Origin of the sequence: Chryseobacterium cucumeris (genome assembly GCF_016775705.1) — a bacterium.
GTDB lineage: Bacteria > Bacteroidota > Bacteroidia > Flavobacteriales > Weeksellaceae > Chryseobacterium > Chryseobacterium cupriresistens.
Window position 1 is genome coordinate 4,671,389 of sequence record NZ_CP068760.1, and the last position, 57,671, is coordinate 4,729,059.

Here is a 57,671-nt window from a genome sequence, read left to right on the forward strand (position 1 = left end):
CTACCGTGGTATACGAATCCGTTTCTGTCAAATACAATACTTTCGATTCCTGCAGCGATAGCTTTAGCAGCGATAGCTTTACCAACAGCAGCAGAAACTTCAGTCTTAGTCCCTTTAGCGTCTACACCTTTCTCTCTTGAAGAAGCTGAAACTAAAGTTTTACCATTTTTATCGTCGATTAACTGAGCGTAAATTTCCTTATTACTTTTGTATACAGATAATCTTGGCAATTCAGAAGATCCAGAGATTTTCCCTCTTACTCTTCTTTTGATTCTTATTCTTTTTTCTAATTTACTTAATGCCATAATACTTATAATTTATTAAGCAGATTTACCAGCTTTACGTCTAACAATTTCTCCTACGAATCTTACACCTTTTCCTTTGTATGGCTCAGGCTTTCTGAAAGAACGGATCTTTGCAGCTACCATTCCTAGAAGTTGGTTGTCGTGAGACGTTAAAGTAATAATTGGGTTTTTACCTTTTTCAGTCAATGTATCCACTTTTACTTCACTTGGAAGTTCTAATACGATACCGTGAGAGAATCCTAAAGCCAACTCAAGTTTTTGACCTGCGTGTGAAGCTCTATATCCTACCCCTACTAGTTCAAGTTTCTTTTCGAAACCTGCACTTACACCAACAATCATGTTGTTGATTAACGCTCTGTATAAACCGTGAAGCGCTTTGTGTTGTTTAGAATCAGATGGTCTGTTTACGTTAAGTTCACCATCTTTCTGTTCTATAGTAATTCCTGCAGTAAGCTCCTGAGAAAGCTCTCCTTTAGCTCCTTTTACAGTTACTACACCGTTGTTTTCAGTGATTGTAACTCCTGCTGGAATTGTTATAATTGCTTTACCAATTCTTGACATTTTCCTCTGATTAAAAATTAATAAACATAGCAGATTACTTCACCGCCTACTTTCTCTTCTCTAGCTTTCTTGTCAGTCATTACTCCTTTAGAAGTAGAGATGATAGAAATACCCAAACCGTTTAGTACTCTTGGAAGCTCAGCTGAACCTTTGTACTGTCTCAAACCTGGTCTAGAAGCTCTTTGAATAGACTTGATAGCCGGTTTGTTAGTTTGCTTATCATACTTTAAAGCGATTTTGATCACTCCTTGAACAGCGTTATCTTCAAACTTGTAGTTTAAGATATACCCTTGATCAAATAAGATCTTAGTAATCTCCTTTTTGATTTTCGATGCAGGAATTTCCACCACTTTGTGGCCTGCGCTTTGTGCGTTCCTTACTCTTGTTAGGAAATCTGAAATTGGATCTGTTACCATTTTTCTTTTATAAATTATTGGTTAAAGAACAATCAGTTTTGCAAAGACTTGAAGAGTAAAATATCAGACTTCAGAAATCTTCGGTCTGATATTTTTATCTTTAGTATCTGAACAACTTAATTGTCCCGATTTTTAATTAGTAATAATTACCAACTAGCTTTTCTTACACCTGGGATAAGACCGTTGTTTGCCATTTCTCTGAAAGTTACTCTGGAAATACCGAACGTTCTCATGTATCCTCTTGGTCTACCTGTTAGTTTACATCTGTTGTGTAATCTTACAGGAGAAGCATTTTTAGGCAATTTTTGAAGTCCTTCGTAATCACCAGCTTCTTTAAGAGCTTGTCTTTTAGCAGCGTATTTAGCAACTAGTGCTTCTCTTTTGCGCTCACGCGCTTTCATTGATTCTTTAGCCATTTCTTAGTTCTTTTTAAATGGTAAACCGAAGTGAGTTAATAATGCTTTAGCTTCTTTATCTGTTTTCGCAGTAGTAACGAAAGTGATGTCCATCCCCTGGATTTTTTTCACTTTGTCAATTACGATTTCAGGGAAGATAATCTGCTCAGTAATACCTAAGTTGTAGTTACCTCTACCATCGAAACCATCAGCTTTGATACCAGAGAAATCTCTGATACGTGGTAAAGCAGAAGCAGTAAGTCTGTCTAAGAATTCATACATCTGGTTTCCTCTTAAAGTAACTTTTGCACCTACAGGCATACCTTTTCTCAATTTGAAAGCAGCTTCGTCTTTCTTAGAGATTGTACCAACAGCCTTTTGACCTGTGATATTTGTAAGCTCTTCTACAGCATAATCAATGATTTTTTTGTCTGCAGTAGCATCACCTAAACCTTGTGATACAACGATTTTCTCTAATTTAGGTACTTGCATTACTGACTTATACCCGAATTCTTCCATCATTGCAGGAACAATTGTCTCTTTATATGCTTTTTTGGGTCTTGCTATATATTCCATGTTAATTCAAATTATAAAGTTTCACCCGTTTTTTTGTTAATTCTTACTTTCTTATCTCCTTCGATTTTGTAACCGATTTTGATAGCTTTTCCGTCTTTACCAACTAAAGCTACGTTTGAGATATGAATAGAAGCTTCCTTCTCAGTAATTCCTCCTTGAGGATTAGAAGCTGAAGGCTTAACGTGTTTTTTAACGATGTTAAGTCCTGCAACGATTACTCTTGGGTCTCTACCTTCTTTCTTGATCACTTCAATAACTTCACCAGTCTTACCTTTGATATCTTTCTTACCAGTAGTAATGATTACGTTATCTCCTCTTTTTATTTTTAACTTTGACATTTCTTTTAAAAATTTTTAAAATTAAAGTACTTCAGGAGCTAATGAAATGATTTTCATATATTCTTTGTCTCTCAACTCACGAGCAACTGGTCCGAAAACACGCGTTCCTCTCATTTCTCCCGCTGCGTTTAGTAATACACAAGCATTGTCGTCGAATTTGATGTATGAACCATCTTTTCTTCTTACTGCTTTCTTAGTTCTTACTACTACAGCTTTAGATACCTGACCTTTTTTAGCGTTTCCAGATGGCGTAGAATCCTTGATCGTAACAACGATTTTATCACCAACTGAAGCATATCTTCTTCTGGTTCCTCCCAGAACTCTGATCACTAGTACTTCTTTAGCACCTGTGTTATCAGCAACTTTTAATCTTGATTCTGTTTGTAACATTATTACTTAGCTTTTTCAATGATTCTTACTAATCTCCATCTCTTGCTCTTGCTCAAAGGTCTAGTTTCCTGGATCAAAACTGTATCACCTTCTGTGCATTCGTTGTTCTCGTCGTGTGCAGTATATTTTTTCGTTTTCAAAACGAATTTACCGTACATCGGGTGCTTTACTCTTGTAGTTTCACTAACAACAATAGTTTTTTCCATTTTATTGCTGGAAACCACTCCGATTCTTTCTTTTCTTAAATTTCTATCCATTGTAAAATGAAATTATTGTTTGTTAGTTAACTCAGTGTTTAGTCTTGCGATTGTTTTTCTCAAATCTCTGATTTGAATCGGGTTTTCAATTGGGCTGATTGCATGAGCCAATTTCAATTTAGAATATTGAGCTTTTGCTTCAGTTAATTGAGCTTGAATATCACCCGCGCTTAAATTTTTAATATCAGCATTTTTCATTGTATTCAAAGATTATAGAGGTTTAACAAAATCGTTAGCAACGATGAATTTAGTAACTACTGGTAATTTTTGTGCAGCAAGTCTTAAAGCTTCCTTAGCGATATCGTAAGGTACACCTCCAACTTCGAACATAATTTTACCTGGTTTTACTACAGCTACCCAATATTCAACAGCACCCTTACCTTTACCCATACGTACTTCCGCTGGTTTCTTAGTAATTGGCTTATCTGGGAAGATTTTGATCCATAGTTGACCTTCTCTCTTCATATATCTTGTCGCAGCGATACGAGCCGCTTCAATCTGTCTTGCAGTGATCCAAGCTCCTTCCGTTGCTTTGATCCCAAAAGTTCCGTAAGCAAGTTGACTACCTCTCTGGGCATTCCCCTTCATCTTCATCTTATGAACTCTACGGAATTTGGTTCTTTTTGGTTGTAACATAATTTCTAAATTTTAGATTTTAGATTTTAGATTTTAGATTTTTTTTATTTTAAAAAAGTAACGGTAATTTAAAATTCAAAATTTCTAATCTAAAATTTTAATTATTATTGTTATTGTTGTTGTTTTTTCTAGGTCTTCTGTTGTCTCTGTCTCCTCCTCTGTTTCCTCTGTCTGACTGACCTCCTTTTTTCTGTTGTCCCACTAGTGGAGAAAGTTCTCTTTTACCGTAAACTTCACCCTTCATGATCCAAACTTTTACCCCTAGTCTACCGTAAGTAGTGTGAGCTTCTGCCCAGTGGTAATCAATATCAGCTCTGAAAGTTGACAATGGAATTCTTCCTTCTTTGAAAGATTCTGATCTTGCCATTTCAGCTCCGTTTAATCTACCAGAGATTTGAACTTTGATACCTTCAGCACCCATTCTCATAGTACTTGCCATTGCCATTTTAACAGCTCTTCTGTAAGAAATTCTGTTTTCAATTTGCTTAGAAATACTATCAGCAACTAGTACAGCATCTAATTCAGGTCTTTTGATTTCGAAAATGTTGATTTGAATATCCTTACCAGTCAATTTCTTCAACTCTTCTTTCAATTTATCAACTTCCTGACCTCCTTTACCGATGATAAGTCCCGGTCTAGCAGTAGTAATAGTTACTGTAACTAATTTTAAAGTTCTTTCAATATAAATTTTTGAAATACCACCTTTAGATAATCTAGCTTCAAGGTATCTTCTGATTTTGTAGTCTTCAGCGATTCTGTCTCCATAATCGTTTCCACCAAACCAGTTAGAATCCCATCCTCTGATGATACCTAATCTGTTACCAATTGGATTTGTCTTCTGTCCCATACCTTGATTAATTTTCTTTGTTACCTAAGATTAATGTAACGTGGTTAGATCTTTTTCTGATTCTATACCCTCTACCTTGTGGAGCTGGTCTTAGTCTCTTCAATTGTCTTGCACTATCCACAAATATTTCTTTAACGATAAGGTTTGCTTCCTCGATGTCAGCACCTTCGTTTTTCACTTGCCAGTTAGCCATAGCAGAAAGAAGTAATTTCTCTAACTTGTTAGAAGCATCCTTCTTAGAATATTTTAGGATATAAAGTGCTTTGTCTACCTGCTCTCCTCTAATGATATCAGCAACTAATCTCATTTTTCTTGGAGAAGACGGGCAATTATTTAATGAAGCTTTTACAACGTCTTTGTTAGCTTCTTTTCTTGCGATTGAACTATCTTGTTTTCTTGATCCCATGATTATCTGCTTCCTTTGTTTTTGTTACCACCATGACCTCTGAAAGATCTTGTTGGAGAAAATTCGCCTAACTTGTGACCAACCATGTTTTCTGTAACGTAAACAGGGATAAAAGATTTCCCGTTGTGTACAGCAATAGTTTGTCCTACGAAGTCCGGAGAGATCATAGATGCTCTAGACCAAGTTTTGATAACTGTCTTCTTACCAGACTCTATATTTGCCTGAACCTTCTTATCTAAAGTATGATGAATGAACGGTCCTTTTTTAAGTGATCTTGCCATAATTATTTTCTTTTAGATACGATGTAACGGTTAGACACTTTGTTTTTCTTTCTAGTTTTGTAACCTTTAGCCGGTTTACCGTTTCTAGATCTTGGGTGACCTCCTGAAGAACGTCCTTCACCACCACCCATTGGGTGATCTACTGGGTTCATTACAACCGCTCTTGTTCTTGGTCTTCTACCTAACCATCTGCTTCTACCAGCCTTACCTGATACAGTTAATTGGTGATCTGAGTTGGAAACAGAACCAATCATTGCCATACATTCAGTAAGGATCATTCTTGATTCTCCTGAAGGTAACTTGATGATTGCATATTTACCATCTCTTGAAGTTAATTGAGCTGAAGAACCAGCACTTCTTGCTAAAATTGCACCTTGTCCAGGCTTCATTTCAACACAAGAGATTACAGTACCCAATGGAATATTTTTCAATTTCATTGCGTTACCTACGTTTGGTTCAACGCTTTCTCCTGATACTACTTTCTGATCAACTTTGATACCGTTTGGAGCGATGATATATCTCTTCTCTCCGTCTGCGTACTCTAATAAAGCGATAAATGCAGTTCTGTTTGGATCGTATTCTACAGATTTTACAGTAGCTTCAACGTTTGCTTTGTTTCTTTTGAAGTCAATAATTCTGTATTTCTTTTTGTGTCCACCTCCGGTGTAACGCATGGTCATTTTACCTGTTTGGTTACGTCCACCTGACTTTTTAATACCAACTGTTAGAGATTTCTCTGGTTTGTTGGTAGTAATTTCCTCAAAATTGTTTACAATTCTGAATCTCTGTCCCGGGGTGATAGGTTTTAATTTTCTAACAGACATTACTATTATTTATAATTAATAATTAATTTACAGCAAAAATATCGATAACCTCACCTTCAGCAAGTTTGATTACCGCTTTTTTCAATTTATTTGTCTTTCCTACTTGAAGACCTTTTTTAGTGTATTTTGAAGAAACCTTCGGAGCATAAATCATTGTGTTAACGTCTGCTACTTTTACACCGTAAGCCGCTTCAACAGCTTTTTTGATCTCGATTTTATTCGCCTTAGGATTCACTAAGAAAGAATAAGAACCTCTTAAATCTGTAAGGTAATTAGCCTTTTCTGAAATAACTGGTTTAATAATAACTGACATGATTTATTTCTTTAAATTTTCCTGGAATTTTTCAACTGCACCTTCGAAGAAAATGATCTCACCAGCGTTTACTAAATCGTAAGAACTGATCTCGTTGAAGTTCATTACTTTAGTTTTAGGTAAGTTTCTTGAAGATAAATACACATTCTTGTTAGCTTCAGGAAGAACGAATAAAGATTTTTTACCGTTAAGTTCCAATGCATTTAATACATTGATGAAATCTTTAGTCTTAGGAGCGTCAAAGCTCACATCTTCTAAAACTTTAATGCTGTTGTCTCTCATTTTTTGAGATAAAACAGATTTCTTAGCCAATCTCTTAAGAGCTTTGTTCAATTTGAATCTGTAGTCTCTTGGTTTTGGTCCGAATACTCTACCTCCACCTCTGAATACTGGAGATTTGATATCACCGTATCTAGCAGATCCTGATCCTTTTTGCTTCTTAAGCTTTTTAGTAGAAGCAGTAATTTCGCTTCTTTCTTTTGCTTTATGAGTACCTTGTCTTTGAGCAGCAAGATACTGTTTAACTTCTAAGTAAACCGCGTGCTGATTTGGCTCAATTCCGAATACTGTTTCGTCTAGAGTTACTTTTCTTCCGGTCTCTTTTCCTGATGTATTTAATACTACTAGTTCCATTTTCTGATAATTACATAAGAATTTTTAGCTCCCGGAACAGCACCTTTTACTACTAAAAGATTTTGTTCTTGATCAACTTTTAACACTTGAAGGTTTTGAACAGTTACCTGCTTACCTCCCATTCTTCCAGCCATTCTCATCCCTTTGAATACTCTTGAAGGGTCTGAACCAGCACCGATAGAACCTGGAGCTCTAAGTCTGTTGTGCTGACCATGAGTTGCCTGCATTACACCTCCAAATCCGTGTCTCTTAACAACACCCTGGAAGCCTTTACCTTTTGAAGTTCCTGTTACGTCAACATATTCACCTTCAGCGAATAAATCAACTTTTACTTCTTCTCCTACTTTTACTTCATCAACGAACTCTCTGTAGAATTCAACTAATTTAGCTTTAGGAGCAGAACCAGCCTTTTTAAAATGACCAGCTAACGCTTTACCAACGTTCTTCTCACTCTTGTCATCGAAACCTAACTGAACAGCTTTATAACCGTCTTTTTCTAAGGTTCTGACCTGTAAAACCGAGCATGGACCAGCTTGGATAACTGTACAAGGAATGTTTTTTCCTTCTTCGTTAAACAAAGATGTCATACCGATTTTTTTACCAATAATACCTGACATTGTTTATATTATAATAAAATTTATCCTTTATTTATCCCCATTTTTCGGAAGTCTGAAGTAATTTCTACTTTTGATATAGGCATACTACGCCCCTAAAATGAGTGTGCAAATTTATGAATAATTTTGTAACTGACAAATATTTCGACTAAAATATTTTGATTTTTAATCATTTAGCAGTTTCAGAAAAAAAACTATCCAAAATTTTGAAAATATTCTTTGAAGTTCAAAAGAAAGTCATTAATATATTTTTTTCCGGCATCCGATTTTCTTACCACCAGATAATGTTTTCTTCTCAAACCTTTACTTCCGATTTTTTTAAATTTCAGCTCATCAGACAGCCTGAATGAATGCAATGCCCATTTCGGCATACAGGTAATCCCCATATTGGCCTGCACCATTTCCAAAGTAACTTCTGTTAACGGAACTGCTGAAATCTTCACAGGCATCATTCCGCTAGGATTAAGGAACCGATCGTAAACAGAAACGGTTTCTAAAGGAAAAGAATGAATGATTAAATGAGCATCCCGAAAATCCTCAGCACTAAGATATTCAGTATCATTTAAAAGGTTTTCTTTATGAATTACTGCAAAAACTTCATCCTCAAAAATCTCAATGCAGATCAATTCATTATTACCGGCAGGTTTTGAAGTGACCACTGCAATATCAATTTCATTGGATATGATTTTTTCCACAGGCTTATGAGTTGCTTCCAATACCAGATCCACTTCAATCTCAGGATATAATACTTTCATTTTCTGAATAAATAACGGTAGTCCCTGATAAAATGAGTAACATTCTGTACTGATTTTTATGGTACCCGCCGCTCCGGCTCTTATCTGTTGAATCTCATTCAGGCCATTCCCTATACTATCTATTACCGTACATGCAGTTTTGTAAAGCACACTTCCCTCCTCAGTAAGCTCCCATTTGTTCCTTGCCCTGTAAAACACTTTAAACCCGAGCTGGATTTCCAGATCTTTAAGCTGATGGCTTAATGCTGACTGTGTCAAAAAAAGTTTTTCAGAAGAACCTGCAATACTCCCTTCCTCCGCAATTGTTTTAATAAGTTTTAAAAACTTGATTTCCATAGCGCAAAGTTAATCATATAACAAAAAACACTATCTGAAAATATTTCATTTAACACTGCAGAACATTCAATTTCAATCTTAGGAAAAGAATAAACCCGATCATAGCTTTGCACTACAAACAATTTAACATTATGCAAGAACAAATTGAATTCTACCAGAAAAAATTAATGTATGAAATGGATCCTTCAGATTTATATGATGGATTTCAAAACAGCACAGATTACATTGCAGTAGATACCAGAAGACCACATGGCTATAGCAAAGAACACATCCCATCTGCAATTAATCTGCCCCATCAGGAAATGACAGAAGAAAGCACCCGGCACCTTGATAAGTCAAAAATATATGTCTGCTACTGCGACGGGATAGGCTGTAATGCTTCCACAAAAGGAGCTTTAAAAATGACCCAATTAGGATTTAAGGTGATGGAATTAATAGGAGGAATGGAATGGTGGAAATTTGATGGCTATGCCACAGAAGGAACAGATCCTACCAATGGTTCCGCTTTTGTATGCGCCTGCTAATCCATCAACATAAAGATATGAAAATAAGATTCGCCGAAGAAAAAGACATAAGTTCCATTATTGAATTATGTAAAGCCCATGCGCACTATGAAAGAAACTTTTTTAAGGAAGAAAACAAAAAGGAACAGCTCGCTAAACACCTCCTTGATCCGGATTCCCATATAAAATGTCTGGTTGCAGAATCTGATACTGAAATAACAGGATATGCAACATTTTTCAAACAGTTCTCCACCTGGGACGCAGGTTACTATATGTATGTTGACTGCTTATTCCTAAAAGAGAATGCAAGGGGAAACGGAACAGGAAAACAAATAATGGAATTAATAAAAATCCACTCAAAAGAAGAAGGCTGCTCGATGATTCAATGGCAAACCCCGGATTTTAATACAAGAGCCATTAAGTTCTACACTCTGCTTGGAGCGGAAAGAAAAAACAAAAAGAGATTTTTCTGGAAAGTACAAGTCAAATGATTTCTATTTTAAAATAGAGACCGCCTGAAGTCAGATGGTCTCTATTTTTAACTATTTAATTAAGCTGAATACAGCCTATTTTACAATAACCGTAACCCCTCTCTCTTCCAACGCAGACCGGTCTTCTTCACCGATACCATTATCTGTGATCAGATAATCCACTTCGTCCAATGAGGCAATTTTACCAAACCCCTTCTTATTCAGTTTGGACGAATCTGCCAAAACGACTGTCTTATCCGCACACTCAATCATTACCTGATTAAGATGTGCCTCCGCCGCATTGGAGGTACTGATTCCAAATTCAAGATCAATACCGTCTACCCCCAGAAAAAGTTTATTACAGGAAAACTGTTTGAGAATTCCTTCCGAAATGGATCCTACGATTGAAGTTGAACTTTTCCTCACCTCCCCTCCCAGTTGGATCACATTAATATTAGGATTGTTACAAAGCTCAATAGCCACCCTTAGTGAGGACGTTAAAACAGTAAGCGAATTGAAATTCACAAGCATTCTGGCAAGATAATGCATGGTTGTCCCGGATGCCAATATAATACAGTCGTTTTCGTGAATCAATGATAATGCAGCTTTGGCAATAACCTGCTTCGCTTCCACATTGATATTTTCTTTTTCACCCACATTTTTTTCATAAGCATATCTTACCTGCTTACTTGCTCCTCCATGATTTCTGAAAAGAAGCCCCAGGCTTTCGAGATAATTCAGATCCTTTCGGATCGTAACTGAAGAAACATTGAGCTTTTCACACAGATCCTGAACAAGTACATGCCCTTTCTCATCCAGCTCTTTAAGTATTTCATCCTGCCTTGGTAATAGCTTTTCCATTTTATTCGTTTCATCAAAATTACCGATTTTTTCCGATATTTTAAAATTTCATTTATTTTCTTTTTGCTTTCATTTTTAATTTATATATTTGAAAACGAAACATAAACGAAACATTTATGAAACGAAACGAAGAACTCAGTAAGTTAACCAATGTAAAAGAATGGGACTTTATTGTCATAGGAGGAGGAGCCAGTGGTTTAGGTTCAGCATTAGATGCGGTAAGCAGGGGATTCAAAACTTTATTGCTTGAATCTCATGACTTCGCAAAAGCAACATCCAGCAGAAGTACCAAATTGGTACACGGCGGAGTTAGATATCTCGCTCAGGGAGATGTCGGATTGGTAAAAGAAGCATTAAAAGAAAGAGGACTCTTAGCAAAGAACGCAGCACATATTGTAAAAAATCAGTCTTTTATTATTCCTAACTATACCTGGTGGGGAGGAATCTACTATAAGATAGGTTTATCTGTTTATGATTTCCTTGCGGGAAAACTAAGTTTGGGTAAAACGAAATACATCAGCAAAGCGAAAACCGTTGAAAAGCTTCCTACTATTGAACAAAATCACTTAATGAGTGGTGTTGTTTACCAGGATGGACAGTTTGACGACGCCAGACTTGCCATTAATCTTACCCAGACGATTATTGAAAAAGGAGGAAGTGCTGTTAACTATGTGAAAGTAATCAACCTTTTGAAAGATGCTTCTGATAAAGTAGTAGGCGTAGTTGCTGAAGACCAGTTTTCTAAACAGCAATATCAGATCCATGGTAAAGTAGTCATCAATGCCACTGGTGTATTTACGAATGACATTCTTAATATGAACAACCCTAAGCATGGTAAATTGGTGGTACCAAGCCAGGGAATTCACCTGGTACTGGATAAATCTTTCCTGAAAAGCGATGATGCCATCATGATTCCAAAAACATCAGACGGCAGGGTTTTATTTGTTGTGCCGTGGCACGACAGAGCCTTGGTGGGAACCACCGATACTCTTTTAAAGGATGAAAGCTTTGAGCCTCGTGCACTGGAAGAAGAAATCAGCTTTGTTTTAAATACAGCAAGACAATATCTGGCTAAAAAACCAACCCGTGAAGATGTGAAATCAGTTTTCGCAGGTCTTCGTCCGCTTGCCGCCCCTAAAGATGGAAGCAAAAGCACCAAAGAAGTTTCCCGTAGCCATAAAGTTATTACTTCAGAAACCGGATTAGTTTCTATTATCGGAGGAAAATGGACTACTTACCGTAAAATGGCAGAAGATACTGTAAACGAAGCCATGAAAGTTCACAGATTGGGAAATAGCCCATCTAAAACAGAACATCTTTCCATCCACGGAAATGTAAAACCAGAACAGGTAGACAGAACCAATCATCTGTATGTGTACGGATCTGATATTCCGGCAATCAAAAAATTACAGGAAAGTAATCCGCGCTATGCTCAAAAAATCCATCCTGATCATCCCTTCACCGTAGCAGAAGTGGTATGGGCCGTAAGAGCTGAAATGGCAGAAACCATTGAAGATATCCTGGCAAGAAGAGTACGTCTGCTTTTCCTGGATGCCAGAGCAGCGATAGACAGCGCTCATAACGTAGCAAGAATCCTTGCTGAAGAAAAAGGATACTCTGAAGAATGGGCGCAGCAGCAGGAAAATGAATTCATTGAACTGGCAAGAGGATATTTATTGACTCCTTATTCACCTAAAGTAATCAACCTAAATTAGCATTATATACATGAATGAAAAACTAATTCTCGCTCTAGACCAGGGAACAACTTCCTCCAGAGCGATTCTCTTCAATCACAGTGGAGAAATAGAATATGTATCTCAAAAAGATTTCAGACAAATATTTCCTACTCCGGGTTGGGTAGAACACAATCCAAACGAAATCTGGTCTTCACAGATCTCTGTAGCAGCTGAAGTTATTGCAAAGGCAGGAATTTCCGGATTGGAGGTGGCCGCTATCGGAATTACCAACCAGCGTGAAACTACAATTGTTTGGGATAAGGAAACCGGTGAGCCCATCTACAATGCCATTGTATGGCAAGACAGGAGAACTTCAAAATACTGCGACGAGCTGAAAGAACAGGGACATGCAGAAACCATCAAAGAAAAAACAGGACTGGTTCTGGATGCTTACTTTTCAGCAACCAAATTAAAGTGGATCCTTGATCATGTAGAAGGAGCAAGACAGAAAGCCGAAGAAGGAAAATTATGTTTTGGAACTGTTGACACATGGCTTGTGTGGAAACTTACCCGCGGAAAAATGTTCATCACAGATGTTTCCAATGCCAGCAGAACAATGCTTCTGAATATTCATACTTTAGAATGGGACAATGATTTATTAGAACTGTTCAATATTCCTAAAAACATTCTCCCTGAAGTCAAGCAAAGCAGTGAAATATATGGAGAAACAGCAACTACCCTTTTCTCTACCAAAATTCCAATCGCAGGTATTGCCGGCGATCAGCAGGCAGCTTTATTCGGACAGATGTGCACCACTCCGGGAATGGTAAAAAACACCTACGGAACAGGATGTTTCTTATTAATGAACACAGGAACGGAAGCAGTTTCTTCTAAGAACAACCTTCTTACAACAGTAGCCTGGAAAATCAATGGAGAAGTCAACTACGCTTTGGAAGGAAGTGTATTCGTAGGAGGCGCTGCTATTCAATGGCTAAGAGATGGTCTTAAGCTTATTCATTCTTCTGATGAAATCAATAAACTGGCAGCTTCCGTACCAGATAATGGTGGTGTTTACTTCGTACCTGCACTGACAGGTCTTGGCGCACCTTACTGGGATCAGTATGCCCGCGGAACGATTGTAGGAATTACCCGTGGAACTACTGATGCACACATTGCAAGAGCAACATTGGAAGGAATTGCATTTCAGGTTTATGATATTGTGAAAGCAATGGAAGCAGATTCAGGGAGAGCAAGTCTTGAATTAAGAGTAGACGGTGGTGCTTCTGCAAGTGATCTTCTGATGCAGATCCAGTCTGACTTATTCGGATTTAAAATAACAAGACCAAAAACATTGGAAACTACCGCCCTTGGTGCAGCCTACCTTGCAGGGCTTGCAGTAGGATACTGGAAAAGTATTGACGAAATCCAGGAACAATGGATTGTAGACAAAGACTTCCATCCTCAATTAAACAGAGAACAAGTGGATAAAATGACCCACTTCTGGAAGAAAGCAGTAAAAAGCGCTCAAAGCTGGATAGAAGATTAACTCACTCATCAAAAAAACTTATATGACCCCATTTATTGCAGAAGTTATCGGAACGATGCTTCTTATATTGTTAGGCAACGGTGTTGTAGCCAATGTTGTCTTAAAAGATACGAAAGGAAATAATTCCGGATGGATTGTTATTACTACCGCATGGGCACTGGCCGTATTTGTGGGAGTAACCGTTGCTGGGCCAATAAGTGGGGCCCATCTGAATCCGGCTGTAACCATTGGTCTTGCGACTGCAGGAAAGTTTGCATGGGACCTGGTTCCCTCTTATATTGCAGCGCAAATGATTGGAGGAATGCTGGGTGCATTTCTGGTATGGCTGTTTCATAAAGACCATTTTGCGATTACGGAAGATGAAGGAGCAAAACTGGCATGTTTCAGTACAGGCCCGGCTATCAGAAAAACATCTTCCAATCTTATCAGTGAGATCATAGGAACGTTTGTACTGGTCTTCTGTGTCTTCTACTTTGCAGATCCAAGTATTTCTTTACAGGCAGACCCAACCGCTAAAGTAGGATTGGGTTCTATTGGAGCCATTCCTGTTACGTTTGTAGTGTGGGCAATAGGCTTATCTCTGGGAGGAACTACAGGCTATGCCATTAACCCGGCACGAGATCTTGCACCAAGAATTATGCATGCCATCTTACCTGTAAAAGGAAGCAGTGACTGGGGCTATGCGTGGATTCCTGTAGTAGGTCCGGTTACCGGAGCGATTATCGCAGCAGTATTATATGGATTTTTAAAATAAAACACATGATGAAAAAAATCTTAAAAGGGATTTTCCTTCTTGTTTTAGGGACAGGAAAGCTATTTTCACAGGAAAGTGCTGAAGCCACGGAATCCAAAGAAGGAAGACTTGATTTTACGGCCAACATTCAGAACAATCATTTATGGAGAGGCCTTATTATTACTGATAAGCCTGTTGTAATGGGAAACCTGTCGTATGCCCTGGATGCAGAGAAAAAATGGAAGGTAGGAATCTGGGGAGCATCTGCACTGGCGGATGATAAAGACAACACCCATTATAAAGAGATCAATTATTATATTCAATATTCTGACGGAAGTTTTTATATTGGGCTATGGGACCTTTACAATTCCCGAAACATCAATACTGCAGTGGCTGCGGACGATATTTTCAGCTATTCACAGAGAAGAACTGCCCATATTATTGATTTAAGGACCAACTATACTTTCGGGCCATCATTCCCGATCAATATTGAGGCTGATATCATGCTGTATGGAGGAGCCAATGCAGGAGAAGTAATTCTGGAAGCTGATGGAAGTTACAAAAAGAACAGATATTCCACTTATGTACAGGCAAGCTATCCTGTTATTAAGGGACAGAAAGTCAATCTGGATGCATTTGTAGGAGCAGGATTCGCGCTCAATGATAAAACGTTTCTATATGGCAATGGTAAAAACAGCTTTGACATCGTAAATGTAGGCCTAAAGGCCGGAAAGGTAGTTAAGATTACTGATCATTACAGTCTTCCTGTAACCATGATGGCGATGTGGAATCCATCGAATAAGTTTGCAAGGATTCAGCTTGCGGCAACAGTTTTTTAATGTGATTTTAATTCAATTATAGAAAGCCACTTCTTTTCAGGAGTGGTTTTATTGTTATAAAAAGCTACCTATCAAATCAAAATTCATACCTGCTTTCAGTGAAAGAGATTTTACACAACGTATCATTTAAACAACCGTGTTTTTACGGTGAATGTTTTTGCATAAAAATTTTTACATTTGAAAAAAATATCTATGAAAAAGTTTTTCAGTGTAATGATTCTGTGTATCAGTATTTTTACGTGGGCACAGCAGACAGAGCTTCCTTTTATCGGATACAGAGCTTTTGACATCCTGAAAGGATATAGCGGCACCGGTACTCCTCGTTATTATCTGGATGTGAAAAATAATGGTGATGTATATTTTGGGTATGTCCAGATCAATCAGGCTAGCGGAGAAGAAACCACGGAAGAAATCAATGCAGGGAAATATGCTCCTAATAAGGTCATGAAAGTGGTCTTTAAAAAATATGAGGAAACGTTTTTCCTGAAATTTGATAAAGATAAAATCTACCTTACCGATGAAAAGGGAAATGTTAAAAACCTTGAAGGCTGCTGCTCATCTTCTGACAGCATCAAAAAAGAAACCTGTACCTGCGAAAGCGAATTTTTTAAGTAGTACTATAATATAGAGAGAAAGCCACTCCATCAGGGGTGGTTTTCTTGTTGTTGGGAAACCACCCCGTAATTGTAAAAAGGTACCACTGTAATTTTCCGTGAGCAAAAACTTTATACATTTGTAACGCCTCACCTTCATATCATTGGCTTTCATTTATTCAATCACCGGGATTTTACGGTTTATATTCTGCCAAAATATCTTTAATTTTGAAGGGTGATTTACACCAATGAAACATTTAAAAATTTTATTTCTATTTCTTCTTTTCCTTATTGCATCATGCAGCAGGAAAGAGAATCATCCTTACACGTTTTATTACTGGAAAACCAAACTGAAGCTTGATAATGCAGAAAAGAAAGCGCTGGATAAAGCTACGATTCCTTATTTGTACACCAGATTTTTTGATGTAGATAAGGTGAATGGGAAATTTCAACCTATTGCAGTAATCACCAAAGACCCAAGTTTTCAGACAGACAAACAGATTGTTCCTACGGTTTTCATTACCAATCAGACCTTGCTGGGCATTTCTGCAGAAGAGATCAGATTTCTGGCAGAAAGCATTCATGTCTTAGTTCAAAAGAAAGCGAAAGAATATCATTTTAACAGCAGTAACGAAATCCAGATCGACTGTGACTGGACCGCCGGTACACGAAATGATTATTTCAAATTTCTGAAAGAACTCAAAAGAATTTCCGGAAAAGAAATTACCTGTACCCTTCGCCTTCATCAGGTGAAAGATAAAAAGCAGACCGGAATTCCTCCCGTAGGAAAAGTATATCTGATGTGCTACTCTACTTCATCACCTCTTGAAAACTCTGATAAAAATTCTATTCTGGATGTGAATATTCTGAAAAGTTATCTTTCGAAAATAGAAGATTATCCGATCAAAAATATTGAAGTAGCACTTCCCATTTATTCATGGGGAATTGTTACCAATCATTTAGGAAAACACAGACTTATTAATGCCTTATCGAAAAGAGATCTGGAAAACTCCGATTTCAAAAAGATTTCAGATCACGAAGTTGAAGTCATGAAAGACGGATTTTACTTCGGAAGTTATTTGAATAAAGGTTTCAAAATAAAGGCAGAGGAAATATCTGAAGAACAGCTTAATGACGTTATTGGGTTTTTACAGAAAAAAATCCCACATTTTAATATCATTTATTATCAATTAGATAGTAAATTTGTGTCAGACCGGAAATTTTAAACTCCTGGAGAGAGACACCTGCCAGAACACTGCCATCATACAATATTAAACTAAAAAAACACTGCACACCCTATGAAAAAGTATATTCTTTCACTTGCGGTTGTATCACTTTTCTATACACAATCTGACGCCTGTGCGTGGTCGGATCCTGATTATGATTACTTCAACCTTTTTACGCAAACTATCATCAAAGACAAGGCTTATCTTCCTTTCCTGCATAATTACTCCAGCAGATTTTATGGAGGATATAATTCTGCATTGATTCCTGATGACAATGTGGAAACATGGAAAAAGTTTTTCAACAATCAGCTGAGCTATTCTGAAACCCAGAATCTGGTGTATAAGATCAGTATGAACGACCTGAATGCTTTAAAGAACGGAAATCCAACCAACCCTCTTTTACAAAAGCTAGGCACCGGATTTTACCAGAAATATAAGGAAGGTATTGATTATTTGATTGAAGCCAAGTATCTTGAGCCTTATATGAGCATCAATTATATAGAAAGTGAAAACTCATTCTATTACGACAGGGATGCCAACAGAAAAAATGCTACTGCTCTTGATTATCATAAAACCATCGCTGCTTTAACCTCTTTGTACAACGCAGCGAGAAATCCTGAAATCAAGCAGCGTTACGGATATCAGCTGGTACGTCTTAATCATTATACAAGAAATTACGATTCTGCCCTACAGGCTTTCAAAACGTATGTAGAGCCTATCAAATTAAAAGGAACGGTCTACTTCATGTCTCTGGACCAGTTGGCAGGAGCTCAAAGAGGACTGGAAATGAACAGTGATGCCAACTGGAACTTTTTTCAGGTATTCATGAACAGCAAAGACCGTAAGGAATCTGCTTTTGTTTCGATGAAACTTTCAGACACTGCCTCTTTCAGTAATATCATGAAAAGAGCCAACACGAATGAAGAAAAGAATATGGCTTACTTCCTTCTGGGTTATGAAGATTTCAACAATCCTATTCCGATGATGGAAAAGATGTATGAAATTGATCCTGATTCTGAAATTCTGAAGGTAATGGCTGCCAGAAGTATCAACGAGCTTGAAAGAAGCTATTTGCCTACCTATTACTACACTTCAGACGCTCAAAAAGCAACTACGAAAGAAAATTCAACGGATAACACCTCAAAAGAGACATCTGCAGATTCAACCAAAACTGAGGTGAAAGAAGAAAAGCTTTCTTTCTGGCAGAAAATTGTAAGGTTCTTCAAAAATCTTTTCGGTGGTTCCAAATCTGATAAAACAGGTAATAACGTTAAAGCTGACCAAAGTGATGATGAGCTGTTCAGCAATCCGGACAGAATTCCTTTCTATAACAGAACCGGTTATTACTACGATGAAAAAACACAGGATTTCCTTGACAGTCTGGAAAAATTCACCGATAAAACAAAGGAAAAGTCTAAGGATGAGTACTGGCAGATTGCAGACGCTTATCTTAAGTTTTTAAAGAAAGACTATAAAGAAAGTTCTGAAATTCTGAATGACATCAAAACGACCAATCCGGAATATCTGGAAGAGATCAAAAGAATGAAAGTTCTGAACGATATTGTTTCCCAGCCTAAAATTGATGCAGACTATGAAGACCATCTGATGAAAGAGTATGCAGAATACTTTGTAGAAAAAAAGGTAGAGAAAGATACAGCCACTACAGATAATTTCGATTATTATAGTGAAGTACCTTCAACGGCAGATTTCCTTAAGGATGTTATTGCGAACCGTTACTTCCTTCAGGGTGAGGACGGAAAATCATTCCTGATGAACAATAAACTTTCGGATCTGCAGTATAATCCGAACTCCAGCCTGGTAAAAAGTGTGGAAGAATTTTACAGAAAGCCTGATAAAACCCAGTTTGAGCAGCAGATCATCGCCAAAAACATGGACAGCGTAGGTAATATTGATGCCTTCTTTAATACTATTTATGGAGACAGAGCCATGAGACTTGCCGATTTTGAAAAAGCAAAGGCCTATTATGAAAAAGCAAAAAGCTTTGCGGGTATTCCAAGACAAAATTATGAATGGACAGAAAAGAATGGGCAAACCATCACTCCAAAACAATATGCTCCTGCAGAGTACAACGGATTTAAAAATATTTCAAACCTTGTCTTCGGGCATAATGTTTGGGAAAGTTTCGGAAGCCCGGATAGTGAAAGTATGAAAGCAGAAAACTACACTGATTTCCCTTTCATTACAACAAGCATGGATAAGCTTCAACTTGCTGACGCATTGATTCAATTGAAAAAGATTGGAAACGGCACAGGTGAAAAAGCAGCAAAAGCCAATCAGCTGATCGGAAACTTATTGTACAATACTTCTATTTTAGGATATTACCGCGAATTGTTTGTTATGGATATCGACAACAGCAACGGTGGTAAATATGATTTCTGGAATACAGACAGAAAGAATCCTTACAAGTATTATTATAAAAACTTTCTTGATACTTCTTATATTGAACCTGATAATTTTGACCTTCCCATCAATTATTATCAAAAGGCGCTTAAGCTTTCCAATAATAAAGAAGAAAAAGCTAGAATCCTATTCCAGATGGCAAGTGCTGAACAGGGTAAATATTATCAGTATGAAGCCAAGGCACCTAAGGATTTTGATTATTCTGATCCGAAATGGTCTGAAAAAGAAGATGCCAGACAAAAAGAAATGGACAATCTTAAAAACCAGAAGTACAGAACTTATTTTGCTCAGCTGAAGGCTCAGTATTCTGACACTGAAACTATCCGAAATCTGATGGGAAGCTGTAGTTATTTCAACTATTTTATGAGATAAGACAAACTGACTAGTCCTGAAAAAGGTTGACTAGTTTAATATTTCAAATATACTTAAATCAGAGTAGGAATTTTCCTATTCTGATTTTGTTTTTTGTATGTTTTTAATTTCACGTTATTTTTCATATGCACATATTCAGAGACAACTTGTCGTTTGAATGCCTCACTGTATTCTTGGACAGGGGACGATGTTTTTTTTAGATTCATAAGGGTGACTAATTTTATGGTTTTTTAGTCAACCTTTTTCAGGACGAGACAAACCATAAAAAAACCTCTGAATGATCAGAGGTTTTTTATTTTGATGGATGACCTGATTATTTTTTAACAAACTTAGTTGTACTCTTTTCTTCTTTATTATTGATGGTAATAAAGTAGATTCCTTTCACAAGAGTTTTTAGATTAATTTTGCCGTCGCCTATAGTTCCTCTGGCAATGATCTGCCCCGGAGCACTGAAAATTTCATAAGAAGCGCTTGAAGAAACATTTGTGACGTTCAATACATCTTCTGCAGGGTTTGGATAAATCTTCACAGGTTTCGCATTTCCAGCTTCAGAAACTGCCAATAAACCGGATACGGTAGCCTGCTTCACAGCATAGAAAACATTTCCAATAGCAGAGACTCTCAGGTGAATCGTTTTTCCAGCTAAAGATGCCGGGATAAAAACATTCGCTGATCCGTTATTGGGAACTGATGCAGCAAGGTCATTCCAGGTTGCTCCGCCATCTGCTGTATAATCAATTTTTACGTTAGCTACGTTATATGGAGCAGCTGTTGTTCCGGAAACAGTCCATGCAATTGCAGAATTGGCATTGGGTGTCAATGTTGTTGTATTTACAGTAAATGCCGGTGCAGAGCCTACTACAATGGTTTGGGTAGCATAGGCGGTCTGGGCCTGTCCACCCGGTTTATTGTCTCTTACCGTTATACGGAAGTTTGTAGTTCTTGCAACGGTACTAGCTGCTTCAAAATCTGCTGCTTTTTTTACTGCTCCTCCCAAGACCGTTGACAGCTTAGGAAAATACCTGGTAGGACTGGAGGTAGGTGTCCAGGATCTGAAATTAGCTCCAGTTGATGTACTACCTATAGCTGAAGCTCCAGTACTTGCACTCGATGATTTACCAATACCATCAACTAGTAAACTGGAATTTACCTGTTCCCAGCAGTAGGTTAGGGCATCTCCGTCCGGATCTGTTGCTGATGCAGTCAGCACAAATGCGGTAGATTTCGGTATGGTATAAGTTGTATTCATGGCAGCTACAACTGGTGGATTATTGGTGATAGGTGTTTCCACATCAGCAGTTACTGCAGCAAGATTGGTCTGCACCTGGTCAATGCTTACGCTATGGAAATAGGCATCAGAATGTTGTTGAACATCTGTATTGGTCCCTGTAATTCCGGCATAGCCCATAATGGTAGATCCCGATCCTGGTTCCACATAGGTATTAGAGCCTGTTTCTTCATCATAACTGAAGGTATGATTATCCCCCAACTGATGTCCCATTTCATGCGCTACATAATCTATGTCGAAGTTATCTCCCTGTGGTATACCGTCCGCAGGAGATGTAAAACCGCTTCCTTTGTAATTCTCTGGGTATGTATAAGCATAATAATTTCCTGCGGCATCCTGGCAATCACTTTGCGCAGCGGTATAAGAAGTTGCACTGATATCATTATTTCCTATACAGCCGATACAGCCTGCATTTCCACCACCACCTGTAGCGCCGAACAAGTGTCCAATATCAAAATCGTCATCTGTAACACCATAAGTTCCTCCATGCAATGTATTCATTAGTTCGAAATTCCATTTACACTTATTATCAGCTATACTGTAGGGATCATTAGCAGAATTGGTAAAGATCAGGCCAGGGGCATCGATTGCATTGACATGTACATTAAATTCCTTTTCAAATACCCCCTTTACCCTTGATAAAGTGGCATTAATCTGGGTAAGTGCACCAGAAACTCCTCCGAAATAGGTAGTGTATTCACCTGTCACTGACATAGCCAGCCTTAAGGTGTGGAAAGTTTTATTATTAGATCTTGCAGTAACACCTGCATTTTTCAGCTTTTGAAGATTGGCAACAGATTCCTTATCTTCCTTTGTAGAACATGTAAATGCATGCCCGTTTTTATTAGTTTTTCCATGTACGGAATAAAAGGACTTATCAGATGTTGCCGGTTCTATAAACTCATATTGACCGTCGGCACCAATGATCATGGACTGAAAATCATTGGGGGCGACACTGAACCTGATGTATTTGGTTGGGTCGTCCACTCCGAGCCCAACGTAGGAACCCAGCTGGTATTTGTTAGCTAGGGCTTCATCCATTACCGGAAAGCTGTTGACTGAAAATTTCTCGATTTTTCCATTAAGAGTAGGAATATTAATAGTGACGGGAGAACCTTCGCCTATTTTAGAAGCTCTTAGCAGCTGTGTCCTTATCTGATCAATATCAAGCTGGTAGTAAACAGAATGATCACTCTTTTTTATTATTTTTTGTTGAGGCAGCCCTCTGTTCCATTGGGCATTTGCAGATATTGCCAACAGGAATACCGGCAAACAAAATAATTTTGTTTTCATATGTTTTTTTCAATAAATGTATATATTTATTAAAAAAAACACTAGAAACCAGATGAAAATTCAAAAACAGCTACCAAAATCTCCATAATATCTGTAATACAATGTAAAAAAAACACAGTATTTAAAATATTAAGAAAAATTTTCAATCAATATTTTTATGATCTTTTTTCTGCAGCCATTCTTCATGTTTTCTTTTAAAGAACTCATATTTATAGTCATGGTTTCTTTCTGCAGCATCAATAGAATGAGAAGTATGAATATCAGCCTCCTTTTTGGCCAGATGGCCTAGCCTTTCATAATAAACATGAAGCTGATCAAGTTCTTCTTCTGTAAGATCTTCAATATCCACAATACGATTACTTGCTTTTTCATGAGCAGCTATAAGTTCATTCAGTTTAATCTGTATCGCTTTGGAGTCTTTATTCTGCGCTTTCTGAATCAAAAATACCATCAGAAAGGTAATGATTGTAGTTCCGGTATTGATCACCAGCTGCCAGGTTTCGGAATAATCAAAGAAAGGTCCGGTTACCGCCCATATCACTACGATAACAAAAGCTCCTATAAAAGCATATGGACTTCCTGTAAATTTTACAGCCCAGTTTGAAAATTTTTCAAAAAAACTATGGCTTTTTTTTCCCATAACCGTCATTTTATAGATTGATTAAATGTATAAAATTAACAGGAATCCGGAATAATAAATACTAAAAAACATTAAGACAAAAGTTCTGTCTTAATGTTCTTTGAATTAAAATTGATATGAATGATTGAAACTAAATTATTTGATTTTTCCTGAGAAATGCTTTTCAAGATTTTGTTTTTCTTCTGCTATCATACTCTTTCCGACCTGTCCAGGTGAAAAAGTTTTTGGATAAGAGGTATTGTTCCAATGATCTTTCCAGGGAGAAATATTACCCCATGAATATATACTTCTGGGATTTGTGTAATGTTTTTCAATATTTTCTCTGGCTGTTTTCAGCTCTTCTTCAGATAAATGTTCCTCGGAACATGAGCTTAAACCGGCAATGGCGATTAATAATAAGAATACTATTCTGGTAATTTTCATAATATTTTTTTTGTGTTAGAATTTATAGTTTACCTGTACAGCAAAGTTTCTTGGCTGGATCTGATCAATATATCCACCTCTGAAATAAGAGCTATAGCCTACACTGTCAAAAATATTATTGAAGAATACTCTTATTCCCATTCCATTTTTCAGAGAATAACCGACCTGAGCATCTACTGTTGTATATTCCGGCATATCGAAAGGTTTGTCACCGGGCCTCACACTGTTCAGGTGTCCTGCTGTAAATGTTTTCTGAGTCCATTCGTCAACCGGTCTTTTTCCTACGTAATAAATTCCTGCCCCTACATCAAGTCCTGATAAAGTACCTTCATTGAATTTATAATTCAGCCATCCGTTTGCAGTATGTTTAGGGGCATTCATTGGTGCTGATCCGTTCATATAAGCAGGGCTGTCCTGATATTGAGCATCCAGATATGCCCACCCCGACATCACCTGAAGGTTGGGAAGAATTCTTCCGATCAATTCTACTTCAACTCCTTTTCTTCGAAGATTTCCTGCAAGACCATACATCGTCTGTTTGTCGATCACAACAGGGTTATAATTTTCGTCAAGAATAGTGAACGAAAGATGATCTGTTTTAATATCAAATACAGTAACGTTAAATCTTAAACGCTCATTAAACCAGTCTGATTTAATTCCTCCTTCCCATTGTTTGGTCATCGACGGGCCTACTCTTCCACCCTCTAAAAGGAGGTTATTAGAAGATCGTAAAGAGGTTGTTGTAGTATATGATCCAAACACATTAACATTCGGAAGTGGAGAAACGATCAATCCAAAATTAGGATTCCATGTATCTACAGACTCATTGGTGGATCCGTTCAGTCTGCTGTAACGAAGTCCCAAATGAGCTTTTACATATTTCCAGATAGTCATTACGTCCTGGGCCATTGCTCCGATACTTGGAGTTAAAACAGCGTTTGATCTTCCCAGATTTTTATAGATGACATTTACCGGAAGCTGATTGGGAATACTTCCGTTCACTACGTCGAAAATATCAAGCGGATTGGCGGCATATGTTGTATTTCCAATTTTTGTAGCACGTGCAGTGATTAAATTTCCTGGTGCAATTGAATTTTTATAGGCTTCGTAAGTTGTGGATGAAGTTTCTGTTTCTCTCCAGTCAAAACCAACCTGGAAAGTATGGTTGATAAATCCTGTCTTTATTTGCTCTCCGATGAAGTCTAACTGTAATACTTTGTTGATATCTTCTCCCTGTGACTTTCCTATAGTACGCTGTCTGATATTATAGTTGGTTTCGCCGGCCGGTAGTGATACGGAAGAAGCTTCAGAATCCGTATTGCTAACAGAATTAACGAAAGCAGCTCTCACTTTAAATTTATCTGTAAGGTTACGTACGATGGTAGTCGCAAAGTTGAATGTCTCTGTTTTTGAATAATCAGATGCATATCCTAAAAACTTCCCTTTCGGCATATGATATAATGCTTCAACAGTTCCCGGAGCAAGATTGATTGTTCCTCTGTCCGGTGTCCTTTTATCATGAAGATAATCCATTTCCACATTGATTATGGTTTTATCATCCGGGCGGAAAGCGACAGATGGATTGACATAAATTCTTTCTCCCTGCACGTGGCTTCTGAATGAATTATTATTCTGATATGCTCCGTTGAATCTCACAGCTACTTTTCCCTGGGAATCCAATACTCTCTGGAAATCTACGGTAGGTCTGTAAAAATCCCAGCTTCCATAACGGAATCCTACATTAGTCTGATCAATAAACTGCGGTCTTTTTGTTACCACATTAATTACTCCTCCTGCAGATCCTAAACCATTTCCGATCCCTTGGCCGATAGCTGCAGATCCTTTGATCACCTGAATACTTTCCACTCCCTGCATATCCGTAATCATCCCTGCAGTACGGAAGTCTGAATCCAGCTGAACCCCGTTTTTCAGTACAGGAACTCCTCGATATCCTCTGATAGACATACTCTCATTTCCTCCGCCATAGCTCGAAAATAAGGTTACCCCGGGAACGTTTTTGGCAACATCAGTAACTGTAAGCGCTCCTAATTCTTCAATGGCTTTATGGGAAATTACAGAAATACTCTGAATCTGATCTCTGGTCTTCAATGGCAATCTGGTAATTGCGTCCAGCCCTTGCGGCTGTTTCTTTTTCTCACCAAATAGTTCTACTTCTTCAATTTTTTTGTGTTTAACTGAATCATTTACTTTCTGCGCATTGGCCAGAACCCCACCCAATAATAGCAGAGAAAAGGATACTACTTTATTCATCTGATAATTTTTTGCAAAATTATTATTTTTATTAATTCTAAATAAATAAACAAGTGTGACATATGTCACCACGAAAAGTCCTGCTAATATCAGATCATTAATCCCATCAGGAGACTCATTATAATCATTAAACAGATCTGATTCATTATTAAGACAAATCCTTTAAAGTTTTTTTATGATTACAGAAAGTACAATTCAAAAAAAAGCAGATTTGATGCATTACAAATCTGCTTTTTTGCTATTGATGCAGTTATATAAAAATAGCATATAGATAAAAAAAATCCGCCCCTGAAAAGGAACGGATTGTATAATCATTGCAAAGTATGCATTTATCACACTTTAATTTCAACGTCTACACCTGAAGGAAGTTCTAATTTCATTAGAGCATCAACAGTCTTAGAAGAAGAAGAGTAGATATCCATTAGTCTCTTGTGAGCTGAAAGTTGGAACTGCTCTCTTGCTTTCTTGTTTACGTGCGGAGATCTCAACACTGTGAAGATTCTCTTATTCGTTGGTAATGGAATAGGACCGTTTACAACAGCACCAGTAGCCTTTACCGTTTTTACGATTTTCTCAGCAGACTTGTCTACCAAGTTGTAATCGTAAGATTTTAGTTTTATTCTGATTCTTTGTGACATTTCTTTAATTTAAAAATTAACCTTTTGCTTTAGCTATGATTTCTTCAGCAACGTTTTGTGGAGTTGGTGCGTATTTCTCTAATTCCATAGAAGAAGTAGCTCTTCCTGATGAAAGTGTTCTTAGAGTTGTTACATATCCAAACATTTCAGAAAGTGGAACAGAACCTTTGATTACAACAGCTCCGTTTTTCTCTTCCTGGCCACTGATAGTACCTCTTCTCTTGTTAAGGTCACCAATGATGTTACCCATATATTCTTCCGGAGTTACAACTTCCAGTTTCATAATAGGCTCCATAATTACTGGTTTAGCAGCTTTACCAGCTTCTTTAAATCCTAGCTTAGCAGCCATTTCGAAAGAAAGAGCGTCAGAATCCACTGCGTGGAAAGATCCATCTTTAAGAGTAACTTTAATACCTTCAACTTCGAAACCAGCCAATGGACCGTTCTTCATTGCAGCTTTAAATCCTTTTTCAATTGCAGGAACGAATTCTCTAGGAACGTTACCACCTTTGATCTCATTGATGAATTCTAAACCAACTTTACCTTCGTCTGCAGGTCCTAGTTCAAATACAATGTCAGCAAATTTACCTTTACCTCCAGATTGCTTTTTGTAAACTTCTCTGTGGCTGGCAACTTTTGTTAAGTTTTCTTTGTACTCTACCTGAGGTTGTCCCTGGTTTACTTCAACCTTGAACTCTCTCTTCATACGGTCTACAATGATATCTAAGTGAAGCTCACCCATACCAGAGATGATCGTTTGTCCAGAAGCTTCGTCAGTTCTTACAGTAAACGTTGGATCTTCTTCAGCCAATTTAGCTAGAGCGTTACCCATTTTATCCTGGTCAGCTTTAGTTTTAGGCTCAACAGCGATACCGATTACCGGATCAGGGAAAACCATCGATTCAAGAACGATTGGGTTTTTCTCATCACACATCGTATCACCAGTTTTGATAGATTTGAATCCTACCGCTGCACCAATATCACCAGCTTCAATATATTCTACCGGGTTTTGTTTGTTAGCGTGCATCTGATAGATTCTTGAGATTCTTTCTTTATCTCCTGAACGGGAGTTCAAGATATAAGAACCTGCATCCAGTCTTCCAGAGTAAGCTCTGAAGAATGCTAATCTTCCCACGAACGGGTCAGTAGCAATCTTAAATGCCAAAGCTGCGAAAGGCTCATCTACAGATGGTTTTCTTGTAATTTCAGCGTCTGTTCTTGGATCAGTACCTTTGATATCATCTTTATCCAATGGAGAAGGCAGGTATTTACATACTGCATCCAACATAAACTGTACTCCTTTATTCTTGAATGAAGAACCACAAGTCATTGGGATAATAGATAAATCAATAGTAGCAGCTCTCAATGCAGCATTGATTTCTTCTTCTGTAATTGAATCCGGATCTTCGAAGAATTTCTCCATCAAAGTTTCGTCATATTCAGAAACAGCTTCTACCAGTTTCTCTCTATATTCAAGAACTTCATCTTTCATATCTTCAGGAATTGGCACTACTTCGAAAGTAGCTCCTTGTCCTGCTTCATCCCAGATGATCGCTCTGTTTTTAATTAAGTCAACAACTCCTTTGAAATCTTCTTCAGCACCGATTGGTAAAACGATTGGAACTGCGTTAGATCCTAACATTTCTTTAACCTGGTTTACCACGTTAAGGAAGTCAGCACCTTGTCTGTCCATTTTGTTTACGAATCCCATTCTTGCAACTTTGTAGTTGTCTGCAAGTCTCCAGTTTGTTTCAGACTGAGGCTCTACTCCATCTACTGCAGAGAATAAGAATACCAATCCATCCAATACTCTTAAAGATCTGTTTACCTCTACTGTGAAGTCAACGTGTCCCGGTGTATCGATGATGTTGAAGTGGTAAGGTTTAGTTTCTGGTAAAGCTTTTCCTTGATCTGTTGGAAAGTTCCAAGAACAAGTGGTAGCTGCAGAAGTAATAGTAATACCTCTTTCTGCTTCCTGCTCCATCCAGTCCATTGTAGAAGCACCATCGTGAACCTCTCCAATTTTGTGGTTTACCCCTGTATAGAATAGAATCCTTTCTGTAGTGGTAGTCTTACCTGCATCAATGTGAGCAGCGATACCAATATTTCTTGTAAATTTAAGATCTCTTCCCATTTCAGATTAGAATTTGAAGTGTGAGAAAGCCTTGTTAGCTTCCGCCATTTTGTGAGTATCAGATTTCTTTTTGAAAGCAGCACCTTCTTCTCTTGAAGCAGCTACAACTTCGTTAGCTAATTTCAAAGCCATAGACTTATCATTTCTAGCTTTAGAATACTTGATTAACCATTTCATTGCCATAGAAATTTTTCTGTCAGCTCTGATTGGCATAGGGATCTGGAAGTTAGCTCCACCTACTCTTCTAGAACGTACTTCTACGTGAGGCATTACATTTGTAAGTGCATCTTTCCAGATTTCAAGTGCAGTTTTTTCGTTATCTCCTTTTTTAGTTTCTACGATATCTAATGCATCATAGAAAATTTTGAATGCGATTGACTTCTTACCGTCAAGCATTAAGTTGTTTACGAATCTCGTTACCAATTGATCATTAAATTTCGGATCTGGTAACAACGGTCTTTTTTTCGCTTTTGTCTTTCTCATTGCTTTTGTACCTTATTTAATGATTATTTTTTCTTTCCTTTTGCAGGAGCAGCAGCTGCTTGTCCTGGTTTAGGTCTCTTAGCTCCGTACTTAGATCTTCTCTGTGTTCTTCCATTTACACCAGCTGTGTCTAATGCACCTCTTACGATGTGGTAACGTACTCCCGGTAGGTCTTTCACCCTTCCGCCTCTAACCAATACTATCGAGTGCTCTTGAAGATTGTGTCCTTCGCCCGGGATATAGGCATTAACTTCTTTACCGTTAGAAAGTCTTACCCTTGCTACTTTTCTAAGTGCAGAGTTAGGTTTCTTCGGTGTAGTTGTATATACTCTCGTACATACACCACGTCTTTGTGGACAAGAATCAAGGGCAGCCGATTTGCTCTTCTTGGCAAGCGTGGCTCTTCCTTTTCTTACTAATTGTTGAATAGTAGGCATTTAATTGCTTTTTATTTTAGGGTGCAAAAATAGTAATATTTTTTTAATCTGCAAACACTTATATAAAAATTAAAATCAAATACTTACATCGAAAATAGAAGACGTTTCGATATAACATTCAAAGAAGTATAATATACATAAGGAAAAGAGATAGAAAAGAAACTTTTTTCCAAGCTTAAAAAATGGGTATTAAATAATTATGAATTTATAATTCTAAATCAGATCTGTAAATCATAATCACATACCCGATATATCCAAACTATATTTAAAAACTTTCTTATAGTTATGATCTATGAATAATCCAACGAGTTCGGCACGATATTTCGTAAATTTGGGATATACAATGATAAACACAGCAGTCATCATTAAAAAGCTTCATATTCTACTGAATGGAAGTGGTGCTTGTATCACATTTTAAAAATAAATATATACATATGAAAAACGCAAGTATTATCGGTCTTAAAGAAGCCGACTGTAAAAACATCTCAGAAAAATTAAATGTACTATTAGCTAACTATTCAGTATTCTACCAGAACACAAGAGGTTCTCACTGGAATATTAAAGGTGATCAGTTCTTCACCCTTCACCCAAAGTTTGAGGAATTGTACAATAGCCTGGTCTTAAAGATTGATGAGATTGCAGAAAGAATCCTTACGTTAGGAGCTACTCCTGCACATAATTATTCAGATTACTTAAAGGTAGCAACCATTAAAGAAAGTAAAGAAGTAACGGACGGTACCAAAAGTGTGGAACAGATTCTAAGTTCATTCAAAGTAGTAATTGACCTGCAGAGAGAACTTTTAGACATTACAGATAAAGCAGGAGACGAAGGTACAAATTCGCAGATGAGCGACTATATCACCGAGCAGGAGAAAGAAGTTTGGATGTACAATTCTTATCTTGGAAAATAACTCCATCCATAAGCATGGAAATATTTCAAAAAAATCGCCTTACATTTAGGCGATTTTATTTTTTATTTTTATATTTGCGTTAAAATTACACATATTATGAGCGACGTCAGATTAAACTCTATCCTTGATAATGATTTCTATAAAATAACCATGCAGAATGCTGTGGTAAAGCTATTCCCGAGTTCTATCGTAAAATACGAATTTATCAACAGGGGAAAACACCACTTTCCGGAAGGGTTTGACGCTGCTTTAAGAGAAGCTGTCAATAAAATGGCTGAACTTAAACTTACAAAAGATGAAAAAAAGTTCATGGCAAGAACATGTCCTTATATAGATTTGCCCTATCTTGATTTTTTAGAAGGTTATCACTATGATCCTTCTGAAGTAAAAATCCATCAGGAAGGAGGTGATCTTTCTGTCATTGTTGAAGGGCTTTGGTACAGAACGATTCTTTGGGAAGTTCCACTGCTGGCATTGATCAGTGAACTGCATTATGAAATGAACCACATGGAAAGAGATTCCAACGAGGTGGTAATGAGCAAAACAATCGAAAAGGCTGACTCCTTGGGCAGACTTGGAGTAACATTTGCAGAATTTGGAACGAGAAGAAGACACTCTTATAAGGTACAAAATCTGGTGATGGAAGCTTTAACCCAGAAAAAAGAGTCTACTTTTATCGGAAGTTCAAACGTACATTTTGCGATGAAATACGGTGTAAAACCTATCGGAACGCATGCTCATGAATGGTTTATGTTCCATGCTGCCGAATATGGATTCAAAATGGCCAATGAGTTGGCACTGGAACATTGGGTAGATGTTTACAGAGGTGATCTTGGAGTAGCTTTGTCTGATACTTATACCACAGATGTATTTTTCCAGCAGTTTGACAAAAAATTTGCTAAGCTTTTTGATGGCGTTCGTCATGATAGTGGAGATGCTCTGGAATTTGCAGATAAAACCATTGCTCACTATCAAAGAAATGGAATCAATCCGATGTTTAAATATATTATTTTTTCAGATGCATTAAATCTTGAAAAAGTAGAGGAAATTACCAATTATTGCAGAGGAAAAATTGGCATCTCATTCGGAATCGGCACCAACCTTACCAATGATGTGGGATTGAAGCCCATGAATATTGTAATGAAACTTATTGGTGTACAAGCTCCCAATAAAGAATGGATTCCTACAGTAAAACTTTCCGATGAGCATGGTAAATATACCGGAGATCCAAAGATGATCGAACTGGCGAAAGAATTTTTAAGAATTAAAGACTAGTAACCTCATCAGAATAATTAGATATAAACCTCGAAATCATCGAGGTCTTTTTGTTTCATAGTGACATTTGAAATTCAGTTTTCGGAAATCTGTGAGGATTTATTATATTTATCAAAATAAAAACAAGATGAAATCAAGAGTACTACTACTTGCAGGTCTCCTTCTGTCAGCATTTTCTTATGCTCAGGAAAAGAAAGCAGAAAAGCCTAAATACAACCAGGAACTGGCCACTTCTTTAGGTGCTGACAAATATGGGATGAAACCTTATACGATTGTTATACTGACAACAGGTTCTGCTAAAATTGAAGACAAAGCCAAAATGGGGAAACTCATGAAAGGGCACATGGCCAATATCGGTAAGCTGGCCAATGAAGGCAAAATTGTTGTTGCCGGACCTTTCCTTGAAAAGAATAAAGAAAACTACCGTGGCATGTTTATTTTCAACACCAAATCGAAGGAAGAAGCCGAGCAGTGGGTAAAAACAGATCCGGCAGTTCAGGCCGGTGTCTTCAACTATGAAATTTTCCCATGGTATGGTTCCGCAGCGCTGCCATTGTATCTTAAGCATCATGATGAGATCTCGAAAGAAAATCCTTAAATAAAGCAGGAAAAAAATCAACTTCTTTCCTGGAATAAATACATAATACATTTTAACTATCTGCATTTCAAATAATTACCAATAAAAGCACATAAATATTTCTTTTTTTAATGAATTAATTTAATTACTTTAGCTTTTAAATAATCCAATTTACTTATCTAATTATGAGTAAGTTATATACCAATAAAAACTAAAAATTAAACACATGAAAAAATTAAACATTACAAAACTTTCGAGAAGAGAGCTGAAAGATGTATTTGGAGGAACACTGTATCCGGCAGAATGCCCAGGGGGATGCCATGGTGAAGGCATGATCAGATGTCCTGACGGTACTACCACAATGACTAACTTTATATGCATGGGAGGAACCTGCCAACCGGCTGCCATGTGCAAGCCACTGATTCTTGAACCTTTTCCAGATCCGATTATCATCACTGATCCGGTTATCATCACCCCATAATCAGAATAACAATACATAAAGAGGCTGTCTCAAAAGTCAAACAATTGGCTTTTGTCATTGACTACGTCGAATCTTCGATTTCTGACGAAGGAAGAATCTGATTGATAAACAACTATATGAGATTCTTCACTACATTACATTTCGTTCAGAATGACAATTTTGAGACGCCTCTTTTTTAGTATCTTTAAATAACAAAAAACCATCATGAAAACCATTGACGAAGTTCTTAAAAAACTGGATGAAATTATTATCTGGTGTAAAGAAAACAAGAGTCCGGCAGGATATTTTGCCTGTACCTACAGAATTATGACCGCACAGGTTCTGAAAGGAATTCAGCAGAAAAAATTTGAAGACAATCCGAGGATGACTTCACTTGACATTGCTTTTGCACAAAGATATCTTCAGGCATGGGAAAGCTACAGTAAAAATGAAAGATGCACCAACTCATGGTACATCGCTTTTGAAGCTGCTAAAAACAGGAATCTTTTAATATTACAGCATATATTTCTTGGTATGAATGCTCACATTAACCTGGACCTTGGTGTTTCTGCCGCTTCTATTATGCCTTACCGGAAAATAAACCCTTTGAAAAAAGATTTTGAGAACATTAATAATGTCATTGCATCCATTAATCAGAATGTACAGAATTCGCTGAACAAAATCTGTTATCCTGTAGATCTTGTTGACCAACTCTCCAACGGAAAGGATAATGCTGTCCTTGATTTTGCCATATCCAAAGCAAGAGACACTTCCTGGGCAACGGCAGTCATTGCCTCCAATACTCCTAATTTCTTAAGGGAATCGGTGATCGGTATTGTAGATTACGCCGCTGCAAAAGTTGCCACCCAAATTCTGAACCCGAAGATCCTCACTCCTGCTCTTTTAAAAGAACTAAAAAAATGTGAGAGCAGTGATGTGGTAAAAAATATTGAGATTTTAGAAGCTACAAAAAATTCGTAAAAAAAGGCCGGGATCTTCCTCACGGATCCCGGCCTCATAATGAACAAAATGAAAGAAACTATATGGCTTCCTTATACTTTTTGCGATAGGCATAGTGGAAAATAATTGGTAACACTGTAAATGAAAGCAGCATACAGATAATTAATCCTCCTACAATCATAATGGCTAAAGGTTTCTGAATTTCCGATCCCATTCCATTCGACATGGCTGCCGGAAGAAGTCCCATAGAACCCATCAGGGCAATCATCACCACCGGGCGGATTCTGCTTTTCACTCCCTGAGCTATGGATTCTTTGAGTGACATTCTGTTTTGCAGATTTTCTTTCATCACTCCAATGAGTACGATACCGTCTATGGTAGCCACTCCAAACAGGATGATAAACCCAATTCCCGCTGAAATTCCAAAGATGGTTCCCGTAAACCAAAGGGATAAAAAACCTCCGATGAATGCAAAAGCGAGTGTAATGGATGAAATCAGCGTATCTTTTATATTTCCGAAATTGAAGTACAACAGCATCAGAATAAGAACTAAAGAAATCGGTACTACCATAGCCAGCTGTTTTGCGGCTCTTTCTTTACTTTCAAATTCTCCGGCCCATGTCATTTTATGCTTTTTCGGAAGCTTCACTTCTTGATCTACTTTCGCTTTGGCTTCCTTGATGGTACTTCCCAGATCGCGTCCTTCAATATTAAATCCAACTCCGATATATCTGCTGTTTCCTTCACGGTAAATAAATGATGGCCCCGTATGATAATCAATGGTTGCAATTTCTTTAAGCGGAACTTTTTTATTGTCCTGAGTCGGGATGAGAATATTTCCCATCTTTTCAGGCGTATCTCTGTAATCTTTTTCAAACCTGAGCATTACGTCAAACATTCTTTCTTCTTCGTAAAATTTGGTGGCTGCCTGACCTCCGATGGTCATTTCGATGACGGCCTGTGCATCTGCTGTGGAGACTCCATATTTTGCCATTTTGGAATCGTGAAGCTGTATTCTCAGCTCCGGAAGTCCGATATTTTTGAAAACATTCACGTCCGATATTCCCGGAACGGTTCTGATGGAATTAGCTACTTTATTGGCGTAATTTTCCAGCTCAAATAAATCATTTCCGAAAATTTTAATAACCAGCGGAGCTTTTACTCCTGCCACATATTCTTCCACGTTATCCTGTATCGGCTGGCTGAATCCAAAATTGATACCTGGAAATCTCTCAAGGGAGACTCTCATTTCTTCAAGAAGTTCTTCTTTGGATATTTTTTTCTTCCATTCATTTTCCGGTTTCAGCTGAATATTAAATTCGATATTAAAGAACCCGGTGGGATCGGTTCCGTCATTGGGACGGCCTGTCTGGGTCATGACAAATTTTACTTCATCATACTTCATGAGAATTTCCTTCATTTCTTTAGTCAGTCTTACAGATTCATCCAGATTGACACTGTTGGGAAGGGTTGCTCTTACATAAATTGCGCCTTCGTTCAGTTTGGGTAAAAACTCGGATCCATAATTGGAAAATCTCCATCCACACACGGCAAGCAAAGCAACGAAACCAACAATGAATCCTTTTTTATGGCGGTCACTGAATTCGTAAATTTTATAGATATTAACTCTGAAAAATCTTGAAATAAAGTTTTCTTTCTCTTCAATATTTTTTGTCAATAGCAGTTTACACATTGCCGGAACATATGTTAAACTTAAGATCAATGATCCTAATAATGCATACCCAAGTGTAAATGCTAATGGAGAGAACATTTTTCCTTCTACTTTCTGGAAAGAGAAAATAGGCATCAGGGCAACGATCAGAATCAGTAGGGCGAAGAAAATATAGCTCGCTACGCTTCCCGCACTTTTCTTGATGATTCCGAGTTTTGAAATTTTATTGAATCTGCGCAGTCCTATCTTTTTCGCTTTAAGTTCGAGGGCGACAAAGACATGTTCCACGATAACCAGCGTTCCTTCCAGAAGCAATCCGAAATCCAGCGCCCCCATGGAAATAAGGTTGGCCGGCAATCCCTGAATTTTAAGCATAATAATAGCGAACAGAAAAGCCAAAGGAATTACTGATGCCACGATGAAAGTTGTTCTCCAGTTGTAAAGGAAAATAAATACAATGATGGAAACCAGAATGACTCCTTCAATAAGATTTTTAGAAACCGTATGCACTGTAGTATTCACAAGCTCCGTACGGTCGATGATCGGAACAATCTGGACATCTCCCGGCAATTCTCCTCCATTCAGTTCTTCTATTCTGTCTTTCAGCCTTGCAATCACTTCACTTGGATTTTCACCCCGAAGCATAATCACAATTCCTTCTACCACATCATTTTCTTTGTTGTATCCTACCTGTCCCAATCTTGGTTTTGCTGAAACTTTTACTTCAGCTACATGTTTCACCAGAATAGGTGTAGAACCTTTTACCTCGATCTGAATATTCTCAATATCTTCTTTCTTCTCCAAAAGACCGATCCCCCGCACTACATAAGCCTGATCACCTTTTGCTACTACATCTCCTCCTACATTGATATTACTTCTAGAAACTGCTTCATACACATCCAGGGGGGAAAGGTCGTAATTGTGTAATTCCGTAGGATTAATTTTTATTTCATATGTTTTTTCTTCTCCACCAAAGCTTACCACATCCGCAACACCGGGAACAGCCAGCAACTCTCTTTCTACCACCCAATCCTGAATGGCTGTTACTTCTTTGATGGGAAGTTTACTCTTGATAATATATCTGTAAATTTCACCGGTAGCTCCCGAAGGAGGCTCAATGCTGTATTCTGCTCCGACAGGAAGTTCTACATTTCCGAGTTTATTGGAAGCATATTGCTGGGCATAAAAATCATTGACATGATCATCAAAAATAACCGTCACCACAGACAATCCGAATAAGGAAATAGAACGTACCGAAGTTTTGTTCGGAATGGCATTCATTTCCTTTGAAATGGGTAATGTGACGAATTTCTCTATTTCTTCAGCACTTCTTCCCGGCCACTGGGTAATAACCCTTACCCTTGTATTGGTAACATCCGGAAATGCTTCAATGGGTGTATGCAGATAGGAATAGATTCCTCCGGCCAGCAATAGAAAAGTTCCCAAAAGAACAATCAGTGAGTTTTTTAAAGAGAAGGAAACTATATTCTGTACAAATTTTCGCATTACTTCGTGGAATTATTTAATTGGTTTTTCAGGTTTTCATAAATCAGCAGCCCGTTGGAAGCAATGACATTTTCACCTGGTTTTAAATTGCCTTCTACATAAATATACTGACTGTTGGAAGCAATTTCTGTTACGGGTCTTATCTCCAGTTCACAGTCTTTTTTGTAAACCACTACATAGCTTTGGTTATTATCAAAGATTAAGGCTTTCGCAGGAATAGCCAATGCGCTTTTATTTTGTGAATTTACTGGCAATACTACATCTGCAGACATTCCTGGTCTCAGCTTCATTCCGTTATTATCCATAATGATTTTGGCTTTGAGTACTCTTTCATTTTCATTGAAAACCTGGGAAATAGTATTAATCTTCCCTGAAAAACTGTCATCAGGATAAGCAAGCGTTTTTACCACGACCGGCTGATCCACATAAACGTGTCTCATATTGGTAGCATACACATTGGCCATTACCCATACCTTATCCAGATTGGAAATGGTAAACAATTGATCTCCTCCGGCAGTAACAGGCATTCCTTTTGAAATATTCTTTGAAATCACATATCCGTCCGCAGGTGCTTTTATCTGAATCGTGCTTCCTCCTGCGGAATACAGCTGCATATTTTTCTGTGTTTTGGAAATATTGGATTGCAATATGGCCACCTCTGATCTTGCTTCCTGCAAATCTTTCTGGGAGGCAATATCATCTTTATACATGGCTTCTACGGAAGACAGTTTTCTTTTTGCAACAGCCAGCTGCGCCTGAAGGGTCTGGGTATCATCCTGCATTTCGTTAACGGCCGTACTTTTTACACTAGCCAGCGTTTGCCCTTTTTTCACATAATCACCAAGAGAGAAATAGGTATCTATTACTACTCCGTCTACAAGACTTACAAAAGGAACCGTTTTATCAGAATTACTTTCCACTTCCCCGGTAAGGGTGATACTTTCTTGTATAGGAAGCATTTCTGCTTTGGCCAGTTTAATCTCTTGTTTAAGTTCTTTGCTGATGCAATAGGCTTTTTCGGTTTCTTTATTTTCTGCTTTTCCGGCACAGCCTGTAAAAATGACGAGGGCAGACAGGTAAGCCGCAGCAATGTATGGGTTCATATTCTTGTTCATATCTTATAAATCTTGTCCTACAACATACTGCAGGTTTTCGTAGTATTGATTCAATTCTTTTTTAGTGTCCAGGATGATCATTTTATTTCCGATATAGGTATCCAGGAAATCCATATATTCAAGCATGCTGATATTTCTTAGTCTGAAATTCTTCTCATGGCTTACCAGCAAACCGTCCAGCGTAGATTCATAATTTTCATCAATTTCTTGTGAGACCTGTTGTGTTCTGATATAGTTTCTGAAAACAGATACAATTTCGTTATCAGATTTCATCATGTTTTTACGGGTCTCCAGTTTGCTTTTTTCAATCTCAAGCTTAGCTTCCTGAATATTCCCTTTGTTACGGTCAAAAATGGGAAGATCCATAGAAACCCCCAGTCCTATAAAATCTTTCATGATATTTCCTCCGCGGTCATATCCTATAGAAACTGCAACATCAGGTGTTTTCATGGCATTTTGAATTTCCAGATTTTTGGCAGCGTGTTTCTCTTTATTTTTGGAGATCATGATATCGGGACGGTTTTCTTTTGCTTTTTCCATCCATTGAGTCACTTCCAGTTCTGATAGTTGTTTTTCGGGCATAACAAATGAATCTGAAATCTCCAGATACGTTTGAGAAGGCAGCATTAATAAAGCTTTCAGTTCTACCTGCTGGTCTTCGATTTCCTGCTTCAATGAAACCAGTTTCTTTTTGAATTCAATTTCCTGTGCTTTTAAGCGGACATATTCAGCTTTACTGATGTTCCCGAGGTTTAATTGATTATTGTAGGATTTCGTTAATTTCTCAATGGAAGTAATTTGCCCTTGATAGATTTTTTGCTGTTCCTGATTGTAAAGAATTTCAGTAATCGTATTTCTGAGTGTCTTTTTAAGTTCACGCAAAACTTCCTGCAGTTCATACTTCTCTCCTTCCACTTCTATTTTCTGGAGTTCAATATTTTTTCTTCTTTTCCCCGCAGTCTGAATCACCTGTTCTATCTCGGCAGAAATCTGAGTACTTTTTCCCCAATTTCTGATAAGCGCAGGCTGTTCTTCGATGTCATAAGTTCTCCATAAATTCACCTCACTGATACTCAATGTAGGATTAGGCCAGTATTTAGCCTGAACAGCTCTTGCCTCGGCTTGTGAAATTTCAAGCTTCTGTGCAATAAGGTCAAGGTTTTTAGCCAGAAAAATAGTTTCAGCCTCCTTTCTGCTGATTTTCATGGTGTCTGAAATCTGTGCAGAAAAGAAACTGAAACAGGGAATATAAAATAGTGTAAAAAATAGCTTCTTCAAGGGTCTCTTATTTAAGACCACAAAGCTATTTGTCTAATATTAGAGGGAATTGTAAAGAAAATTAAAATTCGGTTAGTTCAACATTAGAGTTTGATTAGAACTTTTTTAAAACACGAAAAACACAAATCTTTTCACAAATAACACGATTATGAATGGGTAGGAAATTCCAGGAGAACATTAGTTCCCACATTGACCGTAGAATCAATTTTCATGATAATATGATGATGATCAAAAATACTTTTTGAAAGCGATAAACCAATTCCGCTGCCTTTTACAGCATCTACATTTTTTCCTCTATAGAAAGTCTCTGATATTTTCACAAGATCATCAGCAGGAATTCCTCTTCCTTCATCTCTGACCTCAATGTACAACTGACTGTTCATTTCAGATAATGTGATCAATATAGGTTTGTCATAGGAATATTTGATGGCATTTTCTACAATATTATATAACGCCAGGTAGAGAAGTGTTTCGTTTCCCGGGAATTCCAGTAAAGCAGGTTTTGTTACCTGAAGCTGTATTTTGATAGATGAATGGTTTTCTTTTGCTTTGGGTTCCAGTTTTGCATAAATCTTCCAGATCAGCTCATCCACTCTCATGAGTTTGTGAGATGATTCCAGTTTGGTCATTCCGGACATCAGCAAAAGATTGTTGAGAATATTTTCAATCTCATATACATTTTCCAATGACTCTTTGGCTACTTCCCTATATTCTTCCGGTGTACGGTCTTTTTGAGCAAATACTTCCAGGTTTCCAGAAATTGCTGCTAAAGGAGTTTTAAATTCATGAGAAACATAATTGATAAAGTTCTGCTGTAAGAGCACATTTTCGGAAATTCTGCCCAGTAGTTTATTATAAGACTTAATGAGATCTTCAATCTCGTCATTGGTATTGGTAGAAGTAATAATTGCCGTAGAAATGTTATTATACTCTACTTTATTGATCCGTTCTACTACATTGGAGATAGGTTTATAAACTACTTTAGAAAGGTATCTGCTCAGAAAATAGATTGCGAGAAGCCCGATCAACAATACGGAAAGCATGATAATAGCCAATCTCAGGATTTGTGACTGAAAAGAATCGTTGGAAGACTTCACAAAAACCACAAAGTCACCTTGGTTATCAGGATAAAAAATTCCGTAGTAGAATTGATTATCAGACATAAACTGTATTCCTTTGTTTTTTCGGACAGCCTGCAAATGGGAAAGCTTTATATTCTTATCGTTAAGGTTATGTCCAAAGGTAACTTCATTATTCTGATTATAAACCGCTACCCTGTTATTCTGAATCAGATGGTTGTATTCTTTTTTAATCTGGGCATGTCGGTCTTTCGGGAGTTCATCCTTTTCAAGATAATAAATAGCAGAGATAAGAGCCGTATTTCTGAGCTTTTCAAAATAGAAAATCTTGGTACTGTCATAATAGGCAAAAAATATCACCGCAGATGTGATGATAGAAACGATGCCAAATGAGAGGCTTGAAATAAGGGTAAATCTACTTCTTAGCGTCATCTTCAGTCTTTGATCAAATATCCGGTTCCTTTTACTGTATGAATAATTTTCTGTTCTGTCTCATCAATCTTATTACGGACATAGGAAATATAAACATCTACTACATTCGTTGTATTATCGAAATCAATTCCCCATACCTTATGTAAAATCTGGGTTCTGCTCAACACTTTATTTTTATTCTCCATCAGAAAAGTAAACAGTTTGTATTCCGTAGGGGAAAATTCTATTTCCTTATCATTCTGAGTTACTTTATGAAGATCAGTATCAATCACAATATTTCCGCATGATAAATATTGATCCTCCTTTTGGTAGCTCATTTTATTTCTTCTGGTTAAAGCTTTAATCCTTGAAATCAATTCTTCAAAATGGAAGGGTTTTGATAAATAATCATCAGCACCCATATCGAGCATTTTGATTTTATCATCAGGACTGTTCAGGGCACTTAAAACCAAAATCGGAGTATAGTTTCCTTTAAATCTGATAATTTGTGTCAACTGCATGCCATCCAGTCCGGGAAGCATAATATCCATTAAAATAATATCAAAATCATAGGTATGAAGAAGCTCACGTGCATTTTCCCCGGAATCTGCCAGGGTTGTATTATAGCCAGCCTCGGAAAGGCCTTTTATCAGGAAATTACTGATTCTTTGATCATCTTCTACCAGCAAAATATTCATAAGTCTCTGAAATTTCCCATAAATATAGGTATTCTAATTCAGAAAGAAAGCTGGGGGCCGGAAGCGAGAGGTAATGGAATTTTATAAAGCGATTGTTTCCATTTTATTTCCCTTTAAAAAACATTGAATTTAATTGTAAAAAAAATCAGTTCTTATCTGTCCAAAAGGAACTTCCAACATCCCGCTTCCAGCTTCCGACCTTTTTTCATAATTTTGGAAGATGGAGATGATATATTTAATTATTGGATTGATTGCCGGTGGTGTACTGGGCGCTGTTATACTATACTTTGTACTAAAATCGTCAATGGTTTCAAGAAGTTCTTATGATGCACTGAACACTTTATCCATTAAAACCCAATCTGATCTTGAAAATTCAAACCAGAAAATTCAGGAGCTTAATCAAATCATCAGTAAAGAGAAAGAAGCCAATATGCTGCAGCAGGATCTATTGGATGACCTTAAAAATGAATTTTCTAAAATCTCTGCCGAATATTCATCCTTAAATCTTCAGTTTCAGGAGTTAAAACAAATCAATCAGAGGCAGACTTCTCAGATAGAAACTCACATTCTTGAAAAACAGACTCTTTATGCTAAAAACTCTGAACTTTCTGCCAAAAATGAAGGTCTTCAACAATCTCTTGACACCCAGAAAGAAGAAATTGTTAAAATTCAGGAAGATTCTAAACTTCAGTTTGAAAATCTTGCCAATAAAATTTTAGAAGAAAAAACTGAAAAGTTTACTACCTTAAATCAAAATAACTTAAAAAATATCCTTGAACCTTTTCAGGAGAAAATCGCGGATTTAAAAAATAGAGTCAACGAAGCTTACGAAAAGGAAAATAAAGAACGTTTCTCCCTTGCAGAAAAGGTGAAAGAACTGGCAGAACTGAACCAGCAGATTTCCGAAGATGCCAAAAAATTAACCCGTGCCCTGAAAGGAGAAAGCAAAACTCAGGGAAACTGGGGCGAGATGATTCTGGAAAGTATTCTTGAAAAATCAGGATTGGTAAAAGGAAGAGAATATTTTCTCGAACTTGAATTGCGCGATGAAGACAATAAAGCTTTATTTTCTGAATTCTCCGGAAAGAAAATGCGTCCTGATGCTGTTGTAAAATACCCGGATGAAAGAAATGTCATCATTGATTCTAAAGTATCTCTGACTGCTTTCACAGAATTGGTTGACGAAACTGATGCTGATGTTTACGCCATAAAACTGAGCCAGCACCTCGGATCTATCAAGAATCATATTAATCAACTCAGTCAAAAAGCATACGATGACTATGGAAAATCACTGGATTTCGTGATGATGTTTATTCCGAGTGAACCGGCTTATATTGCGGCAATGCAGGCAGACCAGAATCTTTGGAACTATGCTTATGAAAGAAGAATTCTGCTACTGAATCCAAGTAACCTGATTACTTCCCTAAAACTGATTGCCGATCTTTGGAAACGTGAATATCAGAACAGAAACTCTATTGAAATTGCGGAACGCGGTGCCAGACTGTACGACAAATTTGTAGGTTTTGTAGAAAATCTGGAAAAAGTAGGACGAAATCTGGATCAGGCGAAAAATGTATTCAATGATGCTTACAAACAGCTTCATACCGGAAATGACAACCTGGTGATCCAGACTCAGAAATTGAAATCATTAGGAATTAAAAATAAAAAAGAGCTGCCACAAAGTCTTATTGACAATAGTAATCTTATTGAACCATCAGAAAGTTAAATCTCAGGAAAGCTAATCATCATACCTTTATAACCATTCTCATTTTTAAAATGGAAAAATACAGTCCATTTGAAATATCGTGGAAAAACCTTTTTATTAAAACCAGAGAAGTTCAATCATAAATTTTACATAATTTTGCAGCATGTTGATAGAAAGTTTTCAAAACGATAAAATAAAAAATGTCACTAAGCTTCTTACTGACAACAGGTTTCGTAAAAAATCAAAAGTTTTTGTAGTAGAAGGCCAGCAGGAAAATGAAAGAGCCATGCAGTATGATTTTGAGCCGCTGGAGTTCTTTATCTCTGAAAATATCTTTAAAGGAACTCTTCCCGATGGAAAAATCCATTATGTAAGTGAGAAGGTATATGAAAAAATCGCTTACAGAGGAAGTTCCGAAGGAATTATCGGCATTTACCATACCAAAGAAAATTCACTTTCATCATTTGTTCCTAAAGACGATGCTACAATAATCATTGTAGAAGGCGTAGAAAAACCGGGAAATCTTGGCGCTATTTTAAGAAGCTGTGAGGCATTTGGTATTGATGCCCTGATTGTTGCTGACGGGAAAACCGATTTCTACAACCCTAATGTGATCAGATCCAGTGTAGGATGCCTGTTCGGAATGGAAGTCTATCAGGCTGAAAATACGGAAACATTGGAATTCCTGCAGAAAAACAGTTTCAATATCTACACTACGCTGATGGACGAAAGTGCTGAAGACCTTTATCAAAGAGATTTCAGACAGCGTTCTGCCGTATTATTCGGCACGGAACATTCCGGATTGAGTGATTTCTGGATTGGAAAAGGAAAAAACACTTTAATTCCGATGGCAGGAAGTATTGATTCTTTAAACCTGAGTAATGCAGTAGCTATTACCTGCTATGAATCTCTGAAACAAAAGAAGGGATAAGCTATTCCAGATCTTATTTTGATATGAAAGAGATTGCTTCGCCTTTAGCTCGCAATGACTAAGCATAAAAAAACCGTTTCACTGGGTGAAACGGTTTTTTTATTGTTAAGCGTATGCTAGAATTATTTCTTAGCAGCATCTTTAGCAGCATCAGCAGCTCCTTTAGCAGCATCAGCAGCTCCTTTAGCAGCGTCAGCAGCACCTTTAGCAGCATCTTTAGCAACTTCAGCACCAGCAGCAGTAGTAGCAGCAGCAGCATCTTTAGTAGCTTCTACAGCAGTAGTTGCAGCAGAATCAACAACTTTAGCAGCAGAATCAGAAACTACAGCAGCAGAATCAGCTACAGTAGCAGCAGCAGAATCAGTTGTACCTTCAGTAGCAGTAGCTTCAGTTTTTTTACAAGCAACTAGAGAGATTGCAGCGATAGCAGCTACGAATAATGACTTTTTCATAATAAATTAAATTTAATTTTGTTAATATTGTTTTATAAAATTTTCTTCTGTTCTGTTATTTGAACAAGACAAAGGTAGAGCAGTTAGAAAATTTGTCTATGAAAAATAATTGTAATACCTTTGTAAAATAGTTTTACAAAAAAACATAGCTGATAATCAACAATTTAATTATTTTTTGAAAAATTGACAGATTTAGATCTATTACACTTTGAACAGCTAAAAAAGGATGTTCAGGGTCAATACTTAAAAGAATATACCCCTTCGCAGGATGACATATCCAAGTGGAAGGGTATAGATATTATATATTTTCAGGAAGACCTTCGAAAAAAAGCGAAAGGAAACATCAGTGAAAAGTCATTTTACACTTATTTTAAAACTTCACCGGTTACTAAACTACCAAGAATAGACATGCTCAATTTATTGAGCATTTATGCGGGTTACAACTCATGGTACGATTTCAAGAAACAGCATCTTTTTGCGGGTGAATTACTTCAGGAAAATGAAAATTTTGAAGACGAAGATCTCGAAGAACTTGAAAAAACAGTTTCTGAAGCTCCTGAACTTCCAAAAATTGAACTTCAACCTAAAAAAGTTGAAATCAGGACCCCAGAAAATACTGATTTACAAAAATCGAATACTGAAAATCAACAAATTACACAAAACAAAACAATAACAAATGAGATAGAAATTTCAGATGTTCCGCCTAAGAAAAATTTCTTCAAAAAGAATGCCTGGGCACTTGTTACTTCAGTTTTGATTACGATTACCGGTCTTTTAGGTTTTAAAGATGTACTTTTTTCAAAAACTTATAAATATTGTTTCATTGATAAGGACAGAGGAGTTTCTGTGATCAATACTTTAGAAATAATGGTGGTGAAGGAAAATGAGTCTCCGCTGATGTATAAAATAAAGCCGGGAGAGTGTTTTTATTATTCTACCAAGGATAAAAATCTAAAAATGCGAATCAGCGCTCCTTTCTATGAGCCTCTGGAAGTGAACAGGAACCTTGAAAATGCTCCTGAAGAAGAAAAGATCGAATTAAAGCCGGATGATTATAAGATGGCGGTTTATTATTTCTCTATAAAAGACATCAAAGGAGGAAATCCGGATGAGCAGGTTGCTCTTATCAAGCAAAAAAGAAATCAGCTTGAAAACCTGATCAGCAACAATGCAGTAATTTATCAGGTATATGATAATGATACTTATGGCATTGAAAGGCTGGATAAGCAGAAGTATATCACGCTGGTAACGACTCCAACAACCTCTCTGAAAAACCTGAATGTAATAGAAATGAAAAAGGATACCAAAGGTAAAATTGTATCCATCAAATTTAAAATTGCTACCACAGATGAAAAGAATAAGTAATTTTTTAATTTTCACCGTGCTTCTGACATTATTTATTGCCTGTAATAATAAAACCTCAGAGGTAAGCGACCTCGATAAGCTACGAAACAGCACCAACGAAAAAAGCTATCCTGCCGTACAGATGGATAGCATGCAGGCGATTAATTCCATCACCAAACAGAAAGTTCAGGAACTTCTTGATCTGTCTACTCTATATCTCAGCGGAAACAGAAATACGGAAATAGATACTGTCATTTATTCCCAGATGGAAAGCTATTTTCACAAACCGGATTCACTGACATTTAAAAGATTGCTGAAGGAACTGGACAGCATGAAAGTAAAAACAGCGAAAGTCAGCAATCTGAATGTATATAAAGATTTTTATAAAAAAGATACACTAGACTATGCCAGGTTTAATGTGGAATATTTTGACAGTAAAAACAAGTCTCTGGGAAGCTTTGAAAAGAATGCACAATACATCTTATTGTCTACATCAAAGCTTAAAAAAGAGTTTAAATTCTACTTTTTAGATTTTTATTCCAAACCGCTTCAAAAAGACAGCACTTCGGTAGGAGTAACCAAATAGTCAAGAGGAATATCATTTTCCCAGACATCATCCACATATTCATCGGGGGCAAAATAATTGACTCCGATTTTTTTTGTCTCCTCAGAAATACTTTGAAACAATCTGTCATAAAATCCTTTACCATAGCCTACTCTATTCCCTTTTTTGTCACAATACAACAAAGGCGTAATCACATAATGAAAGTATTTTTCGCCAGAATCTTCATTGGAAACAGGTTCTGAAATCCCCCAACTGTTGGTTTCAAAAGCAGTATCTTCAGAGATCTCAATATTAATAAGCCTATCTCCAACAATTTTAGGCACATACACCCGGATATTCTGTGCTAAAAAATACTGAATGAAGATTTGGGTATCAATTTCTTTCCTTGCCGGAATCGGGATAAAAACGTGTACTTTTTCTGATTCTTTTGGCTTAAAATGTTGAATGAAATTCTCAAAAATCTTTTCAGATAACAGAAAAGCCTCATCAGCAGACAAGGCTTTCCTTTTTTGGGTATATTTTTTTCTAAGCTCAGCTTTCAGCATAATGATTAAGTGATTCTTACAGAAATAATTTTCACAGGACAGGCGTTGGCTGCTCTCTCCAAATATTCAAACGCTTCGTGGTCTGGTGTTTTTAACGTGTAGAAGCCTTTTTTATCAATCGTCTTAAGCAATACCGATTTACCATCTTTTTTAGACATTCTAAAATATTCCGGAGCAAATTCGACACAGTAATTACAACCAATACATTTATCTCTCTGAAGTGTAGCAATAACCATTACGTTTTAACAATTTTATATAATTTGTCACTTGGCCGTACACGGAACTTCGTTGGGAAAGTAATCACATCAGATTTTGTTGCCTTGTCCGCTCCTTCCTTCTTATCAACAATCATGCTTTCGATGATCATTTCCTGTGATCCTGTAGTAGGTCCCTGTATAAGTACGGTGTCCCCTACAGAAATATCATAGGCTTCCACTGCAAACTCTGCAATATTGGCTTTCGGATAGAAATGCCGCCCTTTTCCTATATACACTTTCTTTTGTGTTGCATGGGAACCCGAGTTTGGAGACCACTCACCCAGCTCCTGACCAAGATAATATCCACTCCAGAAACCTCTGTTGTATACAGTCTCCAGAAGCTTCATCCATTCATCCACTTTTTCGTGAGAAAACGTTCCGTCAGCAATACTGTCAATTGCTTCTCTATAGCATTTTGTAACTGCTGCCACATATTCCGGAGCTCTTCCTCTTCCTTCTATCTTCAAGACTTTCACGCCGGCATCCACTATCTGATTCAGGAAACCAATCGTACAAAGGTCTTTGGGAGACATCATATATTCGTTATCAAGTTCAATTTCAAAACCTGACTCCTGATCAATCACTGTATATTTTTTCCGGCAGTTCTGTTTGCAGGCTCCTCTGTTTGCTGAAGAATTATGGGAATGCAGACTTAGATAGCATTTCCCGGATACTGCCATACATAAGGCACCATGTCCGAAAATCTCCACTTCAACAAGATGACCAGAAGGTCCTTTTACCTGATCCTTTTCAATCTGAGTACAGATTTTTTTGATCTGGCTGATACTTAATTCACGGCTCATCACCATGGTATCAGCAAAAAGAGCATAGAATTTTACGGTTTCAATATTGGTTATATTAATCTGGGTGGAAATATGCACCTCCATACCAATTTGCCTTGCATAAGAAATTACAGCCTGGTCCATTGCAATCACTGCTGTAAGACCGGCTTCCTTCGCTTTATCTAAAAGTGTTCTGACGATAGAAAGATCATGATCATAGATGATGGTGTTAAGGGTCAGATACGTTCTTACTCCTTTTTCAGCACATCTTCTGGCGATTTCCGGCAGGTCATCAATGGTGAAGTTCATTGTTGCTCTTGCACGCATGTTGAGCTGCTCAACTCCAAAATAGACAGAGTCTGCACCGTTATCTATAGCCGCCTGAAGTGATATGAAATCTCCTGCAGGAGACATCAGTTCTATTTTTCCGCTTTTTGTCATTTCAAGTCTGGAATTATTAAGTTGTTAAAACAGAAATAATTGTATTGACAGCTATGAATTATGCATTTTGCACAATTCTGTACAATTTATCAGACAAACGAACTCTGAATGGCAGCGCAAAAGTAATCTGATCTCCAATGTTTGCCGTTTCACAAGGCCCTCCGTTAGCATAGATTTCAGTAATGGTAACTTCCTGCTCTCCCGTTGTAGGACCTGAGATCAATACTTTATCACCCACTGATAAATCCTTATGTTCAATTAAAAACTGTGCAATCTTTGATTTTGAGTAGTAATGTTCTGCCTTTCCAATCAATTCTTTTTTAACAGCAATCTTTTGACGGATATTTTTTGTCTCAGCTTTTGCTAAAGGTTTATCAGTTAAATCTCCTGAGTTTTTAAATTTCAGGGCATCTGATTTTCCTTTTCTGAATACTTTATTTCCAACCTGTAATCCCTTTCTCAGTTTCACCTGTTCATCCCACGGCAAATGAATGGTCTCCAGACATTCCGTAGAACAGCAGTTTTCCATCGCAGCTTTACAATCGTCGCATTGGATAAACAACAAATGACAGGCATCATTGGCACAATTGGTATGATTATCACAAGGTTTTCCACACTGGTGGCATTGTGCAATAATATCATCTGTAATTCTCTCCCCCAGTCGGTGGTCAAATACAAAGTTTTTACCAATGAATTTACTTTTTATTCCTTCTTCTTTGATCTGTCGTGTATATTCAATGATACCTCCTTCCAATTGATAAACATTTTTGAAACCTTGGTGTTTGAAGTAAGCACTGGCTTTTTCACAACGGATTCCTCCGGTACAGTACATCAACAGGTTTTTATCTTCTTTAAAATCCTGTAGCTGTTCATTGATGATGGGTAAACTTTCTCTGAAATTTTCCACATCCGGAGTAATGGCACCTTCAAAATGCCCTACTTCACTTTCGTAGTGATTTCTGAAATCTACAACAATGGTATTGGGATCTTCCAGCATATTATTGAATTCCTGAGCTTTTAAGTGAATTCCTTTATTGGTCACATCAAAAGTTTCGTCATTCAAACCGTCAGCAACAATTTTGTTTCTGACTTTTATGGTTAATTTTAAAAATGAGTAATTGTCTTGGTCTACCGCTACATTCAAACGGATTCCTTTCATGAAGTCATAAACTTCGAGCGTATCACGAAAAGCCTCAAACTGATCTGCAGGAACACTCATCTGAGCATTAATTCCTTCTGTAGCAACATAAATACGGCCAAGTGCGTCCAATGCATTCCAGGCTATAAATAGTTCGTCGCGAAATTTTTTGGGGTCTTCGATTTTGGCATACGCATAGAAAGACAAGGTAAGACGGTCTTTACCGGTTTCATCAATAAGTTGAGCTCTTTCTTCTGCGCTTAAGGTGTTATACAGTTGCATGCTATAAACGTTTTAAGTGAGAATAAAAATTTTTGCAAAGATAATCATTTTAGAATTAAGTATATTTATAACACCAATCACGAACAATAATCAGTAACCTGCCAGCAATGAAAATCAGATCACTATCTATGATAAGTCTGCCATATTTTCTTTAATTTTTTTTTAAGTTTTGTTAACTGTGGCATTAACAATTATGACATAAGGCACAAAATCATATAATAGCCGTTAAATTTTAGTTAAAATTGAAACATAGCATACTAATTGCTTACTTATTTAACATTAAATTTGTTTACTCAAAAACATAAAAAGAAAATTAATTAATAAACAAGAAAGATATACAATGAAGAGTACTTTAAAAAAACTATTACCATTTGCAGTAGTTGGAGTCCTTTCCGGAGCTACTACCGTTGGAGCTTTACAATATTTCGGACACGGCTCCAACAATGGAGATCAATCTTATTTCACAACAGCAGCACCCAATACTTCATTCGCAGGAATGAATACGGGAGCAGTAGGTGATGATTTTGTAAAGGCGGCTAAAACAACCGTTCCCGCTGTAGTAACTATTAAAAATTATCAAAGCAGAACATCAAGCAGAGCTTCAGAGCAGGATTTGTTTGACTTTTTCTTCGGAGATCCTTTCGGGGGAAGAGGCCAGCAGAGACAAAAGCAGCAGGTTCCTGATAATATGCCATCGGGAATGGGTTCAGGGGTAATCATCTCTCCGGACGGTTATATCATTTCCAACAACCACGTGGTAGCAGGTGCTAATAAGCTGGAGGTCGTACTAAGCAACAAGAAATCATATATTGCAACATTGGTTGGAACAGACCCTAATACAGATATCTCTTTATTAAAGATTGAAGAAAAAGGGCTTCCTTATCTGAATTTTGCGAATTCTGACAATATTGACGTAGGGCAATGGGTTCTTGCAGTAGGAAATCCACTAGGATTAAACTCTACGGTAACAGCAGGTATTGTTTCTGCTAAAGGAAGAGGTATCGGAATCCTGGGAAGCCAGGGAAAAGCTGCTAATCCTATTGAAAGTTTCATCCAGACGGATGCTGCCATTAACCCGGGTAACTCAGGAGGTGCTTTGGTAAATACCAATGGAGAACTGATCGGGATCAATTCTGCGATTCAGTCTACCACAGGATATTACCAGGGATACGGATTTGCCGTTCCTTCTAACCTGGCGAGAAAAATTGTTGAGGATATCAAGAAATTCGGAATTGTACAGAGAGGATTCCTTGGAGTTCAGTCTTTAGATCTTTCAAATGATCAGTTAGTAGCATCTTACAACAAGCAGTTTAAAACAAATCTAAAAGTAGGATCAGGAATCTATATTACAGGATTTGGTGAAAACAGTGGTGCTGAAGATGCAGGATTGAAAAAAGGAGACGTTATCACCAAAGTAGACAACTACGATATTACAGACTTTGCTGATCTTTCCATGTCTATCGGAAGCAAGCGTCCTGGTGACAAAGTTCAGGTAACCTACTCAAGAAATGGTAAAGAAGGAACTACTTCGGTAACACTTAGAGACCAGAAAGGAGGAACTTCAACCAGAACGAAAGCCGATCTTAGCGTAACAGAAAAAATCGGATCTGAATTCGACCCTCTTACGGAGCGTTTTAAAACAGAATACGGACTGAACAGTGGTGTAGTAGCTAAAAACGTTTCTGAGGGCAGTGAAATGGCTAAAATCGGAATTGTAGATAACTATATCATCATCGAGGTAAACGGCAAACCGGTCAATTCACAGAAAGATGTAGAAAAGATCCTTGAGAAATATCAGGGGAATGTACAGGTGAAATTCGTGGATGATTACGGAAGAATTTATACCAAAGGATTCAAAATGCCTTAATTGAATTTTTTTGATTTCACATTAAAAAGTTAACCATTCTTGCTTAAGAATGGTTTTTTTTGAAAAAAAGTTAACTAAGCTCAATGCAGAAACTAACACAAGCCATATAAAACACTGATTAACACACTTCTATTTTTTATATATTTGAAAAAACAAAAATGCATGAAAAAAGCTACCTATGAGGATAGAGAAAAAGTCGTTACTATTTTATGCCAGTCTTTCACAAATGTTCTTATTCCTAATTCTATCAATTTTGTCATAAAGAATTCTGGCAACAGATATAAGAGATTGAGAGCATTAATGGAATTTCAATTTGATTTATCACTGCTAAATGGAAGCATATTTCTCAGCGACGATCACAAAGCATGCATTTTATACTTAGAAAAATCCCAAATCAGTTTAAAAAAAATCTGGCTTGAAATAAAATTGCTGTTCAATTGTATTGGAATTGAAAATATCTTTAAAGTTTTACAACGAGAAAAACTCTTAGTAAAATTTCATCCGGAAGAAAAATTTGTTCATTTATGGTTAATGGCTGTAGTTCCTGGTGAACAGGGCAAAGGAATTGGAACAAGACTTTTAAAAGAATCTATGAGTAAATATGAGAACGAACTCATATATGTTGAAACAACAACATTAGAAAACAGAACCTTCTACCAACAAAATGGATTTACCATTTTCCATGAAACCTTTGAGCTGGATTATCCTCTTTATTTTTTGAAATATGTTTAATACGGAAATCTACTAACTCTTTTCAACAAAAAACGCTGCAGAATCTGCAGCGTTTTTTTTATTATTTATTTAGACTTATTCATTTTGTCAGCGATACTTTTCTTTTTATTTCTTTCATAGATCACTTCTACAATCTTCCCTCCAATCCAGGAAAACGGAAAGAACGTAAGGAAAATGGAGATCTTATAAAACGTAGGATGATAGGGAAAAATAATAACATCCAACATGGCAATAAAAAGCATAATAAAGCCAATCAGAATAGCATAGGCTACTTTAGCATATTTAACAATGATAGCGGTTGCCACTCCCCCAATAGTAGTTCCTAATCCGGAAATAAATAAAAGGAAGCCGAAAAACGCCTTATCATCTTTCATACTGAAAAGAAACCTTTGCCAGTGCTCAAACGGAGCAAAAGCCTCAAAAGTTACCCATTGCGGAAAAGCCCTTATACCAAGAGTAATAATAAGCCCTGCAATACCAAGACCTATCAGAACCGCAACTGTATTTCTTATAAAATTCATTAATCCTGATGTGCAATCATAGAAATTTCGATATCCACATTTTTAGGCAAACATGAAACCTGTACTGTTTCACGAGCTGGATAGCTTTCTGAATCTAAGTAAGATGCATAGATATCATTCATTACAGCAAAATCATCCATACTTTTAAGGAAGATGGTAGCTTTTACAACGTTTTTGAAAGTCATGCCGGCTTCAGTAAGAATCGCTTCAAGGTTTTTCATTACCTGGTGCGTTTCCTTTTCAATACCTTCTACCAATTTACCAGTTGCAGGATCTACAGGAATCTGTCCGGAGATATACAAAACTCCGTTGGCCATATTAGCTTGTGAATAAGGTCCGATCGCTGCAGGTGCATTAACTGTGTTGATTATTTGTTTCATAACGGATATTTATTTTTTTCTATGGTTATATGCAATCACTATCTGCAATATTCGTTGGTATTTGAATTCTGCCAACAGTGATTTTCATTAGAATTTATTTTGCTTGCAAATATAAAATTTATATTGTCAAATGCCAATCTGATATTAGAAAGGTGCATTAGGCTGGGTAAAGCTTCTGTCTTTGTACTTCAAGGCATCACTTAAGATATTGGCTTTGATACCGATAAAGAAGTCATACACTTTATATTGTCCGAAAGGAACCCAGTTGAAATTGATCGTAAAGCTTCGCTGATCTCTTGAAAAACCAATTCTTGTATATGCCAATTCTTTGGTCACCATATCATAATGGGTACTTCCGTTGATATTCCAGTATGGAGTCAGTTTGATGCTACCATCCAATCCAATGGATGCAATTTTATTACCAAATCTGCTTAATCCTTTGGAATAAGCGTAATTGGCGCTGACATTTAAAGTCCAGGCCTGATCAAAGTGAGCATAATGATCATCATCAAAATAATAATTTTCATTACGGATTTCTCCCTTCGAGGAATATTTTTTGGCATAATCTGTTTTTTCTCCAAAGATCTCGCTGCTTAAAGGATATGATAACTGAACATTGAATCCCTGTACACTGAAGTGTCCGAACTGTTCTGTTCTTATTCCGGTATCCTGTCCCGGTAAAAACTCAATTTTATAAGGTTCCAGTGCAAGACTGGTATTTACCGTTAACTTATTATTGAAAAATGAAGACTGTCCGTTGATGGAGAACACAGACCAAGGGTGATCTTTAGCGGCAAAGTTGTAGCTTCCTGCAAGGTTTAAAGATTCAAAAATTTTGATTTTCTTCACCCCTGTAGAATCACTCTTAGATTTTACTTTCATCTCGATATTGTTACCGATATTAAAACCCAAAGCTCCCTGCATACCGCTTGACGGGCTTCCGATAATTCCTTTTTCAAAAATAGAATATGGCGTCAACGCTCCGTTTGCATTATAATAGTTTCTGTAATATCCGAAATTAGGACTTGAAAAATCCGGGGAATAAGTAAAGCTTACACTCGGGGTCATCATATGTCTTACGGCTTCCACAGCAGATCCTTTTTTGAATTTCATCATCCCGAAAAGTGTGGTCTGAAGACTGGCAGAAGTAGAGAAAGTAGAGTATCCTGTAAAGTTTTTATTGATTTCATCAACAGTTACATTCTTTACCGGATCATAATACCTGTTCAGTGTTTTTGTTGTCAGGGCATTGTCAATATTCGCACTTAAACTGAAAGTAAAATATTTCGCCAAAGTTGTATTGGTAGCCAATGCGATATTATTTTTAAGGCCGGTCTGCATTTTATCCCACATTTCTTTTTTAAACAACTCATTTTCCTGAGTATTCACGAAATTGGTAAGGTTGAAACCGGTATTCACTGTAATATTTTCAAGCAATCCCTGTCTGATTCCTGTTCTTGATTTAAATAAATAAAACTGGTTGATTGCCACGTTCATCTGCGGAAGACGAAGGTCTGCCAATCCTGTCGCAAAGTTCTGGGAATATGAAGCAGTTCCTGTAATCGTCATCGGCAGTTTCAGGAATCTTTTGGTAAGGGTTACCGTAGAGTTTTGCTGAGTATTCAATACATTCTGGTTGAAAATGTAATTGTTGTTAAGCGGGTTGTTATAAAACTTGGTACTTACAATATCAACAGAAGCACTGAATGTAAGGAAAGGATTGGCTTTGGAATCCTGCGAGTGTGTCCAGTTGATTCTGTAGGTACTGTTTTTAGTATAATCGTCCAGACCTTTGATTCCTCTCACCATTGTACCGATATCTGCCGTAAAGTTTCCGGAGTAACGGTATTTCTTCTGGTAATTCACCTGCGGACGTAAATTCCAGCTTCCTTTTGTATAAATATCTGCTAAAACCTTAAGGTCAAAGTGTTCTCCGATCGGTTGATAATATCCAATTCCGTTCAGGAAGAAACCTACATCTTCTCTTTCCCCGAAACTTGGAATCAGAATACCCGCAGCTCTTTTATCTGAGAATGGTAAAATAGCGAATGGAAGATAAAGCGGTGTAGGAACCTGTTCGATAAACATCTGAATAGGACCTGTCACGATTTGGGATTTTGTTTTGGTTTTAATCAGCTTAATATTATAAGCTCTCATAAAATAATCCGCTGCCGTATCTTTTTTCTTGATAAAATAATCATCCGTTGTATAATCTGCTTTTCTCATTGCAAATACGGAATCATTATATTTTTTGGTTTTCTGTGCTATAATTACCCCTTCACTTTCTTCTGTTCTTGCATTGAAGGCAATGGCCTGTTTTGTTTTTGTATTATAGCTGAATTCGTTGGTTTCGTATTTTTTTCCGGCCTGCGTAGTGATTACAGGCTCCACAATCTTGCCCAAAGAGTCTTGTTTTCCTCTTGCATAGATCAGATTTTTATTATCATCAATAGAGATATAATCTGCATCAATCTGCATATCCTGATACTTTACCTGAGCATTTTTGTTCAGGAATGTCATTTTTTTCGGAACGTCTCTTCTCTGATCATCCGCTTTTGTACGGAGAACATCATTGAGGGTTTCTTTTTTTACAACTATGGTATCCTTTTTGGAAATAGTATCATTAACCGCATTTTTAGGCAATTTTTCAGGAGTTTTCTGTGCTAAAAAATTGTTAAAAATTAGGATAATTAAAATTTGTAATATATTTTTGAAGACGGTTTTGGCCAATTTTATACTATATAATTAAGGCCCAAAATTAATATAATTTTTATAACTGTAAGATGCACAAACAAAATTTTAAAATAATTTTATCATTTCTCCTTATCCTTATCAGCAACTTTATTTTCTCCCAGAAGAAGTTTACTATCGTTCTGGATGCTGGACACGGAGGAAGTGATCATGGAGCCAACAGGACCTATTCCGACATCGGAAGAATCGCAGAAAAAGACATTACACTTGCCATTACGTTAAAAGTGGGTGCCATGTTAGAAAAAAACAGAGATTTTAAGGTAATCTATACCCGTAAAATAGACGAGTATCCGTCTCTGTCTGACAGAACCAATCTGGCCAACAGAAGCAAAGCAGACCTTTTTATATCCATTCACTGTAACTCTTCCCAGAGACCTACAGCGTACGGAACAGAAACGTATGTGCAGGGACCCAACCAGAATAATGAAAACCTGGAAGTAGCCAAAAGAGAAAATGACGTAATTTTCCTTGATGAAAAAGATAAGCAGATCTTTGGTTCTTATAATCCGGACTCACCGGAATCATTAATTGCCCTGAAACTTCAGCAAAGTAAATATCTGGAATCAAGTCTTCTTTTGGGAGGATTGGTAGAAGATAACTTTGTGAATAAAGATAAAAGATCTTCAAGAGGTGTATTTCAGAAAAACCTTCACGTTCTCCGTATGAATGCCATGCCATCTGTACTGATAGAAACCGGGTTCATCAATCACCCTGAAGAAAGTCACTACATCGCTTCAGATAAAGGGCAGACTGAAATTGCAGAAAGTATATACAATGCCATAATTGATTATAAAAAGGCGATTGACAGAAAATCCGGTGGTTCTATTGCAACAAGAAAGCCAGAGCCGGAAAAACCTGCAGAGGTTCCTTTGAAAAATGATTTCAGAATTCTATTAATGAGTTCTCCTACGAAATACAATGAAAATGATCCTGCCCTGAAAGGCCTGAACTATATTCTTACGCTTAAAGAAAACGGGCAGTACAAATATTACTATGCTGTCACCAATATGGCTTCGGTAAAAGATATTAATCTTAAAACAGCAAAGGATGCCGGCTTCAGAAATGCATTTGCCGTAGGATTTATGCCTAATCAGAGAATCAGCATGGGATATTATACGATTGAAGTGTATGCAGGCGATAAACTGAACGGGAATTCTTATATCCTCCAGAATTTAAAAGATGTGGAACGAAATAAGGACAACGGTGTATTCTACTACACGTATGGAAAAGTATACACATTGGAAGATGCTGTAAAACTTCAGAAGGAACTTGAAGCTAAAGGTATCAAAAATACCGTGATACAAAA

At 37.2% G+C, this 57,671-nt stretch carries 61 protein-coding genes (2 of these 61 running past the window's edge); 21 read left to right on the plus strand and 40 right to left on the minus strand.

Features of this window, described 5'->3' with window-relative positions; all coding sequences use genetic code 11:
• The 18 genes from rplR to JNG87_RS21050 form a co-directional block, all read right to left on the minus strand.
• Nucleotides 1-305, minus strand: the 5' portion of a protein-coding gene (gene rplR / locus JNG87_RS20965) for a 50S ribosomal protein L18 (protein WP_002983242.1). The gene continues 49 nt to the left of window position 1, outside the view; only the first 305 of its 354 coding nucleotides appear in the window; its start codon is at nt 303-305; the stop codon falls past the left edge of the window.
• A 15-nt stretch (nt 306-320) separates the two neighbouring features.
• The gene (gene rplF, locus JNG87_RS20970; RefSeq protein ID WP_110008552.1) at nt 321-866 is read right to left on the minus strand and encodes a 50S ribosomal protein L6; all 546 of its coding nucleotides are present in this window, start codon (nt 864-866) and stop codon (nt 321-323) included.
• Between the two features lie 17 nt (nt 867-883).
• Nucleotides 884-1,282 (minus strand): 30S ribosomal protein S8, encoded by a 399-nt coding sequence (rpsH, locus tag JNG87_RS20975; protein WP_002983236.1) that lies wholly within the window; start codon nt 1,280-1,282, stop codon nt 884-886.
• 146 nt (nt 1,283-1,428) lie between these two features.
• On the minus strand, nt 1,429-1,698 hold the full coding sequence (rpsN, locus tag JNG87_RS20980; RefSeq protein WP_002983233.1) for a 30S ribosomal protein S14: 270 nt from the start codon (nt 1,696-1,698) through the stop codon (nt 1,429-1,431).
• Nucleotides 1,699-1,701: 3 nt separating this feature from the next.
• Nucleotides 1,702-2,253 (minus strand): 50S ribosomal protein L5, encoded by a 552-nt coding sequence (gene rplE / locus JNG87_RS20985; protein WP_034694682.1) that lies wholly within the window; start codon nt 2,251-2,253, stop codon nt 1,702-1,704.
• Nucleotides 2,254-2,264: 11 nt separating this feature from the next.
• Nucleotides 2,265-2,591 carry a 50S ribosomal protein L24 gene (rplX, locus tag JNG87_RS20990; protein ID WP_047427597.1) on the minus strand — a complete coding sequence of 109 codons (327 nt, stop codon included), beginning with the start codon at nt 2,589-2,591 and terminating at the stop codon, nt 2,265-2,267.
• 21 nt (nt 2,592-2,612) lie between these two features.
• Nucleotides 2,613-2,981: a 50S ribosomal protein L14 gene (gene rplN, locus JNG87_RS20995; RefSeq protein WP_002983226.1), complete on the minus strand. Its 369-nt coding sequence runs from the start codon at nt 2,979-2,981 to the stop codon at nt 2,613-2,615.
• Nucleotides 2,982-2,983: 2 nt separating this feature from the next.
• Entirely contained in the window at nt 2,984-3,238 is a 255-nt protein-coding gene (gene rpsQ, locus JNG87_RS21000) for a 30S ribosomal protein S17 (protein ID WP_027371715.1), read from the minus strand.
• Between the two features lie 12 nt (nt 3,239-3,250).
• Complete coding sequence (gene rpmC / locus JNG87_RS21005) at nt 3,251-3,436, minus strand: 50S ribosomal protein L29 (protein WP_034694678.1); 186 nt, start codon at nt 3,434-3,436, stop codon at nt 3,251-3,253.
• A 12-nt stretch (nt 3,437-3,448) separates the two neighbouring features.
• Nucleotides 3,449-3,874 (minus strand): 50S ribosomal protein L16, encoded by a 426-nt coding sequence (gene rplP, locus JNG87_RS21010; RefSeq protein ID WP_076596996.1) that lies wholly within the window; start codon nt 3,872-3,874, stop codon nt 3,449-3,451.
• Nucleotides 3,875-3,971: 97 nt separating this feature from the next.
• A complete protein-coding gene (gene rpsC, locus JNG87_RS21015) occupies nt 3,972-4,721 on the minus strand; it encodes a 30S ribosomal protein S3 (RefSeq protein WP_034694675.1) in 750 nt (249 codons plus the stop codon).
• A gap of 7 nt (nt 4,722-4,728) precedes the next feature.
• On the minus strand, nt 4,729-5,127 hold the full coding sequence (gene rplV, locus JNG87_RS21020; RefSeq protein ID WP_002983214.1) for a 50S ribosomal protein L22: 399 nt from the start codon (nt 5,125-5,127) through the stop codon (nt 4,729-4,731).
• A gap of 2 nt (nt 5,128-5,129) precedes the next feature.
• Nucleotides 5,130-5,408 carry a 30S ribosomal protein S19 gene (gene rpsS, locus JNG87_RS21025; protein ID WP_002983209.1) on the minus strand — a complete coding sequence of 93 codons (279 nt, stop codon included), beginning with the start codon at nt 5,406-5,408 and terminating at the stop codon, nt 5,130-5,132.
• 2 nt (nt 5,409-5,410) lie between these two features.
• Entirely contained in the window at nt 5,411-6,232 is an 822-nt protein-coding gene (rplB, locus tag JNG87_RS21030; RefSeq protein WP_027381305.1) for a 50S ribosomal protein L2, read from the minus strand.
• Between the two features lie 22 nt (nt 6,233-6,254).
• Nucleotides 6,255-6,545 carry a 50S ribosomal protein L23 gene (gene rplW / locus JNG87_RS21035; protein WP_002983204.1) on the minus strand — a complete coding sequence of 97 codons (291 nt, stop codon included), beginning with the start codon at nt 6,543-6,545 and terminating at the stop codon, nt 6,255-6,257.
• Nucleotides 6,546-6,548: 3 nt separating this feature from the next.
• Nucleotides 6,549-7,178: a 50S ribosomal protein L4 gene (gene rplD / locus JNG87_RS21040; protein WP_034694672.1), complete on the minus strand. Its 630-nt coding sequence runs from the start codon at nt 7,176-7,178 to the stop codon at nt 6,549-6,551.
• Nucleotides 7,169-7,795: a 50S ribosomal protein L3 gene (gene rplC, locus JNG87_RS21045; protein ID WP_002983195.1), complete on the minus strand. Its 627-nt coding sequence runs from the start codon at nt 7,793-7,795 to the stop codon at nt 7,169-7,171. The genes rplD and rplC overlap by 10 nt, the downstream gene beginning before the upstream one ends.
• 191 nt (nt 7,796-7,986) lie before the next feature.
• Nucleotides 7,987-8,883 (minus strand): LysR family transcriptional regulator, encoded by an 897-nt coding sequence (locus tag JNG87_RS21050; protein WP_202840846.1) that lies wholly within the window; start codon nt 8,881-8,883, stop codon nt 7,987-7,989.
• A gap of 131 nt (nt 8,884-9,014) precedes the next feature.
• On the opposite strand from JNG87_RS21050, the gene JNG87_RS21055 reads away from it, so the two are divergent.
• Both JNG87_RS21055 and JNG87_RS21060 read left to right on the plus strand, forming a co-directional pair.
• Nucleotides 9,015-9,407, plus strand: coding sequence for a rhodanese-like domain-containing protein (locus tag JNG87_RS21055; protein ID WP_202840848.1), 393 nt, complete (start codon nt 9,015-9,017; stop codon nt 9,405-9,407).
• A gap of 17 nt (nt 9,408-9,424) precedes the next feature.
• Complete coding sequence (locus tag JNG87_RS21060; protein ID WP_202840849.1) at nt 9,425-9,877, plus strand: GNAT family N-acetyltransferase; 453 nt, start codon at nt 9,425-9,427, stop codon at nt 9,875-9,877.
• 75 nt (nt 9,878-9,952) lie between these two features.
• On the opposite strand, the gene JNG87_RS21065 is transcribed toward JNG87_RS21060, so the two are convergent.
• Nucleotides 9,953-10,717, minus strand: coding sequence for a DeoR/GlpR family DNA-binding transcription regulator (locus JNG87_RS21065; RefSeq protein WP_202840850.1), 765 nt, complete (start codon nt 10,715-10,717; stop codon nt 9,953-9,955).
• 116 nt (nt 10,718-10,833) lie between these two features.
• On the opposite strand from JNG87_RS21065, the gene JNG87_RS21070 reads away from it, so the two are divergent.
• The 7 genes from JNG87_RS21070 to JNG87_RS21100 all read left to right on the plus strand — a co-directional run bounded on the left by JNG87_RS21070 (nt 10,834) and on the right by JNG87_RS21100 (nt 20,123).
• The gene (locus JNG87_RS21070) at nt 10,834-12,432 is read left to right on the plus strand and encodes a glycerol-3-phosphate dehydrogenase/oxidase (protein WP_202840851.1); all 1,599 of its coding nucleotides are present in this window, start codon (nt 10,834-10,836) and stop codon (nt 12,430-12,432) included.
• Nucleotides 12,433-12,442: 10 nt separating this feature from the next.
• A complete protein-coding gene (glpK, locus tag JNG87_RS21075) occupies nt 12,443-13,939 on the plus strand; it encodes a glycerol kinase GlpK (RefSeq protein WP_202840852.1) in 1,497 nt (498 codons plus the stop codon).
• Between the two features lie 22 nt (nt 13,940-13,961).
• Nucleotides 13,962-14,693: an MIP/aquaporin family protein gene (locus JNG87_RS21080; protein ID WP_202840853.1), complete on the plus strand. Its 732-nt coding sequence runs from the start codon at nt 13,962-13,964 to the stop codon at nt 14,691-14,693.
• A gap of 8 nt (nt 14,694-14,701) precedes the next feature.
• The gene (locus JNG87_RS21085; protein WP_202844394.1) at nt 14,702-15,511 is read left to right on the plus strand and encodes a hypothetical protein; all 810 of its coding nucleotides are present in this window, start codon (nt 14,702-14,704) and stop codon (nt 15,509-15,511) included.
• A 192-nt stretch (nt 15,512-15,703) separates the two neighbouring features.
• Complete coding sequence (locus tag JNG87_RS21090; RefSeq protein WP_202840856.1) at nt 15,704-16,126, plus strand: hypothetical protein; 423 nt, start codon at nt 15,704-15,706, stop codon at nt 16,124-16,126.
• A 226-nt stretch (nt 16,127-16,352) separates the two neighbouring features.
• On the plus strand, nt 16,353-17,330 hold the full coding sequence (locus JNG87_RS21095; protein ID WP_202840859.1) for a hypothetical protein: 978 nt from the start codon (nt 16,353-16,355) through the stop codon (nt 17,328-17,330).
• Nucleotides 17,331-17,402: 72 nt separating this feature from the next.
• Nucleotides 17,403-20,123: a hypothetical protein gene (locus JNG87_RS21100; protein WP_202840860.1), complete on the plus strand. Its 2,721-nt coding sequence runs from the start codon at nt 17,403-17,405 to the stop codon at nt 20,121-20,123.
• Nucleotides 20,124-20,436: 313 nt separating this feature from the next.
• Here the strand turns inward: JNG87_RS21100 and JNG87_RS21105 are convergent, their stop codons facing one another.
• The 8 genes from JNG87_RS21105 to rpsL all read right to left on the minus strand — a co-directional run bounded on the left by JNG87_RS21105 (nt 20,437) and on the right by rpsL (nt 29,730).
• Entirely contained in the window at nt 20,437-22,704 is a 2,268-nt protein-coding gene (locus JNG87_RS21105) for a zinc-dependent metalloprotease (RefSeq protein WP_202840861.1), read from the minus strand.
• 142 nt (nt 22,705-22,846) lie between these two features.
• A complete protein-coding gene (locus JNG87_RS21110; protein WP_395972333.1) occupies nt 22,847-23,353 on the minus strand; it encodes a low affinity iron permease family protein in 507 nt (168 codons plus the stop codon).
• A 126-nt stretch (nt 23,354-23,479) separates the two neighbouring features.
• The gene (locus JNG87_RS21115; RefSeq protein ID WP_202840863.1) at nt 23,480-23,767 is read right to left on the minus strand and encodes a hypothetical protein; all 288 of its coding nucleotides are present in this window, start codon (nt 23,765-23,767) and stop codon (nt 23,480-23,482) included.
• A 15-nt stretch (nt 23,768-23,782) separates the two neighbouring features.
• Entirely contained in the window at nt 23,783-26,038 is a 2,256-nt protein-coding gene (locus JNG87_RS21120) for a TonB-dependent siderophore receptor (protein WP_202840864.1), read from the minus strand.
• 332 nt (nt 26,039-26,370) lie between these two features.
• Nucleotides 26,371-26,676, minus strand: a complete 306-nt coding sequence (rpsJ, locus tag JNG87_RS21125) for a 30S ribosomal protein S10 (RefSeq protein ID WP_002661363.1) — start codon at nt 26,674-26,676, stop codon at nt 26,371-26,373.
• A 16-nt stretch (nt 26,677-26,692) separates the two neighbouring features.
• Complete coding sequence (gene fusA / locus JNG87_RS21130; RefSeq protein ID WP_062673585.1) at nt 26,693-28,810, minus strand: elongation factor G; 2,118 nt, start codon at nt 28,808-28,810, stop codon at nt 26,693-26,695.
• A 6-nt stretch (nt 28,811-28,816) separates the two neighbouring features.
• A complete protein-coding gene (gene rpsG / locus JNG87_RS21135; protein WP_062673583.1) occupies nt 28,817-29,293 on the minus strand; it encodes a 30S ribosomal protein S7 in 477 nt (158 codons plus the stop codon).
• A gap of 23 nt (nt 29,294-29,316) precedes the next feature.
• Nucleotides 29,317-29,730 carry a 30S ribosomal protein S12 gene (rpsL, locus tag JNG87_RS21140; protein ID WP_002983146.1) on the minus strand — a complete coding sequence of 138 codons (414 nt, stop codon included), beginning with the start codon at nt 29,728-29,730 and terminating at the stop codon, nt 29,317-29,319.
• A gap of 434 nt (nt 29,731-30,164) precedes the next feature.
• Between rpsL and JNG87_RS21145 the strand changes: the two genes are divergently transcribed.
• From JNG87_RS21145 to JNG87_RS21165, 5 genes are all read left to right on the plus strand, one after another.
• Nucleotides 30,165-30,641, plus strand: a complete 477-nt coding sequence (locus JNG87_RS21145) for a Dps family protein (protein ID WP_062673577.1) — start codon at nt 30,165-30,167, stop codon at nt 30,639-30,641.
• Nucleotides 30,642-30,737: 96 nt separating this feature from the next.
• Complete coding sequence (pncB, locus tag JNG87_RS21150; RefSeq protein WP_110008537.1) at nt 30,738-31,916, plus strand: nicotinate phosphoribosyltransferase; 1,179 nt, start codon at nt 30,738-30,740, stop codon at nt 31,914-31,916.
• 127 nt (nt 31,917-32,043) lie between these two features.
• On the plus strand, nt 32,044-32,514 hold the full coding sequence (locus JNG87_RS21155; protein WP_202840865.1) for a YciI family protein: 471 nt from the start codon (nt 32,044-32,046) through the stop codon (nt 32,512-32,514).
• Nucleotides 32,515-32,719: 205 nt separating this feature from the next.
• Nucleotides 32,720-32,974 carry a TIGR04149 family rSAM-modified RiPP gene (locus tag JNG87_RS21160; protein WP_202840866.1) on the plus strand — a complete coding sequence of 85 codons (255 nt, stop codon included), beginning with the start codon at nt 32,720-32,722 and terminating at the stop codon, nt 32,972-32,974.
• Between the two features lie 204 nt (nt 32,975-33,178).
• Nucleotides 33,179-33,934: a DUF5995 family protein gene (locus JNG87_RS21165; protein WP_202840868.1), complete on the plus strand. Its 756-nt coding sequence runs from the start codon at nt 33,179-33,181 to the stop codon at nt 33,932-33,934.
• A gap of 58 nt (nt 33,935-33,992) precedes the next feature.
• On the opposite strand, the gene JNG87_RS21170 is transcribed toward JNG87_RS21165, so the two are convergent.
• The 5 genes from JNG87_RS21170 to JNG87_RS21190 all read right to left on the minus strand — a co-directional run bounded on the left by JNG87_RS21170 (nt 33,993) and on the right by JNG87_RS21190 (nt 41,672).
• Complete coding sequence (locus JNG87_RS21170) at nt 33,993-37,091, minus strand: efflux RND transporter permease subunit (protein ID WP_202840870.1); 3,099 nt, start codon at nt 37,089-37,091, stop codon at nt 33,993-33,995.
• A complete protein-coding gene (locus JNG87_RS21175; RefSeq protein WP_202840872.1) occupies nt 37,091-38,206 on the minus strand; it encodes an efflux RND transporter periplasmic adaptor subunit in 1,116 nt (371 codons plus the stop codon). The genes JNG87_RS21170 and JNG87_RS21175 overlap by 1 nt, the downstream gene beginning before the upstream one ends.
• 3 nt (nt 38,207-38,209) lie before the next feature.
• The gene (locus JNG87_RS21180) at nt 38,210-39,484 is read right to left on the minus strand and encodes a TolC family protein (protein WP_238349636.1); all 1,275 of its coding nucleotides are present in this window, start codon (nt 39,482-39,484) and stop codon (nt 38,210-38,212) included.
• Nucleotides 39,485-39,630: 146 nt separating this feature from the next.
• A complete protein-coding gene (locus JNG87_RS21185; RefSeq protein ID WP_202840874.1) occupies nt 39,631-40,995 on the minus strand; it encodes a sensor histidine kinase in 1,365 nt (454 codons plus the stop codon).
• Nucleotides 40,996-40,997: 2 nt separating this feature from the next.
• Nucleotides 40,998-41,672 carry a response regulator transcription factor gene (locus tag JNG87_RS21190; RefSeq protein WP_202840875.1) on the minus strand — a complete coding sequence of 225 codons (675 nt, stop codon included), beginning with the start codon at nt 41,670-41,672 and terminating at the stop codon, nt 40,998-41,000.
• Nucleotides 41,673-41,892: 220 nt separating this feature from the next.
• On the opposite strand from JNG87_RS21190, the gene rmuC reads away from it, so the two are divergent.
• Both rmuC and JNG87_RS21200 read left to right on the plus strand, forming a co-directional pair.
• Nucleotides 41,893-43,398 carry a DNA recombination protein RmuC gene (gene rmuC / locus JNG87_RS21195; protein ID WP_202840876.1) on the plus strand — a complete coding sequence of 502 codons (1,506 nt, stop codon included), beginning with the start codon at nt 41,893-41,895 and terminating at the stop codon, nt 43,396-43,398.
• A gap of 142 nt (nt 43,399-43,540) precedes the next feature.
• Nucleotides 43,541-44,308 carry a TrmH family RNA methyltransferase gene (locus JNG87_RS21200; protein WP_202840878.1) on the plus strand — a complete coding sequence of 256 codons (768 nt, stop codon included), beginning with the start codon at nt 43,541-43,543 and terminating at the stop codon, nt 44,306-44,308.
• A gap of 122 nt (nt 44,309-44,430) precedes the next feature.
• Here JNG87_RS21200 and JNG87_RS21205 read toward each other — a convergent pair whose 3' ends face one another.
• A complete protein-coding gene (locus JNG87_RS21205; RefSeq protein ID WP_034694620.1) occupies nt 44,431-44,760 on the minus strand; it encodes a hypothetical protein in 330 nt (109 codons plus the stop codon).
• 183 nt (nt 44,761-44,943) lie between these two features.
• Between JNG87_RS21205 and JNG87_RS21210 the strand changes: the two genes are divergently transcribed.
• Complete coding sequence (locus JNG87_RS21210) at nt 44,944-46,125, plus strand: hypothetical protein (protein WP_202840881.1); 1,182 nt, start codon at nt 44,944-44,946, stop codon at nt 46,123-46,125.
• Nucleotides 46,109-46,690 carry a hypothetical protein gene (locus JNG87_RS21215; RefSeq protein WP_202840883.1) on the plus strand — a complete coding sequence of 194 codons (582 nt, stop codon included), beginning with the start codon at nt 46,109-46,111 and terminating at the stop codon, nt 46,688-46,690. The genes JNG87_RS21210 and JNG87_RS21215 overlap by 17 nt, the downstream gene beginning before the upstream one ends.
• Here JNG87_RS21215 and JNG87_RS21220 read toward each other — a convergent pair.
• The 4 genes from JNG87_RS21220 to JNG87_RS21235 are packed head-to-tail and all read right to left on the minus strand — an operon-like array spanning nt 46,654 to nt 50,114.
• Complete coding sequence (locus JNG87_RS21220) at nt 46,654-47,214, minus strand: 5-formyltetrahydrofolate cyclo-ligase (protein WP_202840885.1); 561 nt, start codon at nt 47,212-47,214, stop codon at nt 46,654-46,656. The two genes, JNG87_RS21215 and JNG87_RS21220, sit on opposite strands and share 37 nt — an antisense overlap.
• 5 nt (nt 47,215-47,219) lie before the next feature.
• Nucleotides 47,220-47,450: a ferredoxin gene (locus tag JNG87_RS21225; RefSeq protein ID WP_062673534.1), complete on the minus strand. Its 231-nt coding sequence runs from the start codon at nt 47,448-47,450 to the stop codon at nt 47,220-47,222.
• Nucleotides 47,450-48,694, minus strand: coding sequence for a peptidase U32 family protein (locus JNG87_RS21230; protein ID WP_202840887.1), 1,245 nt, complete (start codon nt 48,692-48,694; stop codon nt 47,450-47,452). Before JNG87_RS21230 ends, JNG87_RS21225 begins: the two co-directional genes overlap by 1 nt.
• A 58-nt stretch (nt 48,695-48,752) precedes the next feature.
• Nucleotides 48,753-50,114 (minus strand): rhodanese-related sulfurtransferase, encoded by a 1,362-nt coding sequence (locus JNG87_RS21235; protein WP_202840889.1) that lies wholly within the window; start codon nt 50,112-50,114, stop codon nt 48,753-48,755.
• 340 nt (nt 50,115-50,454) lie between these two features.
• Here JNG87_RS21235 and JNG87_RS21240 point away from each other — a divergent pair, with 340 nt between their 5' ends.
• Nucleotides 50,455-51,981, plus strand: coding sequence for a trypsin-like peptidase domain-containing protein (locus JNG87_RS21240; protein WP_202840891.1), 1,527 nt, complete (start codon nt 50,455-50,457; stop codon nt 51,979-51,981).
• A gap of 162 nt (nt 51,982-52,143) precedes the next feature.
• Nucleotides 52,144-52,713: a GNAT family N-acetyltransferase gene (locus JNG87_RS21245; RefSeq protein ID WP_202840893.1), complete on the plus strand. Its 570-nt coding sequence runs from the start codon at nt 52,144-52,146 to the stop codon at nt 52,711-52,713.
• A 65-nt stretch (nt 52,714-52,778) separates the two neighbouring features.
• Here the strand turns inward: JNG87_RS21245 and JNG87_RS21250 are convergent, their stop codons facing one another.
• The 3 genes from JNG87_RS21250 to JNG87_RS21260 all read right to left on the minus strand — a co-directional run bounded on the left by JNG87_RS21250 (nt 52,779) and on the right by JNG87_RS21260 (nt 56,344).
• Entirely contained in the window at nt 52,779-53,234 is a 456-nt protein-coding gene (locus JNG87_RS21250) for a hypothetical protein (protein WP_110008516.1), read from the minus strand.
• A complete protein-coding gene (locus JNG87_RS21255; protein WP_034694591.1) occupies nt 53,234-53,614 on the minus strand; it encodes a RidA family protein in 381 nt (126 codons plus the stop codon). Before JNG87_RS21255 ends, JNG87_RS21250 begins: the two co-directional genes overlap by 1 nt.
• Nucleotides 53,615-53,758: 144 nt before the next feature.
• A complete protein-coding gene (locus tag JNG87_RS21260) occupies nt 53,759-56,344 on the minus strand; it encodes a putative LPS assembly protein LptD (RefSeq protein WP_110008515.1) in 2,586 nt (861 codons plus the stop codon).
• A 53-nt stretch (nt 56,345-56,397) separates the two neighbouring features.
• Between JNG87_RS21260 and JNG87_RS21265 the strand changes: the two genes are divergently transcribed.
• Nucleotides 56,398-57,671, plus strand: the 5' portion of a protein-coding gene (locus JNG87_RS21265) for an N-acetylmuramoyl-L-alanine amidase (RefSeq protein WP_202840895.1). 13 nt of this gene lie beyond the right edge of the window; the window shows 1,274 of its 1,287 coding nt (coding positions 1-1,274); the start codon lies at nt 56,398-56,400; its stop codon lies beyond the right edge, outside the window.

Bases quoted from the DNA above. Each gene is read 5' to 3' on its own strand.
- rplF (WP_110008552.1), bottom strand. From the start codon at position 866: ATGTCAAGAATTGGTAAAGCAATTATAACAATTCCAGCAGGAGTTACA.
- rpsH (WP_002983236.1), bottom strand. From the start codon at position 1,282: ATGGTAACAGATCCAATTTCAGATTTCCTAACAAGAGTAAGGAACGCA.
- rpsN (WP_002983233.1), bottom strand. From the start codon at position 1,698: ATGGCTAAAGAATCAATGAAAGCGCGTGAGCGCAAAAGAGAAGCACTA.
- rplE (WP_034694682.1), bottom strand. From the start codon at position 2,253: ATGGAATATATAGCAAGACCCAAAAAAGCATATAAAGAGACAATTGTT.
- rplX (WP_047427597.1), bottom strand. From the start codon at position 2,591: ATGTCAAAGTTAAAAATAAAAAGAGGAGATAACGTAATCATTACTACT.
- rplN (WP_002983226.1), bottom strand. From the start codon at position 2,981: ATGTTACAAACAGAATCAAGATTAAAAGTTGCTGATAACACAGGTGCT.
- rpsQ (WP_027371715.1), bottom strand. From the start codon at position 3,238: ATGGATAGAAATTTAAGAAAAGAAAGAATCGGAGTGGTTTCCAGCAAT.
- rpmC (WP_034694678.1), bottom strand. From the start codon at position 3,436: ATGAAAAATGCTGATATTAAAAATTTAAGCGCGGGTGATATTCAAGCT.
- rplP (WP_076596996.1), bottom strand. From the start codon at position 3,874: ATGTTACAACCAAAAAGAACCAAATTCCGTAGAGTTCATAAGATGAAG.
- rpsC (WP_034694675.1), bottom strand. From the start codon at position 4,721: ATGGGACAGAAGACAAATCCAATTGGTAACAGATTAGGTATCATCAGA.
- rplV (WP_002983214.1), bottom strand. From the start codon at position 5,127: ATGGGATCAAGAAAACAAGATAGTTCAATCGCAAGAAAAGAAGCTAAC.
- rpsS (WP_002983209.1), bottom strand. From the start codon at position 5,408: ATGGCAAGATCACTTAAAAAAGGACCGTTCATTCATCATACTTTAGAT.
- rplB (WP_027381305.1), bottom strand. From the start codon at position 6,232: ATGTCTGTTAGAAAATTAAAACCTATCACCCCGGGACAGAGATTCAGA.
- rplW (WP_002983204.1), bottom strand. From the start codon at position 6,545: ATGTCAGTTATTATTAAACCAGTTATTTCAGAAAAGGCTAATTACCTT.
- rplD (WP_034694672.1), bottom strand. From the start codon at position 7,178: ATGGAACTAGTAGTATTAAATACATCAGGAAAAGAGACCGGAAGAAAA.
- rplC (WP_002983195.1), bottom strand. From the start codon at position 7,795: ATGTCAGGTATTATTGGTAAAAAAATCGGTATGACATCTTTGTTTAAC.
- JNG87_RS21050 (WP_202840846.1), bottom strand. From the start codon at position 8,883: ATGGAAATCAAGTTTTTAAAACTTATTAAAACAATTGCGGAGGAAGGG.
- JNG87_RS21055 (WP_202840848.1), top strand. From the start codon at position 9,015: ATGCAAGAACAAATTGAATTCTACCAGAAAAAATTAATGTATGAAATG.
- JNG87_RS21060 (WP_202840849.1), top strand. From the start codon at position 9,425: ATGAAAATAAGATTCGCCGAAGAAAAAGACATAAGTTCCATTATTGAA.
- JNG87_RS21065 (WP_202840850.1), bottom strand. From the start codon at position 10,717: ATGGAAAAGCTATTACCAAGGCAGGATGAAATACTTAAAGAGCTGGAT.
- JNG87_RS21070 (WP_202840851.1), top strand. From the start codon at position 10,834: ATGAAACGAAACGAAGAACTCAGTAAGTTAACCAATGTAAAAGAATGG.
- glpK (WP_202840852.1), top strand. From the start codon at position 12,443: ATGAATGAAAAACTAATTCTCGCTCTAGACCAGGGAACAACTTCCTCC.
- JNG87_RS21080 (WP_202840853.1), top strand. From the start codon at position 13,962: ATGACCCCATTTATTGCAGAAGTTATCGGAACGATGCTTCTTATATTG.
- JNG87_RS21085 (WP_202844394.1), top strand. From the start codon at position 14,702: ATGAAAAAAATCTTAAAAGGGATTTTCCTTCTTGTTTTAGGGACAGGA.
- JNG87_RS21090 (WP_202840856.1), top strand. From the start codon at position 15,704: ATGAAAAAGTTTTTCAGTGTAATGATTCTGTGTATCAGTATTTTTACG.
- JNG87_RS21095 (WP_202840859.1), top strand. From the start codon at position 16,353: ATGAAACATTTAAAAATTTTATTTCTATTTCTTCTTTTCCTTATTGCA.
- JNG87_RS21100 (WP_202840860.1), top strand. From the start codon at position 17,403: ATGAAAAAGTATATTCTTTCACTTGCGGTTGTATCACTTTTCTATACA.
- JNG87_RS21105 (WP_202840861.1), bottom strand. From the start codon at position 22,704: ATGAAAACAAAATTATTTTGTTTGCCGGTATTCCTGTTGGCAATATCT.
- JNG87_RS21110 (WP_395972333.1), bottom strand. From the start codon at position 23,353: ATGACGGTTATGGGAAAAAAAAGCCATAGTTTTTTTGAAAAATTTTCA.
- JNG87_RS21115 (WP_202840863.1), bottom strand. From the start codon at position 23,767: ATGAAAATTACCAGAATAGTATTCTTATTATTAATCGCCATTGCCGGT.
- JNG87_RS21120 (WP_202840864.1), bottom strand. From the start codon at position 26,038: ATGAATAAAGTAGTATCCTTTTCTCTGCTATTATTGGGTGGGGTTCTG.
- rpsJ (WP_002661363.1), bottom strand. From the start codon at position 26,676: ATGTCACAAAGAATCAGAATAAAACTAAAATCTTACGATTACAACTTG.
- fusA (WP_062673585.1), bottom strand. From the start codon at position 28,810: ATGGGAAGAGATCTTAAATTTACAAGAAATATTGGTATCGCTGCTCAC.
- rpsG (WP_062673583.1), bottom strand. From the start codon at position 29,293: ATGAGAAAGACAAAAGCGAAAAAAAGACCGTTGTTACCAGATCCGAAA.
- rpsL (WP_002983146.1), bottom strand. From the start codon at position 29,730: ATGCCTACTATTCAACAATTAGTAAGAAAAGGAAGAGCCACGCTTGCC.
- JNG87_RS21145 (WP_062673577.1), top strand. From the start codon at position 30,165: ATGAAAAACGCAAGTATTATCGGTCTTAAAGAAGCCGACTGTAAAAAC.
- pncB (WP_110008537.1), top strand. From the start codon at position 30,738: ATGAGCGACGTCAGATTAAACTCTATCCTTGATAATGATTTCTATAAA.
- JNG87_RS21155 (WP_202840865.1), top strand. From the start codon at position 32,044: ATGAAATCAAGAGTACTACTACTTGCAGGTCTCCTTCTGTCAGCATTT.
- JNG87_RS21160 (WP_202840866.1), top strand. From the start codon at position 32,720: ATGAAAAAATTAAACATTACAAAACTTTCGAGAAGAGAGCTGAAAGAT.
- JNG87_RS21165 (WP_202840868.1), top strand. From the start codon at position 33,179: ATGAAAACCATTGACGAAGTTCTTAAAAAACTGGATGAAATTATTATC.
- JNG87_RS21170 (WP_202840870.1), bottom strand. From the start codon at position 37,091: ATGCGAAAATTTGTACAGAATATAGTTTCCTTCTCTTTAAAAAACTCA.
- JNG87_RS21175 (WP_202840872.1), bottom strand. From the start codon at position 38,206: ATGAACAAGAATATGAACCCATACATTGCTGCGGCTTACCTGTCTGCC.
- JNG87_RS21185 (WP_202840874.1), bottom strand. From the start codon at position 40,995: ATGACGCTAAGAAGTAGATTTACCCTTATTTCAAGCCTCTCATTTGGC.
- JNG87_RS21190 (WP_202840875.1), bottom strand. From the start codon at position 41,672: ATGAATATTTTGCTGGTAGAAGATGATCAAAGAATCAGTAATTTCCTG.
- rmuC (WP_202840876.1), top strand. From the start codon at position 41,893: ATGGAGATGATATATTTAATTATTGGATTGATTGCCGGTGGTGTACTG.
- JNG87_RS21200 (WP_202840878.1), top strand. From the start codon at position 43,541: ATGTTGATAGAAAGTTTTCAAAACGATAAAATAAAAAATGTCACTAAG.
- JNG87_RS21205 (WP_034694620.1), bottom strand. From the start codon at position 44,760: ATGAAAAAGTCATTATTCGTAGCTGCTATCGCTGCAATCTCTCTAGTT.
- JNG87_RS21215 (WP_202840883.1), top strand. From the start codon at position 46,109: ATGAAAAGAATAAGTAATTTTTTAATTTTCACCGTGCTTCTGACATTA.
- JNG87_RS21220 (WP_202840885.1), bottom strand. From the start codon at position 47,214: ATGCTGAAAGCTGAGCTTAGAAAAAAATATACCCAAAAAAGGAAAGCC.
- JNG87_RS21225 (WP_062673534.1), bottom strand. From the start codon at position 47,450: ATGGTTATTGCTACACTTCAGAGAGATAAATGTATTGGTTGTAATTAC.
- JNG87_RS21230 (WP_202840887.1), bottom strand. From the start codon at position 48,694: ATGACAAAAAGCGGAAAAATAGAACTGATGTCTCCTGCAGGAGATTTC.
- JNG87_RS21235 (WP_202840889.1), bottom strand. From the start codon at position 50,114: ATGCAACTGTATAACACCTTAAGCGCAGAAGAAAGAGCTCAACTTATT.
- JNG87_RS21240 (WP_202840891.1), top strand. From the start codon at position 50,455: ATGAAGAGTACTTTAAAAAAACTATTACCATTTGCAGTAGTTGGAGTC.
- JNG87_RS21245 (WP_202840893.1), top strand. From the start codon at position 52,144: ATGAAAAAAGCTACCTATGAGGATAGAGAAAAAGTCGTTACTATTTTA.
- JNG87_RS21250 (WP_110008516.1), bottom strand. From the start codon at position 53,234: ATGAATTTTATAAGAAATACAGTTGCGGTTCTGATAGGTCTTGGTATT.
- JNG87_RS21255 (WP_034694591.1), bottom strand. From the start codon at position 53,614: ATGAAACAAATAATCAACACAGTTAATGCACCTGCAGCGATCGGACCT.